The following is a 56,193-nucleotide window of genomic DNA, read 5'->3' as shown; positions in this document are numbered from 1 at the left end:
TGCTGTCGCTGTCGGCGGTGAGGGTCATGAAGGCGCCGGAAGCAGGCTGGTTGGCAACCGTGGCCCGCGCCCAGGGATCGGTGACGGTGGTTTGCGCCAGCGCCGGCATGGCCGCCGCGCAGAGCGCCAGTGCGGCAAGTGCGGGTTTGAACAGGGAACGCATCAGCAGATCTCCATGAGGGTCAGCAGGTCTTCGGCGCATTCCTTGGCGTTCAGCGAGTGGGAAAGGCCCAGGTACAGGCGACCACGGGAGTCGAAGACGAAGCTGGTGGACGAGTGGGAGATGGTGTAGGTATCGCCCAATGGCACCTTCTCGTAGAACACGCCAAATTCCTTGGCAGTGGCGGCGATCTGCTCCGGTGTGCCGGACAGCGCGGTGAAGGTCGGATCGAAAGCCTTCACGTAGTCGTCCAGCACCTGCGGGGTGTCACGCTCGGGGTCGAGGGTGATGAACACCACCTTGAGGAAGTCGCCGTCGCGGCCCATCAGCTTCTTGATCTGCACCGCCCGCGCCAAGGTGGTCGGGCAGACCGCCGGGCACTGGGTGAAACCGAAGAACACCATCGGCATCGAACCGTAGAAGCTCGACAGCGCGTAGGTATCGCCGTGGACGTCCTGGAGTTTGAAGGAGCGGCCGAGGATCTTGTTGCTCAGGTCCTTGCCGTACTTGAAGTCGAGCTTGGGCGACATGTCGCAGCCCGTCAGGGCCGCGAAGCCCGCCAGGCCGAGCCCGGCGATAACCGTGCGCCGGGTCAGTAAATCATTCATGCAACCGTCCTTTGGGGAAGGTACGCGCCTCACAGCGAGGCCGTTCATTCATGGATTTTCGCGAGGCGGCATTTTGTCATGGGGGGGAAACCCGTTCCAGCGCACAGCGCCCGGCGGATGCGACGGGATGTCGCAGCTCACCCCCTGAAACCGTTACAAGCTGTGAACCCTCCAAGGCGAGATATCCGCCAAACCCCACCGCCAAACCCGACAATTCGCACAAGTCCGTCACAAATCGGCCCGCTTCCTGCTGTCGCCACGCCGTCGCATCGCCAAGATGCCCAGCGCATACCGACACATAAGGATAAGTGCCGTGTTCAAACCACTCGCCATCGCCGCAGCCCTCGGATCTTTCATGCTGTCCTCGGGAGTCAGCGCCTACGACTACGGGGATTATGCCGGACAGACCCTGGACCGCCTGATCAACGACTACCCCGGCCGCTACCGCGGCACCGCCAACTTCGCCGGGGCCGCCGACTGGATGCAGGCGCAGCTGGCCTTCGGTTACCAGACCAGCCGCCAGGACTTCACCTGGGCCGGCACCCGCAGTTCGCAGAACGTCATTGCCTCGGCCGCCGGCAGCAACAGCACCTATGTGGTGCTTGGTGCCCACTTCGATACCTATTACGGTCGCCCCACGCTCCAGGGCCTCGACGACAACGCCTCCGGCGCCGCGGTGCTGACGGAAATCGCGCGCAACCTGGGCGGCATCGCCCTGGAAAATGGTCTGGAAGTGGTCGCCTTTGGCGCCGAAGAAGAAGGCCTGCGCGGCTCCCGTGCCTACGTCGCTTCCCTGGACGACAGCCAGCGCGCCAACCTGCTGGGCATGATCAACCTCGACAGTCTGATCACCGGCGACAAGATGTACGCCCATGCCGGCAGCAACGCCGTCGCCAATCCTGCCCTGGCGGCGTACCGCGACCAGTTGCTGCGCATCGCCAGCGAACTGAAGATCGACCTGTTCACCAACCCCGGCCTCAACGCCGACTACCCTGCCGGCACCGGCTGCTGCAGCGACGGCGAGAGCTTCGAAGGGCTCGACGTACCCGTGCTGTTCATCGAGGCCACCAACTGGGAGCTGGGGGACCTCGACGGTTACGAGCAGACCGACAACCCGGCGATCCCCGGCGGTTCCACCTGGCACGACCCGGCGGAAGACAACCAGGCGGTGCTGACCGGCGCCTTCGGCGAAGAACGCATCGAACAGCGCCTGCGCGACTTCTCGCGGTTGCTAACCCGTCTGGTGCTGGAACTGACCAACGCCGACCTGCTCGCCTCCACCGCCTCCGGTGGCGCCCTGGCGCGGCAGATGGAAGACCAGTTGCAACGTCAGCACCAGGCCATGACCCGCCTGCACGATCGCCGCTGGCTGAGCGTGCTGGGCAGCGAGCGGGCAGTGGGCAGCTTCGACGGCGAAGTGGGCGTGGAAGGCGAGGTATTACCAGACAGCGGCTTCGATGCGCCGGGCAATCCCGAATCGAAGCGCGTGGGCGTGCATGTGCTGGGCGACTATCGCCTGAGCGAAGCACTCACCCTCGGTGCCAGCCTGAGCTTCGAGCGCAGCCGCGACGCTCTCGACCATGGCGGTCGCGTCGAGGGCGATACCTGGCAGGCCGGCGTGTTCGGCCTGCTCAATGACGGCGGACCGCAGTGGCTGGCCGGCGAATTGAGCCTGGGACATACCCGTTTCGACACCCGGCGCTCGGTGTTCATCCAGGCCAACGGCGGCCCGGTGCTGCTGGATCAACGCCTGTCCGGCGATACTTCGGCGCTGTTCTGGGGCGCACGGGCCGAGGGCGGTTACGACTTCAGCGTCGGCAACCTCAAGACTGGTCCGGTGGCCGGGCTGGACTACGTTCACTACCGCATCGACGACTTCCAGGAAGACGAGGCGCTGCGCACCGCCCTGGACTTCGAGAAGCAGGATTACGACAGCCTCGAAGCCAGTCTCGGCTGGCGCCTGCACGGCAGCCTCGGGCTGGGTGGCATGGCACTGAAGCCTTACGCCAGCGTGCGCTGGGTGCGTGAGCTTGGCGATGGACGGCTGGATGAAATCGATCTCGCCAGCCGCGCCGACGGCCGGGTGCGGGTCGCCAACCTGAGCGCCGTGGACAAGAGCTCCGGGCGCGCACAACTGGGCGCGCAGTTGATGGTGACCGAGCAACTGGGCGTGTTCGCCGAAGCCAACAGCCGCTTCGCCCATGATGAAGGCAATCAGGCGGGGTATTCGCTGGGGGTGCAGTGGTTGTTCTGATTGCAGCGTGACCTCATCGCCGGCAACGCCGGCTCCCACAGCCCTGGTGGGAGCCGGCGTTGCCCCTGAGATCACCTCCGGAATCTGGCCTATCCTCAATCAACCACTCCGCCAGGACCTCCACCATGCCCCGCCTCCCTGGCCTTCTGACAATCCTGCTGCTCATATGTCTGCCTCTGCCCAGCCTGGCCGACGATAGCTGGCGCCTGGCCAGCGACGAGGACGGCATCCAGGTCTATCTGCGCCAGGTTCCCGACTCGAACTACCAGAGCTTCCGTGGCGTGGCGGTGATCAAGGCGGATGTGCGCACCCTCAGCGACCTCCAGGAAAACCTGCGGGTCGCCTGCAAATGGCTGTATGCCTGCGCCGACATGCGCCTGCTGACCGTGAAGGACGACACCACCTGGGTCTACCTCACCACCGCCCTGCCCTGGCCCGCGGCCACCCGCGACATGGTGCTCAGGGTGCGCACCGAACGCCCTGATGACGGCAGCCTGATCCGCCACCTCGACGCCGTACCCGGCATGGTCGAGCGCCAACCCGGACAGATCCGCGTCACCCAGTTGCAAGGCCTGTGGAAGATGGTCCCTCGCGGCGAGCGGGAAACCGAAGTGACCTACGAGCTGCAGGCCGAACCCGCCGGCGACATCCCGGCCTGGCTGGCCAACCGCTTCGTCATCGACGCCCCGACCATCACCCTCAGGACCCTGCGCGCCGTGGCCGAGCGCCAGGGAGTGCACCCGACCGGCGAGGCAGCGCAGCCCATTTACTAAATGAATACCACAAATTCCAACATTTAATTTGTGGATGCGCGGCGATGTTCATATTGTAGGTATGCAAGCCCCGGTAGTACCGCCCTACAGGCGATCCCGCGGATACAACAACAAACACCCGAGACTCCCCATGTCGAAAACCTACTTCGCCCCCCACGGTGGTCACCCGGCTCAGACCGAGCTGCTGACCGACCGTGCGATGTTCACCGAGGCCTACGCGGTCATCCCCAAAGGCGTGATGCGTGACATCGTCACCAGCCACCTGCCGTTCTGGGACAAGATGCGCATGTGGGTCATCGCCCGCCCGCTGTCCGGTTTCGCCGAAACCTTCTCCCAGTACATCGTCGAAGTGGCGCCGGAAGGCGGCAGCGAGCGTCCTGAGCTGGACAAGAACGCCGAAGCGGTACTGTTCGTGGTCGAAGGTGAAATCGACATCACCCTGCAAGGCAAGCCTTACACCCTCAAGCCGGGCGGCTACGCCTTCATCCCGCCGGCTGCCGAGTGGAGCCTGCGCAACAACAGCAATGCCAACGTCACCTTCCACTGGATCCGCAAGCACTACGAAGCCGTCGAAGGCCTGCCGCATCCGGAAGCGTTCGTCACCAACGAACAGGACATCACCCCGATCCCGATGCCGGGCACCGATGGCGCCTGGGTCACCACCCGCTTCGTCGACATGGCAGACATGCGCCACGACATGCACGTCAACATCGTGACCTTCCAGCCGGGCGGCGTGATTCCGTTCGCGGAAACCCACGTCATGGAACACGGCCTGTACGTTCTGGAAGGCAAGGCGGTGTACCGCCTGAACCAGGACTGGGTCGAAGTGGAAGCCGGCGACTTCATGTGGCTGCGCGCCTTCTGCCCGCAGGCCTGCTACTCCGGTGGCCCTGGTCCGTTCCGCTACCTGCTGTACAAGGATGTGAACCGCAACGTGCACCTGACGCTGAACCCCAAGCGTTGATGCACTGGGCTGTCGCAGCCTGAACAGGAAAAGCCCGCCCTCCCCGGCGGGCTTTTTTCTTCATGTGTCCCGGGGCGATAATTCTTGGGCTTGGGCTTGGGCTTGGGCTTGGGCTTGGGCTTGGGCTTGGGCTTGTGGGTTTCGGTTTTGTGAGCTTATCCATTGGATTTGGCGACGCTGCCGGCCCCTTCCGCCTTTACGGCGGCCCCCTTTGTTCTTGGAAAAAGGGGGGCAAAACCTTTGATTCTGCTTTTGCTCTTCATGCACGTCAGTTCAGACGCCGCCAATTGCGACTTCAGCCGGCCGAGTGGAGGTGCCTGTAGGGGCCGGCAGCGTCGCCGCCTCGAACGGATAATCTCGCAAACCCGACACCGACACCCACACCATCCTCCCCAACATTCCGCGAAGAACTTTTTTGTTGCTACGAATGCTTGCCTGACAGGGAATCCAAGACCAAAATAACGACCTAAACTGAGGACCAGAATATGCAAAACATTCTTGCTGACGTGGCAGTGAGCGTCTCCGAACTCAAGAAGAATCCTTCCGGCGTCCTGGCAAATGCTTCGGGAATGCCGGTGGCGGTGCTCAACCATAACCGCGTGATGGGCTACATGGTTCCGGCTGAGCTTTACGAGTCAATGATGGAACGTCTTGAAGACCTGGAGCTGGTCGAGATTGCCAAGGCCCGTGCGGGAGAGGAAACCATCCCGGTGAATCTGGATGACCTATAGCCTTGAATTCGTCCCCTCTGCGCTGAAGGAATGGGAAAAGCTCGGCCATACCATTCGAGAACAGATCAAGAAGAAGCTCAGAGAACGCTTGGAATCCCCCCGCGTACAGGCCGATGCCCTGCGTGACATGCCGAGCCATTACAAAATCAAACTCAAAGCATCCGGCTATCGTCTGGTTTACCGAGTGGAAGATGACCGGGTGGTGGTGGTAGTGGTTTCAGTTGGCAAACGGGAACGTGGCGAGGCTTATCAATCGGCGAGGAAACGTTGAGGCTTCAGCACCCTCACTGCTGATCCATCAACCGCCCCAACACCGCCCCAAGCTCCTTCACCATCGGCTCCGCCGTCGGCCGATGGACGATGACGATTTCGTAGCTGTCCACCACCGGCAGCCCGTCGTCGACGCCGAGCACCCGATGATCCCCGGTCACCGCCCGTGGCGGCAGCAGACTGATGCCCATGCCGTCGGCCACCGCCGCCTGGATGCCGCTCAGGCTCGAACTGGTGAAGGCGATCCGCCAGCGACGGCCGAGGCTTTCCACTGCGCTGATGATCTCGTCGCGGTACAACCCACGGGGCGGAAAGGTCACCAGTGGAATCGGGTCCAGGTCCAGCGCAGGATTCTTCGCGCTGTCGATCCACGCCAGTTCCTCCGGCCAGCTCACCACCCCTTCCCGGCCATTGCGCCGCTGCTTGAGCAACACCAGGTCCAGCTCGCCGTTCTCGTAGCTCTGGTTGATATCCCGGCACAGGCCACTGGTGACCTCCAGCTTCACCTGCGGATGCTTGCGGTTGAAGGCAGACAACGCATTGGTCGTGCGCCCACCAACGAAATCCTCCGGCACGCCCAGGCGCACCGTCACGCCCACCGTCGCCCCGGCCAGCGCCTCGAGCATCTGGTCGTTGAGCGCCAGCATATGACGGGCGTAGCCGAGCAGGGTCTGGCCGGCATCGGTGGGCAGCACCTCGCGGTTGCCGCGCTCGAGCAAGCGATGGCCGACCATCTCTTCGAGACGGCGAACCTTCTGGCTGATGGTGGATTGCGTGGAATGCAGGCGCGAGGCGGCCGTGGTGAAACTGCCGCAGTCGGCGACCACGACCACCGCTCGGAGGAGGTCGAGGTCGAAGAGGGTTCTAGTGGGTTTTGGAATGCTTGGCATCGGGGTATTTGAAGTTCGAATAGATAACGGGTTCTAACACGCCCCCTTGCATCGGGCAACGTTGCCAGCAGAGCGTCGTCACCGGCCTCGCGTACAGTGATACCGACGTCGAACGTCTTGACTCACTGACGGCGAATCCGCTCGAGTTCCGTCGTCAGCCAATTCCGCGCCGGGAACACGGAGGATGGACAACGAACCTCATAGTCTTTGCCGCTGATGCTGCTTCGAGAAGCCCCGAGTTCGATGAAGTCCTCCGCTCGTTGAAGCATGCCGCGTCGTACCAGGTAATCCCGCTTCTTCTCCAGATGGGCCCTGGCTTGCGGCCCTTCATGTTCAGCGCCATTGCGCACGAAACGACATTGGCTGCTTTCGACGAACGCCAGCAGCGCATCGATCTCCTGATTCATCGGATTGCTGGCCTGGGCAACAGGTATTGCCAGCGCCAGCACACAACCACCGATCCATTGCCTCGTCAGTACGTTCACGTTCATCCCCGCAAAAGCCAGGAACATTACCACCCGGCAAGCGCGACAGGCTTGCGGGTGTATGTCACAGCGTTACTGCGGTACCAACAGTCAGAAACGAACCTTCACACCCACGTAGCCAGTGCGCCCCGGTGCCGGCTCGTAATAGCGACCCGCACTGTCGTTTATCCGCAGGTTGTCGTAGTAACGGCGGTCCGTCAGGTTATCCAGCCCTGCGTAGGGTTCGATATTTTCCGCCCAGCCCTTGAGCTGAATCCCCGCCCGCAGGTTGACCACCGCATAGCCACCGACCCGCGCCGTGTTGGCGCTGTCGGCGTACTGGCGGTCGTAGATCGAGGTATTGAGCCGTGCGTACCAGTTGTCGCGGCTGTAGCTCAGCTCACCGAACAGGCTCTGCACCGGGATGCCCGGGAGGCGCTTGCCATCGGCGCCATCGAAGCTGCGGTAGCTGTAGTCGTTGAGGCTGTAGGCGGTGCTCAGTTGCCAATGATCGTCCGGCTGCCAGCGAGCGCTCAGTTCCAGTCCATCGCGACGGGTGGAACCCGCATTGCGGTAGAAGGTGCGGCCATCGACGTAGGGCACCAGTTCGTCGCGGGTATCGATGCGGTAGACCACGGCCTCGTAGCGCCAGTGGGCGGTCTCGCCCTTGAAGCCGATTTCCTGGTTGAGCGCTTCGGCGGGCTCCAGGCTGCTGTTGAAACCGCCGCCATTGGGGTTGGCCAGCTCGCTGACGGTCGGGGTCTCGAACGAAGTGGCAACCCGGGCGTAGAGGGTGTGGTACGGATCCAGCCGGTAGCTGAGACCGGCGCTGTAGTTGAGGTCGCGCAGGGTGCGTTCACCGGAATCATCACCATCACGCAGGAAGCGATCGTCGACGCTCAGGCGCACCGCATCGTGACGCAGGCCGAGGCTGAGCATCCAGCTGTCGCCTAGCTCGGTCTGGTTCTCGATGAACAGCCCGAGGCTGCGAGCCTCTTCACGCTGACGGGACGTGAGTGCACCCTTGTTGCCGCCAATGATGTTGTTATTGCGGTCGCGGTCGTCGCGCAGGGACTCAAGGTCGGCGCCCACCGTGAGTTTGTGCTTGAGCCCGAACCAGTCGGCGACATGGCTGTAATGGCCACCGACCCCACCGAACAGGCGCTCGTAGCTGGTCTGGCCATTGGCCGCGAGCGGCAGGCGGTTTTCGAAATCGCGCTGGCCGACATAGCTGCGCAGTTGATAGGTGTCTTCGCCCAGGGCCTGGCCATCCCAGACCAGCGACAGACGCTGTTGCCTGATGCGTTCATCGGAATCGAAGCTCAGGCTTTGCGGACGGGCCTGATCGCGATCGGCGCGAGCCTGGTCGAGGGTCAGGCCGCCCGGGTCTTCCGAGCGGTTGTCCAGCGCATGCATCGTGAGGCCCAGCCGCCCGGTCTCGGCCCACCAGCGCAACTTGCCGGTAAAGTTGTTGGCCTCGCTGGTGGCATGGTCGCGATAGCCGTCCATTTGCGTGGAGCTCACCGCTGCCAGTGCGCCGAAATCCCCCTCGGTGCCATTGGCCTCGATGCTCTGCCGGCGATACCCGTTACTGCCAACGCTGAAGTCGCCGGACACGCCCGGCTGGTCGCCTGGTTCGCGGGTGTTGATCGCCAGCACGCCGCCCGCACCGTTACCGTAGAGCACAGCGGCCGGGCCGCGAAGGACTTCCATTCGTTCCACCAGACCGATGTCGAAGCCGTCCAGTTCGGTCTGGCCATCCGGCATGGTCAGCGGCACGCCATCGACCAGCACACGAATGCCACGTACGCCGAAGCTGGAGCGCGAGCCGAAACCGCGGATTGCCGGACGCAGGCCCTGGGCTGCGTTGTACCGGCTCTGCACCACGACGCCGGGCACGCTGGAGAGCAGGTTGCCCAGGGTCAGAGCCTGATCGCCGCGTGAGTCGTTGGCGTCGACCACACTGGCGGACAACGCCGCCTTGGCCCATTCATCGCCCGTGCGCGTGGCGCTGATGACTGTGGGGTCGACATCGACGGCAGATTCGGCCAGCGCGCCGGTGGTGGTCAGCAGAAGTGCGCCAAAGGCCGCACGGCGATGTGCAGCGCGTTGCCGCTCGTTATTGTTCATGTGATTTCCCGTCAGGAGCCGCGGTGGCGCATGGCTTGAGTGCTCGATAGACCGGACCATCGCAGATGGACAGGCAGGTGGCTATTGAGCGGGAGTCAGACGTCAGGGGTACTAAAGTGGGACAGTCGAAAGTCGCAGATTGCTCGCAAAGGGCCGCACAGCGGCCCCCGCGTCCGGATCAGTAGAAATACGCGAGGCGGAACTGCAGCGAATTGTCGATCTTCACCCCTTCGCGCACCGAGGTGTCGTGCATCACCTGCGCCATGCCCTGCAGTTGCTTGTTGAGCATGGTCGCCACGGTGAAGCCGACGGTGCCGTTGTCGCGGCTGGTGGCCAGGGTCACGCCATCCAGGGTCTCGCGGCCGCCCCAGTTGTGCCGGTAGCTGATGGCCGCGTAGGTGTCCTGGGTGAAGTTGTAGCGCAGGTGGTTGTGCAGTTGCAGCAGCGTGTCCTTTTTCGCATCGGTCGAACGCTGGTCCTGGTAGAACTCGGCCTCGGCGATCACATCCCAGGTGATCTTGTCGGTCAGGCCCTTGATGTAGCCGACCTGGAAGTCCACGGCCCAGCGGTTGTTGCTGAGGGCGAAGCCTTCGTTCTTGTCACTGCCGGTGGGCGCGGTGAAGAACACCGACCAGCCCAGGTGCTCGTTGCGCTCGAGGTCGCCGATGGTCCACAGGGTGCCGCCGAAGGTGATGTCGCCCAGGCCTGAATTCTTCGTATGGGTAGCGCCGATATCCTGCTGGCCGAAGGGGATGACGATCTGCGGATCCCAGGTGTAACCCGTGCCGAAGAAGTCGGTGAAGTGGATCAGACGCAGGACGCCGACGGTCATGTCGAGGTCGAGGTCGTCGGCGACTTTCTTGCCGCCGGAGTAGACCTTGTCACCGCGCGGATTCTGCTGGTAGAGCACAACCACGTCGGTGCCTTTGGGCAAGGCGGTGTAGTCGCCGGGGTCGGGCTTGACGTCGGCCAGCGCACTGAGGGAAACGCCGAACAGCGTCAGGCCGGCCGTCAGGATCGAAGGGCTGATGATCTTCATGGTGAACTCTCGTTGTTGTTTTTGTTGGCGTGCAGAGGCCCGGGCAGCCCCCGTTCAGGGGCCGCCAAGGCAGGTTCGGGTTGACGACGGCGTTACTGCGCGGCGCTGGCCTTGAGGTCGGCCTGCAGGTCGTGGGTGCGCTTGACCAGGTACTGGCGGATCAACTCCATGTCCTCGCGCTTGAGGATGTCGGAGAAGTTCGGCATGCCGCGGTTGATCAGCGCACCGCTGACGAACGCCGGGAAGGCCGCGTGCTTGTCCTTGGTCAGGTAGCGCAGGTCGGGCACCACGCCACCGGCGACGGCGTTGAGGCCGTGGCAACCAGCGCACAGGCCATTGAACATATTACGGGCCTGGACCAGTTGCTCGGGCGTGGCCGTGAGTTCCAGCTCGACATTGGGGAACACCGGTGCCTGGCGTGGCGGTGGCAACTCACCCTTGGCGCCGAGCTTGAAGGCGATGATCCGCGACTCCGATTGCACCTTGGCCTTGTTGGTCAGCGAGCCGGTCAGCAGCGGAAGAATCCCGCCCCAGCCGACTGAAAACGCCACGTACTGATCGTCACCGACGGTGTAGGTGATCGGCCCGGCCATCACCCCGGAGTTGGCCCGGTGTTCCCACAGCTTCTCGCCCTTGTCGGCGCTGTAGGCCACCACCCGACCGTCCGCCGTGCCCTGGAACACTAGGTTACCGGCGGTCGCCAGGGTGCCGCCGTTGCCGGCGCTGGCGTATTCCTGCTTCCAGGCCGGCGCTTGCTTGACCGGGTCCCAGGCGATCAATTCGCCGGTCCAGGCATCGCGGATCTGCTTGAAGGTCTTCGGATCTTCCGGCAGGTCGGGTACGTCCAGTCCGAAGTTGAGGACGGATTTGTTCGGGAAGAACATAGGTTCCTTCGCCGCCTTCAGCTCGGCCAGGGTGTGCTGCGCCGGGATGTACACGTAACCGGTGTTCGGGCTGTAGGACATCGGATGCCAGTTATGACCACCCAGGAAACTTGGCTGAACGACCTTCGGCTCCTTGGAGTAGTCCGCGGCACCGGTGAGTACCGGGCGACCGGTCTTCAGATCGATCTCGCTGGCCCAGTTCACCGGGACGTAGTTTTTCGCCGACAGCAGTTTGCCGTTGGTGCGGTCGAGCACATAGAAGAAGCCGTTTTTCGGCGCCTGCATCAGCACCTTGCGTACCTGGCCGTCGATCTTGATGTCGGCAAGGATGATGTGCTGGGTTGCGGTGTAGTCCCAACGATCCTGGGGCGTGACCTGGTAGTGCCAGACGTATTCGCCAGTCTCCGGGCGCAGGGCCAGGATCGACGAGACGAACAGGTTGTCGCCCTTGCCCTGGCTACGGAACTGGTAGTTCCAGGGTGAACCGTTGCCGGTGCCGATGTAGAGCAGGTCGAGATCGGGGTCGTAGGCCATGGAGTCCCAGGCCGTGCCGCCACCACCCCACTTCACCCAGTCGTCACCGGTCCAGGTTTTCAGGGCCATGGCCATCGCCGGGCTTTCCGGCGGCAGCTTCGGATCGCCCGGCACGGTGTAGAAGCGCCAGGCTTCCTTGCCGGTCTCGGCATCGTAGGCGGTGACGTAGCCGCGCACGCCAAACTCGGCGCCGCCGTTGCCGATCAGTACCTTGCCTTTGACGATGCGCGGCGCGCCGGTGATGGAGTAGCTCTTGCTGCGGTCGATGATGGTGTCCACCGTCCAGACTTCCTTGCCGTTCGCCGCATCGAGGGCGATCAGGCGGCCGTCGAAGCTGCCGAGGTAGACCTTGCCGTTCCACACCGCGACGCCGCGGTTGACCGGACCGCAGCAACCCTGGCTGAGGTTCTCGGGCGGCACTTTCGGATCGTATTTCCACAGCAGCTCGCCGGTGGCGGCGTTCATCGCGTAAACGATGCTGAAGGCACCGGTGGTGTACATCACGCCGTCGACCACCAGCGGCGTGGCTTCGGTGCCGCTGTCGATATCCAGGCGGGTGGTCCAGGCCATGCCGAGCTGGTTGACGTTCTTGTCGTTGACAGCAGTGAGCGGGCTGTAGCGTTGCTCGTCATAGGTTCGACCGTGGCTCATCCAGTTGCCGGGTTCGAGATTGGCGTTGGTCAGGCGTTTCGCGTCGACCTGGGCAGGGTGCGTGTTGTCGGCAGCCGAGGCATGCAGGGACGACAGCAACAACGGGAGACCCGCCAGCAGAAAGAGGGTTTTCATGTGTTTCGGACTCCAGCGACACATTTATTGTTGTTATGCGCCCGCGGGACAGGCTGCCCCCGCGGGTCACGCAATAGCAGGCTTTGCGCTACGTAGGGGTATTAGAGAATTTGCGAGGGAAGCGCGCTTGACTGTGACCGCCAATCCAGTTGGCATTTTCTGCCACTGCCGCAGGACTATTCCTGGAAGGCGTGGGCCCTGTAATCACGGGGCGAAACCTCGAACTGACGCTTGAACGCCCGGCTGAAATGGGCGACATCGACGAAGCCCCACTTGAAAGCGATCTGGGTGATGGACTGGCTGCGCAGCGTCTGACAGCACAGGTCATGGGCCACCTTCGTCAGCCGGGTCCGAAGGATATAGCGCGAGACGCTTTCACCGTGTTCCTCGAACAATCGGTAAAGGCTGCGCACAGAAGTGTGCAATTGATCCGCCAGGTACGCAGGGCCGAGATCGACATCCTGCAAGGACTCATCAACCAGGCGCAACGCCGTGGAGAAGAGACTGTTGCTTTCCAGCAAGTGCTCCCGCCCTTGTGACTGCCCCGACATCGCCGGCAACACCAGGGAGACCAGCGCGCTCTGGATCGCCTGACCGTCTTCGCCGTTGGCAGCACCGTCCCCGAGCATGCCGATCGACTGCACCAGCGAACGCACCATGCGACTGGAGACATTATTTCGTGAGAGCTTTCCGAACAGGTTATCGCCCTTGAACTGACGGGTGACGATCTCCCGCGACAGGTGCACCGACACGTTCTCCACCAGCCCCAGCGGCTCGATCTCGAACAGCCTTGCCGAATCCACCAGGGCGATGTCCTCCGGCCCGAGTTCCACTTCCATACCCGCCTGGCGAATACGCTGGCGGCCGCTGCGCTGGTAGATGAGGAAACAATGGCTGTCGTCGCTGTCGACGCCGATCAGTTCGCGGCTGATCAAGCGAGCGTTGGTGCGGATATGGGCGGTGTCCAGCGCGCCAATGGTCTGGCTGTGAATTTCACCGATGAAGTGGCGGGTCAGGCTGGAAGGCAAGGTGCTGAAGTTGCCGCAGATACTGCGCAGGGACTGGCACCAGCGTTCGAATCCGATCTGCTCGCTCGATGGCAGGAACATGGCGCCTCCGGGAATTATTTTTTGATTAACATATTATCTAATTTCGGGAAGAGCAAGGCTTTTAACGACACACAATTTAACTATAAACAAGATCATGTGTATCACATAAACCTGCGGCTGCCCACGTATGGACGGAGACTTCGTAAAGACAAATCTTGACACAGTTATTGGTAAATATTCTCATAAGCATTCTATTTACCAATAAGGACTGCTCCATGTCGTGCCTCGCTCCCCCGCTCTACTTCGCTGCATCTCGCAGCCTGCTGGCCGCAGCCATCTGCATGGCGACCCTGACCCCGGCCCTGGCCGACGATGGCAAGGAGCAGAAAGACAACCCCAATGCTGCACCAATCGAGCTGGGCGCGACCGAGATCGCCAATACGCGGCTGGGTACTACCACCGAGGGCACGGAGTCCTACACCACCGGCGCCATGTCCACCGCAACCAAACTGCCGATGACCATGCGCGAAACGCCACAGGCCACCACGGTCATCACCCGTCAGCGCATGGATGACCAGGCGATGACCAGCATCAACGACGTGGTGAAATACTCCCCGGGGTTGTTCCTCAGTCAGTCCAGCGGCCCGGGCCGGCAGACCTATTCGTCCCGCGGTTTCGATATCGACAACCTGATGTATGACGGCATCCCGAGCACCTACGAGGGTTGGACCGTCGGCGCTCAGCCGAACCTGGCGATGTTCGACCGCGTCGAGATCGTGCGCGGCGCCACTGGCCTGGTCACGGGCTCCGGCAATCCGTCGGCGGCCATCAACCTGGTGCGCAAGCGCCCGCTGGCCGAACAGAAAGTCACCCTCACCGGTGCCGCAGGCAGTTGGGACGATTACCGTGGCGAGATCGACGCCTCAAGCCCGCTGAATGACAGTGGCACCCTGCGCGGCCGTGTGGTGACGTCGTACCGCGACGCCAACAGTTTTGTCGACAACGCCGAAGAAGATCACGGCCTGTTCTATGCGATTACCGAAGCAGACCTGAGTGACGACACCACCCTGTCGCTCGGTTTCTCCCATCAGAAGGACAAGACCAACTACTTCTGGGGCGCCGCGATGGTCGGTCTCGACGGCCATCATCTGGATCTGCCGCGGTCCTACAACCCGGGTACTGACTGGGAGAACAAGGATCAGGAGATCAACACGGTGTTTGCAGAGGTGCGCCAGCGCCTGGCCAATGACTGGAAGCTGCAGGTCAATGCGTCCTACACCGAGCAGAACGCGATGTTCTCGGGCTCCTACCAATCGCGCTGGGCCAGCGACCTGAGCCTGGGGCGCACCGTCTACCAGTCGGCGCATGACGAAAACCAGGCGGGCGTGGACGCCTTTGCCAGCGGCCCGTTCGAGGCCTTCGGCCGTACCCATGAACTGGTGGTGGGCGCCAGCAAGCGCATCTTCGACATGACCACCCACAACTACAGCCCCTATGACATGTACTGGCCGCTCTCTGCCAGCAAGCCGGACTTCGTCCACACCGGCAACAGCAGGACCGTCACCACGCAGGAAGGCGTCTACGCCACCACCCGCCTTAGCCTGGCCGACCCGCTGAAACTGATACTCGGCGCACGCCTGGACTGGTACGACTACGACGACAAGGAAAGCTCGGAGTCCGATTACAAAGTCACCCGTAACGTCACCCGCTACGCCGGCCTGATCTACGATCTGGACGATCATCATTCGGTCTATGTCAGCTACAGCGACATCTTCACGCCGCAGAGCTACAAGACCGCCTCCGGTAGCCTGATCGAACCGATCGTTGGCAAGAACTACGAGATTGGCGTCAAGGGTGAATACTTCGACGGCGGGCTGAATGCCACGCTGGCGCTGTTCCGGGTCGACCAGGAAAACCGTGCCGTCGCGCTGACCGATATCTCCGGATGCGTGGACCCAACGAACTGCTACGAAGCGTCGGGCGAGGTTCGCAGCCAGGGCATCGAGCTGGAACTGCAAGGTGCACTGACCGAAAACTGGCAAGTGGGCGGCGGCTATACCTATGCCCGCACCCACTACCTGAAAGACGAGGCTAATCCGCAAAGAGAGAACCAGCGCCTGACCACCGACTTGCCGGAGCACCTGTTCAAGGTCTCCACGGTGTACCGGTTCCAGGGTCCGCTGGAAAAACTGCGGGTGGGTGGCAACGTCTACTGGCAGAGCCGCATGTACAACGACATCACCACCGCCAGCGGCGGCAGCTATCGCCTGCAGCAAGGGGCCTATGCCGTTACCGACCTGATGGCGGGTTACCAGGTGAACCAGAACCTCGACCTGCAGCTCAATGCCAACAACATCTTCGACCGCAAGTATTACTCGTCCATCTCCAGCTCCGTGCTTTACGGCGGCGACACCTACGGCACACCTCGCAACATGATGCTGACGGCCAAGTACAGCTTCTGAGCAACCGCTTCAACGCGCAGGGATGCGCCTCTTCCGCCCTAACCTCCCCGCCTCGTGACGCCACAGGATGGCAACCTTCCTGGGTCACCGCAGCACCGTCCTCCATCGCCGTCGGCGCTTACTTCGCGTCAGACGCTGACATTCTCTAAAAGACTTGTGCCACCAACCGCGTTGCCCAGGCACGCTGTGCCAACGCGCGGACAAAAAAAATCCAGGTACTTCACAGTACCTGGATTTTTTAGGGATTTTTGGTCGGGACGGAGTGATTCGAACACTCGACCCCTTGCACCCCATGCAAGTGCGCTACCGGGCTGCGCTACGCCCCGAACGTGTTCTCGGTATTGCTGAGAACGTCGAAGAATCTACCTTAAGCTTTTGAATTTTGGAAGGATTATTTTCACAACCCTGATCAAAATTGTGCGCAGGTCACTTCTTCAGAACCACCAGCACATCTTCCAGCTCGGAGATCATTTGCCGAATGAGTTGCTTGTACTGGGTGGTATCGTCCTTGGCCTCATCACTGGAAAGGCGCAGCCTCGCGCCTCCGATGGTGAAACCCTGGTCGTACAGCAAGGCGCGGATCTGACGGATCATCAGCACATCCTGGCGCTGATAATAGCGGCGGTTTCCGCGGCGCTTGACCGGGTTGAGCTGGGGAAACTCCTGCTCCCAATAGCGCAGCACATGAGGTTTGACTGCGCAGAGCTCGCTCACTTCACCAATGGTGAAGTAGCGTTTACCCGGGATGGGCGGGAGCTCGTCGTTATGACTTGGTTCCAGCATAAGCCTCAACCCGGGCCTTCAGTTTCTGCCCTGGACGAAAGGTGACGACACGACGTGCGGTGATCGGGATTTCTTCACCCGTTTTCGGGTTGCGTCCCGGACGCTGGCGCTTGTCGCGCAGGTCGAAATTGCCGAATCCTGACAATTTCACCTGCTCGTTGTCTTCGAGAGCGTGCCTGATTTCCTCAAAGAACAGCTCAACCAACTCCTTGGCTTCTCGCTTGTTCAGGCCCAGCTCCTCGTACAGCCGTTCTGCCATCTCAGCTTTCGTCAGAGCACCCATACGCTATTTCCTTAACGTGGTGTTCAACCTTTGTTCGAGCGAGGTGAGGATCGTCTGGAGCGTGGCGTTCACCTCATCGTCGTTAAGAGTGCGCGATGGATGCTGCCAGGTCAAGCCGACCGCCAGGCTTTTTCTATCAGGATCAATACCTTTACCCTGATAGACATCAAACAGCCTGAGGTCTGTGAGCCACTCGCCCGCATTGTCACGAATCACTTCAAGAACCGCATTCGAAGCAACATCACGACCTGCAATCAAGGCCAGGTCACGGCGCACTTCCGGGAACTTCGACAGTTCGTGGAACTTCGGCAGGCGACCCTCCACGACCTCGTCCAGAACCAGCTCGAAGAGATAGACGGTGCGATCAAGACCCAACATCTTGGCCAATTCCGGATGCAGAGCCCCCAGGTAACCCACTTCACGACCAGCGCGTTCGATGCGTGCGGTCTGGCCCGGATGCAGCGCCGGGTGCTTGCCAGCAACGAAGGTGAATTCGCTCAGCGAGCCGGACGAATTCAGCAAAGCCTCGACATCCGCCTTCACGTCGAAGAAGTCGATGCTCTCGCGACCATTGGCCCAGCCTTCCGGCAGGCGACTGCCGCAGACCACGCCAGCCAGCATCGGCTGCTGCTGCAGACCCTCGAGTTGCCCCACGAAACGCAGGCCGCTTTCGAACAGGCGCACGCGGTCCTGCTGGCGGTTGAGGTTGTGCTGCAGCGCCTTGACCAGACCCGGCCACAAGGACGCGCGCATGGCTGCCATGTCACTGGAAATCGGGTTGGCCAGCAGCAATGGCTCTACGCCCGGCGTGAACAGCTCGAACAGTTTCGGATCGATGAAGCTGTAGGTGATCGCTTCCTGGTAGCCACGGGCGACCAGCAGACGACGCAGTGCCGGCAGCTCGCCACGGGACTCGGCGCGGGCTTGCGGTGCCAGGCGCGCCTGCGGGTAGCGAACAGGCAGACGGTTGTAGCCGTAAAGACGACCCAGCTCTTCGATCAGATCGACTTCCAGGCTGATATCGAAGCGATGGCTTGGTACTTCGACCAGCCATTGCCCTTCTGCTGCCGTGGTTTTCAAGCCCAGGGCATTGAGCAGTTGCTCAACTTCGCCGCTGGCCATTTCCATGCCCAGCATCTGGGTGATGCGCTCGGCGCGCAGCGTGACCGGTGCGATCCTGGGCAGATGCTGCTCGCTGACAGCTTCGATGATCGGACCGGCTTCACCGCCGACAATCTCCAGCAACAGGCCAGTGGCACGCTCCATGGCTTCACGGGCCAACTGCGAGTCAACACCGCGCTCGTAACGATGCGAGGCATCGGTGTGCAGGCCGTAGGAACGGGCTTTACCGGCGACCGAAATCGGTTCGAAGAACGCGCTTTCAAGGAAGATGTCGCGGGTGGTCGCGGATACACCGCTGTGCTCGCCACCCATCACGCCGGCAATGGCCAGGGCACGGCTGTGGTCAGCGATGACCAGGGTGTCGGCGCGCAGGGTGACTTCCTGGCCGTCGAGCAGGACCAGCTTCTCGCCCTCTTCGGCCATGCGCACACGAATGCCGCCATTGATCTCGGCGAGGTCGAATGCGTGCAGCGGCTGGCCCAGTTCGAGCATTACATAGTTGGTGATGTCGACAGCCGCATCGATGCTGCGCACGTCAGCACGACGCAGGCGCTCCACCATCCACAGCGGGGTTGGGCGCGACAGGTCGACATTGCGGATAACCCGGCCCAGGTAGCGTGGGCATGCCGCCGGGGCAAGCACGTCGACCGGGCGAACTTCGTCATGAGCCGAGGCAACGACCGGCACCACTGGGCGGGTGACCGGAGCGGCGTACAAGGCACCCACTTCCCGCGCCAGGCCAGCCAGGGACAGGCAGTCACCGCGGTTCGGGGTCAAGTCGACCTCGATGCTGGCGTCATCCAGATCCAGATACTCACGGATGTCCTGGCCAACCGGAGCATCGGCGGCCAACTCCAGCAGGCCGTCGTTATCGTCGCTGATCTGCAGCTCGGACGCCGAGCACAGCATGCCGTTGGACTCGACGCCACGCAGCTTGGCCTTCTTGATCTTGAAGTCGCCCGGCAGCTCGGCGCCGATCATGGCGAACGGAATCTTCAGGCCGGGGCGCACGTTTGGTGCACCACACACAACCTGGAAGGTCTCGCTGCCGTTGCTCACCTGGCAAACACGCAGCTTGTCGGCATCCGGGTGCTGCTCGGTGCTCAGCACCTCGCCCACCACGATGCCGCTGAATTGACCGGCGGCCGGCGTCACACTGTCGACTTCCAGACCGGCCATCGACAGACGGGCTACCAGCTCGTCACGGGATACCTGCGGGTTGACCCAACCGCGCAGCCACTTTTCACTGAATTTCATCCTGCTCTCCTGAAAGATTCGTTACGGGTGCGCGACCTAGCGAAATTGCGCAAGGAACCGCAAGTCGTTGTCGAAGAACAGGCGCAAATCGTTGACGCCGTAACGCAGCATGGCCAGGCGTTCGGCACCCATGCCGAAAGCGAAGCCCGAGAACTCTTCGGGGTCGATGCCAGACATGCGCAGCACGTTCGGGTGAACCATGCCGCAGCCCATGACTTCCAGCCAGCCGGTCTGTTTGCAGACGCGGCAGCCTTTGCCACTGCACATCACACACTGGATATCGACTTCAGCAGAAGGCTCGGTGAAGGGGAAGAACGAAGGACGGAAACGCACCGCCAGTTCTTTCTCGAAGAACACCCGCAGGAACTCTTCGATGGTGCCTTTGAGGTCGGCGAAATTGATGTCGCGATCGACCAGCAGGCCTTCGACCTGATGGAACATCGGCGAGTGGGTCAGGTCCGAGTCGCAGCGATAGACGCGGCCCGGGCAGACAATGCGGATTGGCGGCTGCGAGGACTCCATGGTCCGCACCTGCACCGGCGAGGTGTGGGTACGCAGCAGCATGTTGGCATTGAAATAGAAGGTGTCATGCATTGCCCGGGCCGGGTGGTGGCCGGGAATGTTGAGTGCTTCGAAGTTGTGGTAATCGTCTTCGACTTCCGGGCCTTCGGCGATGCCGTAGCCGATATGGGTGAAGAACTGCTCGATACGCTCGAGGGTGCGGGTGATCGGATGCAAGCCACCGGAGGTCTGGCCACGGCCTGGCAAGGTCACATCAATGCATTCGGCCGCCAGGCGAGCACTCAGCTCGGCCTCTTCGAAAGCGGTCTTGCGTGCATTGAGCACTTCGGTGACGCGTTCCTTGGCATCGTTGATCAGGGCGCCGACTTTCGGGCGCTCTTCGGCAGGCAGGTTGCCCAGGGTCTTCATCACCTGGGTCAGTTCGCCTTTCTTGCCAAGGAATTGAACCCGGATCTGCTCCAGGGCATTGATGTCTTCAGCGCGTTCCACAGCCTCCAGGGCTTGGGAGACCAGCGCATCCAGGTTTTCCATGTACAGACTCCAGATACGAAATAGGGGAAGAGCTTACAGGCTCTTCCCCTATTTATGACGTTTAACATTCGCCGCCGAATTCGACGGCGAATGATTGTCGTGGGTACTTAAGCCAGGACGGCTTTAGCTTTCTCGACAATCGCAGCAAACGCCGCTTTTTCGTTCACTGCCAGATCAGCCAGAACCTTACGGTCGATCTCGATGGACGCCTTCTTCAGACCGGCGATCAGACGGCTGTAGGACAGACCGTTGTTGCGAGCACCAGCGTTGATACGAGCGATCCACAGAGCGCGGAACTGACGTTTTTTCTGACGACGGTCGCGGTAGGCGTATTGGCCTGCCTTGATGACCGCTTGCTTGGCTACACGGAATACGCGGGAACGCGCGCCGTAGTAACCTTTAGCCAGTTTCAGAATTTTCTTGTGACGCTTACGAGCGATGACGCCACGCTTTACACGAGCCATGAGTAACTTCCTCTATCTTTGACCGAAATTAACGTACGCGCAGCATGCGCTCGACTTTTGCAACGTCCGACGGGTGCAGCAGGCTGCTACCACGCAGTTGACGCTTACGCTTGGTCGACATTTTGGTCAGGATGTGGCTCTTGAAAGCGTGCTTGTGCTTGAAGCCGGAAGCGGTTTTCAGGAAACGCTTCGCGGCACCGCTTTTGGTTTTCATTTTTGGCATGTTCGGATACTCCGCATTCAGTGGATAAACATAACCGCAAGGCCTGCCGTGCCCTGGTGGTTATTTCTTTTTCTTGGGGGCGATGACCATCATAAGCTGGCGTCCTTCCATCTTCGGATGCTGCTCAACGGTGCCGTAGTCGGCGAGGTCGGTTTCGACCCGCTTCAACAGCTCCATGCCCAGCTCCTGGTGAGCCATCTCACGGCCGCGGAATCTCAGAGAGATCTTGGCCTTGTCCCCATCACTAAGGAAACGTACCAGGTTGCGTAGTTTTACCTGGTAATCCCCTTCTTCCGTCCCTGGACGAAACTTGATTTCTTTGATCTGGATCTGTTTCTGGTTTTTCTTGGCCTCGTTGGCCTGTTTCTTCTTCTCGAAGAGGTGCTTGCCGTAGTCCATGACCTTGCAGACAGGAGGTACGGCGTCAGCAGAAATTTCTACCAGATCCAGCTTCGCTTCATCAGCGATACGAAGCGCTTCATCAATCGAGACGATGCCAATCTGCTCGCCGTCAGCGCCAATTAACCGAACCTCGCGTGCCGAGATATTCTCGTTGATCGGGGCCTTCGGTGCAGTTCGTTTATCCTGTCTCATATCACGCTTAATGGTAATTACTCCGAATCTTGGCGACCACGCCGGGAAACCGCTTGCGCAAGCAAGTCCGCGAACTGGGCGACGGGCATGGAACCCAGGTCAGCACCTTCACGGGTACGCACAGCGACAGTTTGCGTTTCGACTTCCCGATCTCCAATAACCAAGAGATAGGGAACCTTGAGCAAGGTATGCTCGCGGATTTTAAAGCCGATCTTCTCATTTCTCAAGTCAGACTTGGCACGGAATCCGCTTTCAGTCAGTGTTTTTTCGACGAGATGGGCGAATTCGGCCTGCTTGTCGGTGATATTCATGATCACCGCCTGGGTTGGCGACAACCAGGCCGGGAATGCACCTTCGTAGTGCTCGATGAGGATACCGATGAAACGCTCGAAGGAACCGAGGATCGCCCGGTGCAGCATCACTGGGTGCTTGCGGCCGTTGTCTTCGGATACGTATTCGGCACCCAGACGGATCGGCAGGTTGAAGTCCAGCTGCAGCGTACCGCACTGCCAGACACGACCCAGGCAGTCCTTGAGCGAGAACTCGATCTTCGGACCGTAGAAGGCACCCTCGCCCGGCTGCAGGTCATAAGGCAGACCGGCGTTATCCAGGGCAGCGGCCAGCGCAGCCTCGGCACGGTCCCACAGCTCATCCGAACCAACGCGCTTTTCCGGACGGGTCGACAGTTTGAGCTGGATGTCCTGGAAGCCGAAGTCGGAGTACACATCCATGGTCAGCTTGATGAACGCCGCCGATTCGGACTGCATCTGCTCTTCGGTGCAGAAAATGTGGGCATCGTCCTGAGTAAAGCCGCGAACACGCATGATACCGTGCAAGGCACCCGACGCTTCGTTACGGTGGCAGGCGCCGAACTCGGCCAGACGCAGTGGCAACTCGCGGTAGCTTTTCAGGCCCTGGTTGAACACCTGAACATGGCACGGGCAGTTCATCGGCTTCACCGCGTAATCACGGTTTTCCGACTGAGTGGTGAACATATTGTCGGAATAGTTGGCCCAGTGACCCGACTTTTCCCACAGGCTGCGATCGACCACCTGAGGAGTCTTGATCTCCAGATAGCCGTTCTCGCGCTGAACCTTGCGCATGTACTGCTCAAGCACCTGATACAGGGTCCAGCCGTTCGGGTGCCAGAACACCATGCCCGGCGCTTCTTCCTGGACGTGGAAAAGACCGAGGCGCTTGCCGATCTTGCGGTGATCGCGCTTCTCGGCCTCCTCGATGCGCTGGATGTACGCAGCCAGTTGCTTCTTGTCAGCCCAGGCAGTGCCGTAGACACGCTGCAGCTGTTCGTTCTTGGCATCGCCACGCCAGTAGGCGCCGGACAACTTGGTCAGCTTGAACGACTTCAGGAAACGGGTATTCGGCACGTGCGGGCCACGGCACATGTCGACGTATTCTTCGTGATAGTACAGGCCCATGGCCTGCTCATCCGGCATGTCCTCGACCAGGCGCAGCTTGTAGTCTTCGCCACGGGCCTTGAACACTTCGATCACCTCTGCACGCGGGGTGACCTTCTTGATGACATCGTAATCCTTGTCGATCAGCTGTTGCATGCGCTGCTCGATAGCAGCCATGTCTTCCGGCGTGAAAGGACGCTCGTAGGCGATGTCGTAGTAGAAGCCTTCGTCGATGACCGGACCGATGACCATCTTCGCAGTCGGGTACAGCTGCTTGACTGCGTGGCCGACCAGGTGGGCGCACGAGTGACGAATGATTTCCAGCCCCTCTTCGTCCTTGGGCGTAATGATTTGCAGGCGGGCATCGTGATCGATCACGTCGCAGGCATCGACCAGCTTGCCATCGACCTTGCCGGCGACGGTGGCCTTGGCCAGGCCTGCGCCAATGGATGCGGCGACCTCGGCGACGGTAACCGCCTGGTCGAACGTACGTTGACTGCCATCGGGAAGAGTAATTACGGGCATGGCGCCTCCTCTCCTAGTGGTGACCCCTACCAAAGGTCACGTGGGTTGGGATGAGCCAGTACGCGATTCGCCCCTGTCTTTCCGAAAGGAAAGCCTGCCTCACAGTGGCAGAAGTCGAATGCCTGCCAGGGAACGAACCAGAGTGACTGGAACAGAAATAAAGACGGGGCAAGCACAGCGCTACCCCGAGCCCGGCATGCTAGCACATGCATCGGCGCAGGCGACGGGTTAGACAGTCAACAGCCGGAAATATTTGGAAAAAAGCCGCGACACTGAACTCCCACGGATTTTTCCTGCTCAGAGTTACTGAAGCGTCCTACTCTTGATGAGACCCGACTACCCAAGGAGTATCTGGTTATGCGACTTCAGTCTCTTTTCGCCCTGGCTGCCGCAGGGGCCCTGCTGTTGCCGTTGAGTGCCAATGCCGGTCCATGGCCGGCTGGCAAGAAAGGCCAATACATGGATCAGTGCGTGCAGGTCGCCACCGGCCAAGGCGTAAACGCCAAGCAAGCCGACGCCCACTGCAAGTGTGGCGCCGATGCGATCGAGAAGAACTTCAGCACCAGTGAAATCGAGGCGCTGGACCGCAAGGATGGCGTCGACGCTGCGCTGCTCCAGCGCGCCCAGGCTGCGGTCAAGGCGGCTTGCGCACCCAAAGGCTGAGGATCATTGGAAGCATTCTTGCCCCAGATCATCATTCGCTACAGCGAAAAGCCACCACCGGCGCAGAATTAGACTATGATGTCCCCGTGCATCCTGTTGGCTCTCGGCGACACCGCACTACGAAAAAAATCAAGTTTCCTGGAGATACACCCCATGTCCAATCGCCAAACCGGCACCGTCAAATGGTTCAACGATGAAAAAGGCTTCGGCTTCATCACCCCAGAAGGTGGCGGCGATGACCTCTTCGTTCACTTCAAGGCCATCGAAGCCGACGGCTTCAAATCCCTGAAAGAAGGCCAGACCGTATCTTTCGTAGCCGAAAAAGGCCAGAAAGGCATGCAGGCTGCACAGGTTCGCCCAGCGTAATCTCTGGTGAATTGAAAAACCCGTCGCTTGCGACGGGTTTTTTGTGCCCGGAATTCAGGCTCAGCCGCAATTGGCGCGAATGATCACGCCCTTGTCGTCGGCATGAAGGTTCAGGCGCTCCGAACGGTACTCCAGCGTCACAACGTCATTCGGTTTGAGCACGCGCGCTGTCTGCGCACCGCTCGCCTTGCGGGCCTGCTCGAGCAGCTCGACGGAAGCTGGCTTGCCTACGGCGAACTCCGCGCCACTGGCCTCACAGCGACCATCGAGACTTGGTGTCGCCGTAGCATCGGGCGTTTTGGGCGAACCGCCGTTGCTGCTGCAACCCGCCAGAACAGCAATAGCCAGCAGACTTGCCAATGATGCACGCATGGGGAACATGAACCCTCCTTAGGGATATTGAATACTGTCGCATCGGACAGCATTTGCTGCCGATTGTTACAAAAGCGTGCCAGTCTGCCTCACCGGGCAGTCGAGGGAAAATGCCAATAGTGTCTGGATTTTGCGTAGCCTTCTTCCCTCAATAAAGATCAATGTAGTCGCTGGCAGGCTCCGGCCAGTTATTTCGCAGCGCGTTGTACACCTGAAGCACCCAGCGCTCATCGCCTGCAGCCAGAGGTCCTACGCATCCCGATCCGGCCGCCCAGGTCTCCAGCCGGAACCGCAGGCCGTCTAGGTCCCGGCCGCCCACGACCTGCGACAACCACGCCTGGCCGGCACGATTGACCCTCAGCTGGTTATGTACCGATCCGTTGCCGCTGGCGATGAGTTGGCGAACCTGTTCAAGGGTGAACTGGCTCGGATCATTCAGGTCGATCTGCATGAAAAGTGCCCTGTCGAAAAATACCGTTAGTTTGCCACGCAGTCCCCGTTATGCCTAAGTCGCAGAGCCGTCGCCCGGCAGACATGAGTACACTGGCAACTCGCACCCCCAGTCGCAGGAACGCCAGTGGCCCGGCGTTTCACCCTTCCAGAGTACGGGCCATTTCGAGAATTTCATGACCAGCCACAGTATCGACGCCGACATCAAGGTGAAATGGCCCGAGGGGCAGAGCGCCTACAGCCCGGGTACAGCGGAAGAATTGACCCTCATCGCGCTGGACCTGCTGGTGAAGGAAATGGGCAGCGACGCAGCCCGCAGCTTTGTCGACCAGGTTTTCGAGCGCTATCGGCACGAGCCCTCCGCGGCACACGCTTGAGGATGGCTAAAACGCCTCGACTTCGGCCAGCATCGGGATGGAAGGCTGCGCCCCGGCGCGCGTAACGGAAATCGCTGCGGCCCGCTGGCCGAAAACAATCGCTTCACGCTCACTGGCTCCCCCCCCCAAGGCAGCGGCAAAGCCGCCCACGAAAGTATCACCTGCCGCTGTCGTGTCCTGCGCCTGCACTGCAGGCGCAGGAAAATGCTCGATTCCTTCGGAGCTCGCGAACAGTGCTCCTTGAGCGCCCATCGTCAGGATGACGTTGGCTGCACCCAACTCACGCAGATGACGGACGGCAACGAGCGCCGAATCCAGATCATCCACCCGCAGCCCCGTCAGGGCTGCAGCCTCGGTTTCATTGGGAATCAGGTAGTCGATATTGGCGAACCATTGCACCGGAAGAGGCCCGGCAACCGGGGCCGGATTGAGAATGACGACCTTGCCCAGGGAGCGCCCCCGCGCCAGAGCATGGGCGACAGCCTGGGGCGGCACCTCCATCTGACAGACAATCACGTCTGCCGCCTGGAACAACGCATCGGCCCGGTCGATCAGGGTCGGCTGCAGGCAACCATTGCTGCCGGCGACGACAACGATGGCGTTCTGACTGGACGCATCCACCACGATAAGCGCAACCCCGCTGGAAACACCGGTCACGATGTCTACCGCCTGGCAATCGACGCCTTCGACTCGCAGCGCCTCACGCAACTGCTGCCCATAAGCGTCATCCCCGACACAGCCCACCATCGCCACCGAGGCGCCAAGACGCACCGCCGCCACCGCCTGATTGGCGCCCTTGCCACCCGGCACCGTGGTGAACGAGTGCCCTGCCAGGGTTTCTCCGACGCGTGGCAAGCGCTCCGCACGCGTTACCAGATCCATGTTGAGGCTGCCCACCACCAAGACCTTCGACTGCATGGAATGACCTCATCCGTATTCGCTGAACAGATCCGGACTTGGCCCGGTCGACTCACGCAGGACAATCTTCGGCGCCACGATACGCTGCTCGACCGGCGCAGTTTCCGACCCGGCGATACGCCGCAGCAACAGGGAGGTCGCGGTCTCCCCCAGATCACGGATGGACTGGCCGACGGTCGTCAGCGCCGGATAGACGTACTGGCACATCTGGATATCGTCGAACCCGATCACCGACAGCGCCCCCGGGACGGTGATGTTGCGCTCCGCCGCCGCCCGCAGCACCCCCATGCCGATCATGTCATTGGCAGCGAATATCGCCGTGGGCCGATCCCGATTCAACAGCAATGCTGCGGCACCGTAGCCACCGAGACTGGTGAAGTCACTGTGAACCACCCGCCCCTCACGCAACCCGACCCCAGCCTCGGTCAGGGCACGACGAAAGCCTGCCAGACGCATTTTTGCCACGCTGGTGTCTTCAGGCCCATTGATGCAGGCGATATCCACATGCCCCAGGTCAAGCAGGTGGCGGGTCGCCAGGTAAGCCCCCTGCTCGTGGTCGATGCGCACGAGGTCAGCCTCCACCCCTTCCAGCACACGATCGACAATGACCATCGGCGTGCGTACGCAGGAAAGACTGTCGAGCAGGTCCCGCTCCTCCCCCACTGAAGCAACGATCAAGCCGTCGATCCGCTTTTCCAGCAACACGCGCAGATAGCTGCGCTGCTTTTGAGGGTTGTCGTCGGAGTTGCAGAGAATGACGCAGTAGCCGTTGCGCTCGCAGGCGTCTTCTATCCCCCTGGCCAACTCGGCGAAGTACGGGTTGACACTGTTGGGCACCAACAGGCCGATGGTGGCCGTGCTTCGCGCCTTGAGCGAACGCGCCACGGCACTGGGCACATAGTCGAGTTCGGCGATCGCCGCCTCGACCTTGAGCCTGACATGCTCGCTGACCGGTCGGGTCTTGTTCAGCACATGGGACACGGTGGTATAGGAAATCCCGGCCAGCGCTGCTACGTCTTTGATGGTTGCCATGCTTTCAGTTCCGCCGGCTCGTGCGCCGGCTGCGATAGGTGTCGAGAACCACGGCGATCACGATGACCGCCCCGGTGATGATGCGTTTGGTCGGCTCGGAGGCGCCGATCTGGGCCAACCCCGCTGCCAGTACGGAAATGATCAATACGCCGAAGAACGTGCTGATGACCGAGCCACGACCGCCCATCAGGCTGGTGCCTCCGATGACCACTGCCGCAATCACCTGAAGCTCGAGGCCCACGCCAGCATTGGGATCGGCCGCTTCCAGCCGCGATATCTGAAACAGCGCCGCCAACCCGGCCAGCATTCCCATCAGGGCGAAGACGAGAATCTTGTAGGGCCGCGGATCGACACCTGCCAGCCGCACGGCCTCTTCGTTGGTGCCGATGCCGATGAGGTAGCGGCCGAACACGGTACGGACGAGCACCAGTTGCGCCAGTAGCATTACCGACAGGGCTATCAGGAACGACGGCGATATGCCGAAGAGCAAAGGCTCGGAAAGCCACGCCAGGGCATCGCCGATGTAGGCGGTGCGCGAATCGGTCAATTGATACGCACCACCCCTCGCCACTTCCAGCACCCCCAGGGAAACGATGAACGAAGGAATCCGCCAGGCCGCGACAATGGCACCGGTGAAGCTGCCGACCAGGCCGGCACAGGCCACGCCAAGCAGCACGGCCGGCATCACATTCCACCCCCACTGCAGAATCGCCACACTCACCACGGACGCCGCCAGGGCTACCACGGACCCCACCGACAGATCGATGCCGCCGATGATCAGGACGAAGGTCATGCCCACTGCCAGCACCATCAGGTCGGGAATCTGGTTGGCCAGGGTGCTGAACGTGGTGTAGGACCAGAAATGACTGCTGAGGACAGAGAACAGCAACACCATGACCACCAGCACGCCCATCATCCCCAGCCATGTGCCCAGCGCGGACTGGCGACCATGGCGCTTGCCACCGGCCAGTGTGATCAGGGAAGTCGTCTTCATGCCCCCACTCCTCTGGCCATATCGGGCAGCAGCACATCCTGTTTCTGGTAACCGGCGAACGCCGCCGCCAGGATTCGATCCTGGCTCCAGTCTTCACGCTCGAAGGTGTCGATCAATCGGCCAGCACTGAGCACGCCGATGCGATCGCAGATCAGCATCAGCTCGCGCAAGTCGCTGGACACCACTACCAGCGCCCTGCCCTGGCTCGCCAGCCCGGCCAGCAGTCCGTGAATATCCCGCTTGGCGCCGACATCGATGCCGCGGGTAGGCTCATCGAACAGCAGCACTGAACAGTCGCGCTCCAGCCAGCGGCCGATCGCCACTTTCTGCTGGTTGCCACCGGACAGCTCGCCCACCGGTTGGTCCGGCCCTTCGCTGCGGATGCGCAACGCGGCAATACGGCGAGCGGCCAGGTCATGCTCGGCGCCGACACCCAGCCAACCCCCACGGGCAATCGCCGAAAAGTTGCCAAGGAACAGGTTGGCGCTGATCGCCTGGCTCAGCAGCAAGCCTTCGCCCTTGCGGTCCTCGCTGACCAAGGCAATGCCCTGGGCAACCGCCGCTGCCGGCGAGCCGATCTTGCGCACACGCAGCGGATCCCCCAGTTCGACGGTGCCGCTGTCGGGGCGATCGGCGCCGTAGATCAGACGCAGTAACTCGGTGCGCCCGGAACCCACCAGCCCGCAAAGGCCGAACACCTCGCCGGCGCGTACCTCGAAGGAAACATCGATCACTTTGTTTGCACGCCCCAACCCCCTGACGCGCAACACGGGCTCCCCCCAATGCCGACCGGGCATCTCAAGGTGCTCTTCCGGTTCGCGCCCGGCCATCAAGGTGACCAGTTGGTCGGTGCTGTACCGCTCCATCGGCCCTACGCAGACCAGACGGCCATCACGCAGCACAGCGACGCGCTGGGCAATGCGCTTGAGCTCTTCCAGACGATGGGAAATGTAGACAATGGCCACACCGCGCGCTCGCAGCCCTTCGATCCGGGCAAAGAGCAGCGCCACCTCGCGATCGGTGAGCATCGCGGTGGGCTCGTCGAGGATCAGGACATGACAGTCACCGATCAGGTTGCGAGCGATCTCGACCATCTGCTGGTGGCCGATCCCCAGGTCACCCACCAGCAGGTCCGGATCGAGCGCATCCAGCCCCATCGCCGCCATCGCTTCGCGAGCCTGTTGGCGCAACCGCTTGCGATCGATCCAGCCGCCCCGGGCAGGCAGATCATGCAGAAACAGATTCTCGGCGATGCTCAGGGTGGGCAGCAGGTTCAACTCCTGCATCACCATGCGCACCCCCAGACGCTCGGCAGCGGCGCGATTCGATGGATGATAAGGATGCCCCAGAAACTGCATGCGACCGCCGCTCGCAGGCTCCAACCCGGCGATGATTTTCGACAGCGTGCTTTTGCCGGCGCCGTTCTCGCCAGTCAAGGCCAGTACCTCGCCCCGCCGCAGGCTCAAGCCGATGCCATCGAGGACCGGCTGGGCGTAAGCCTTGCCGATACCCTCGACCGTCAACACCTCCTGACTGGTGTCTGACATACGCTTGCCTCCGACTACTGGCGGGTTATCAGTTTGACCGGCGTCTGGATGACGTTATCGGCATCCACCCCCGGATTCTCGCCCTTCAGCATCTTCAGCGCCGCCTGGATACCGAACACCGCCTGCTGCGCCGCGAACTGGTCGGCGGTAGCCAGCACTCGACCGTCGGCCAGCATCGGTTCTATCGCCTTGATGTTGTCGTAGCCGACCACCTGGACCTGGCCGGACCGGCCAGCGGAGCGCACCGCAGAAACCGCACCCAGCGCCATGCTGTCGTTGCCGGCCAGCAATGCCTTGAGGTCGGGGTATTCGTTGAGCATCGCCAGGGCGACCGCGTTGCCCTTGCTGATTTCCCAACTGCCGGACTGCACCGGAACGATCGTCATCCCGGCCGCCTCCATCGCGTCCCTGAAACCCGCAGTCCGCTGTTGAGCATTGGTGGTGGTCGATACGCCCTCGATGATGCCGACCCGGTCACCCGCCTTGAGCTGCGCGGCCAGATAGTCGCCGACCAGACGGGCGCCTTTGCGGTTGTCCGGCCCCACGAAGGGCACGCTGAGCTGCTTGCTCTTGAGCACATCGGGATCAAGACGGTTATCGATATTGACCACCGTGATCCCGGCGTCAATCGCTTTCCTGATCACCGGCACCAACGCCTTGGAGTCAGCCGGAGCGATGACCAGCGCATCGACCTTGCGCGCGATCATCTGCTCGACGATACGAATCTGGCTCGCGGTATCGGACTCGTCCTTGATGCCGTTGGCAATCAGCGTGAAATCGTCAGGGTGCTGTTTCTGATAAGTCGTGGCCCCCGCTTCCATGGTCAGGAAGAATTCATTGGCCAGGGATTTCATCACCAGGGCCACTTGGGGCCCGCCTTCGGCATGGGCGACGGAAAACGGCAGCGCGGAGCAAAAGCTGAAGAGCATGGCGGTCGCCAACACTCGAAAGGCGCGAAGCAAAGGCATGATGTACCCCGTATTATGATTTTTATCGGATCGCAAACGTTTGCCATACCCAACTATGCGAACCGAATGCAACCTTGTCAAATTCACCGGAGCACTCGTGCCAGACACCAGGGCCGCGGGATTGTCGCTCAACAGAGTCGGAAAACCGAACGCTTTGTTAAAAACATTCGGCATTCCGACACTGAAGTAGCATTCTAGCTGCGTAAGAAAACTGCTAGGCACCGCCCGACGCCGTTGAGCTTGGCTCTTGGGAAACCCGGTGAACGATGAGTCAGCGCGAATAGCGGCCAGCCCTGCGCTGCAAGCTTGAGTAAGTTCTGTTGCCGACGAACTGTTGCGAAATGACCTACAGTGAAATACTGTATGTGCATACAGCAAAAACAAGGAACCGCAACCGTGGCCACCGCTTCATCCTCCCTGTCCGTCAGCAGCTACGAACAACTGGGCATTCGCATCCAGAAAATCATCAATGCCCCGACCGCACAGCGCGCCCGGGCCGCACTGATCTTCCGGCTCGAACACGAATCCACCGCTGACTGGGAGATGCTTCTAGAGGAAATCGCCGAGAACGACAACGTGACGGTCGCCCACCGCGACGACGGCGGCGTACAGATTTTCTGGACCGTACCTAAGGAAGATTGACTGGATGCATGCCTCGGTCATCAATCCGAGGCATGCTGGCGTACGCCGGTTTCTCCAATGGGCCACCACGTCGAGCCCGTCGCCTCGGTCGCCCTCTCAAGACTTGCGGTAACGCTCAGCTCAGCGCCTGGAGATAGGCGCTGGCTTGCTGATGGCGCTGCAGGCGAGCGATCTCGGCAGGACTGGGAATGGCGATCACCGAGAAATCGCTTTCGTCGGCGAGGTCGGCGAGCTTCACCGTTCGCGCCAGAGGATCGGCGCCCACCCGCACGACGAAGTCTTCGTAGCTTTCATCGCCGCGCTGGCTGAGCGCCTGAACTGCCGCAAGGATTTTCAGCGCGAACCCCTCGCGGGCGAGGTCCGAGAGCGTCATCGGCGACTCCTGAAGCACCTCGTGCAGCACCGCGACGATCCGCTGTTCCGTGGTAGAAACCCGCAGCATCACCCGCAATGGATGAAGGATGTATGCTGCGCCTCCTTTTTCCCTGTGCCCCTCGTGGGCTCGGGCTGCAACCGTAATGGCTCGCTCCAGCGTGGACATGGCCCCCTCCTCACCGTTGCCGCTCTCTTCGATGAAACCCCTCTTTCAGAGCATAGTCCGACAAACGCGCAAGTACCGGTCGCAGAGCAGCGCACTAGCGACTCAGCGAGGGGCCCCGTGCTGAATGACCACCGAATCGGTTCCGAGACGTGCCATCACATCGTTCTTGCGGGCTTCGGCATCGGCCTTGTCCGGGAAAGGTCCCAACAGCACGACCGGCTTGCCGTCACGGTACTCCACCGAGGAAGAGATGCCTTTTTCGATCAGGCGCGCGGTCATGTCGCTGAGCGCCCCCATGTTGGGCCCCTGGATGATTTCCACATCCCAGCCTTGCGGCGCCGGCTCGTTTGCCAGGGCTTCGGCGCGCCGCTGCAGATCGGCGCCGCCACAGACTTCGCGGATGCGCAGGTCGTTGCCGGTCTCGTCGATGATGATCCGGTAATCCGCGCCGTCCTTGATGGCAACATAGCTGCGGTACGGCAGGAAGGTGCCACTGTCGTCCTTGCCGCGGAACTGGCCGCAGATATCGCCTTGCTGGTTGAAGCGGACGTTGGCGAACTTGGCCGTCTTGGGATTCTGCAGATGTTCGGCGACCTGCTTGTGCACCTTTTCGGCATCGTTGTCACAACCGGCCAGGGCCAGTACCGCCATTACCATCGCCACTTTGCGCACGGGTCTACCTCCTGAATTCAAGCGGCGGATTCTAGCATCAGGCGCTGACAAAGAGGCCCGCTACTCCTTGACGCAGTCGACCGTATAGACCCGCCCCTCCTGCGTTTCGTGGTGCAAGAGCCCATGCACATCAGCAACGAATCCGGGGAACCCGGTATCGAACGCCCGGGCGAAGGCCAGGTAATCGATGATCGAGCGAGTCGCTTCGGTAAAGCGCTCACCGGGCATGATCAACGGGATGCCTGGTGGATAAGGCACCAGCATCACTGCTGCGACACGACCAAGCAGTTGGTCGACAGGCACCGCCTCGACCTCGCCACGCACCAGTTTGTCGTACGCATCGGCAGGCTTCATCGCGACCTCGGGCAGGCGGGTGTAAAGGCGCTTGAGCTGTTTTGCCGTGGCATTGCTTCGGTAGCAGGCATGCAACTGGTCACACAGATCGCGAAGCCCCATGCCGCGATAACGATGCGGATCCTCTGCCACTATGCAGGGCAGGCTGTGCAGCAGGTCAGTGTTGGCGTCGTAGTTGCGCTTGAACTCGAGCAGCTCGGTCAGCAGCGTGCTCCACTTGCCCTTGGTGATGCCCATGGAGAACAGCACGAGGAAGGAGTAGAGCCCGGTTTTCTCCACCACCAACCCGCGCTCCCAGAGGAACTTGCTGACCACTGCCGCCGGAATGCCATGCCGGTCGAGGCTGCCACCGGTGTCCAGGCCAGGCATCACCAGGGTGACCTTGATCGGATCGAGCAGCACATAGTCCTCGCAGACATCGCCAAACCCGTGCCATGGGGCCTGTGGCTCCAGCAACCAGTCCTCGGTCGCGATGCGGTGAATGCCCTCGACCCGCGGCGGCTGCCAGACACTGAACCACCAGTCTTCAGCATCCAGATGCTCGCGGAGGTTGGCCAGTGCACGGCGAAAGCTCAGCGCCTCGTCGAACATTTCTTGTAACAAAGAACGTCCAGCCGGGCCCTCCATCATGGCGGAGGACACGTCCAGCGAAGCGAGAATGCTGTACTGCGGCGATGTGGAAATATGCATCATGAACGCTTCGTTGAAGCGATCACGATCCAGCTGCCGGCTGCCGCCGTTCTGCACATGAATCATCGAGGCCTGGCTGAAGGCGGCCAGCAACTTGTGAGTGGAGTGGGTGCTGGACACCAGCGGGCTGTCGGCAGTGCGCGAAGTGCCCATGGCATAGCGTCCGGCGAAGAAGTCGTGGAAGGCGGCGTAGGCGTACCAGGCTTCATCGAAATGCAGGACCTCGACACTGTTGCCCAGGGTCTGCTTGATCAGCTCGGCGTTGTAGCAGAGACCGTCGTAGGTGGAGTTGGTCACCACCGCCATTTTCACTCTGGGCTCGCGCCCCCGCGCCAGCGGGTTGGCAGCGATCTTGGCGTGGATGGCGTCGGCACTGAATTCGCCGAGAGGAATCGGGCCGATGATGCCCAGCTCGTTACGCTCAGGGCACAGGTACAACGGGATCGCGCCGGTCATGATGATCGCGTGCAACACCGATTTGTGGCAGTTGCGATCCACCAGCACCAGGTCATCGCGCCCGACCATCGAATGCCAGACGATCTTGTTGGCCGTCGAGGTGCCATTGATCACGAAGAAGGTGTGGTCGGCGCCAAAGTTGCGCGCAGCACGGCTTTCGGCCTGTGCCAGCGGGCCGGTGTGGTCGAGAAGCGAGCCCAGTTCAGGCACTGAGACGGACAGGTCCGAGCGCAAGGTGTTTTCCCCGAAAAACTGGTGAAACGCCTGCCCTACCGGACTCTTGCGATAGGCCACGCCGCCGCCATGTCCCGGGGTATGCCAGGAATAATTGGATTGTGCGGTGTGTTGTACCAGGGCCTTGAAGAACGGCGGCAACAGGCCGTCCAGGTAGTTGTGGGCAGCCCGCGCGACCTGGCGAGCGAGAAAGGGCACCGTGTCTTCGAACAGGTAAAGAATGCCCCGCAACTGGTTGAGCTCGCTCATGGCGTCGGCCGGAGCATTTTCCAGAGTGACCTGCTCGCCGAGCGCAAAGATCGGCAGGTGCGGAGCCCGCAGGCGCGCCAGACGGATCAGCTCGACCATGTTCTGCAGCAAATGGGTGTTTTCGCCGGCGCCTTCAGCCGCGATCAGCATGCACGCGAGGCCGTGATGGGTAGCTGCGACCAGTCGACCTTCGGCGTAATCGGTGGCACTGAGAATGGTAAAACCGTCTTGCGCCAGCTCCTGGGCAATACCGCGGACGCGGTCGCCGGCAACGGTGTCAGCCTTGATGTCACGGTGAACGATGAGGATCGGAAATTTCAGGTCCTTGTACATAAGCGGCAATACCTTCTTCCTGCGACGGGCCGCACGGGCCGTTCCTGTCAGGGTAGAAGGTTGCCGCCGAGGCGCGCGGCAATTGCTTCAGCTGGCGTCTGTCAGTTGCTGCCAGAGTGCCGGCCCGCCCGCCGATTTGGCGACAGCTTCGAGACGCGCCACATGGGCCTCGAGCTCGCTCTCGGTAGCACGGATGATGCGGCCGGGCTGGCGGCTCGCCGAGAGGCGACGAATCTCGCTGCCCTGGTTGGCACCACTCTCGCCTTCACCGTCATGCCCGGCCAGCGACAGGCTGGTCTGGCCACCGGTCATCGCCAGGAAGACGTCGGCGAGCAACTCGGAGTCAAGCAAGGCGCCGTGAAGCTCACGGCCGGAGTTGTCGATACCGTAGCGTTTGCAGAGGGCGTCGAGGCTGTTGCGCTGGCCAGGATGGCGCTCACGCGCCATCAGCAGGGTGTCGAGGATCTCGCAGTGCTGGGAGATATCGGCACGATCAGACTGGCCCAGCAGTGCGAATTCGTTGTTGATGAAGCCAACGTCGAACGACGCGTTGTGGATGATCAGGCGCGCGCCCTGGATGAACTCGAAGAATTCCTCGGCAACCTCGGCAAAGCGTGGCTTGCCCTTGAGGAATTCATCGGTGATGCCGTGGACGCCGATGGCGCCTTCGTCACTCGGACGATCCGGCTGCAGATAGACGTGGAAGTTGCGTCCGGTGAAGCGTCGCCCGATCAGTTCGACGCAGCCGATCTCGATGATCCGGTGGCCATCGGTCACCGGCATACCGGTAGTTTCGGTATCGAGGACTACCGACCTGTTGTTCTGCAAATCCACGTCGGTGCTCTCCTGCCGTGTTGCTCAAAGCGCCGAATCTTACCCCAGCTTCGCCGCCACGTCCCTCTGAATCATCCGCCATTCGGGTCAGCGGATGCCGCGGACTTCGTCGACCCCGCGATTGGCCAGCTGGTCCGCACGCTCGTTGCCGTGATGCCCGATGTGCCCGCGCACCCATTTCCAGGTGACCTTGTGCCGGTTGACCTGCTCGTCGAGCAACTGCCAGAGGTCGGCGTTCTTCACCGGCTCCTTGGCGGCGGTTTTCCAGCCGCGCTTCTTCCAGTTGGTCATCCACTCGGTGATGCCTTTCATGACGTACTGCGAGTCGGTGACCAACAGCACCTCGCACTCGCGACGCAGGGCTTCGAGCCCCTTGATCGCGGCCATCAGTTCCATACGGTTGTTGGTGGTCTCGCGCTCACCGCCCCAGAGTTCCTTTTCGGTCCCCTTGTAGACCATCAGCACGCCCCAGCCACCCGGGCCGGGGTTGCCTTTGCAGGCGCCATCGGTATAGATCTCGACGCTATCGCTCATGTACAGCCTTATTCATCGTTGAAGGTTCTGCCTTCGGGGTGAGGCGACTGGCGATTGACCTTGGCCAGCGGCAGCGGCAGCAACTTGCCCATGGGTTCGCGGCGTTCCTGGCGCAGGGGGCGCAAGCCCACCACCATCTTGCGCGCCACCAGCAGATAAACCCCACCGCCGGCACCCTGCCAGCGCCCCGCGACACGCTCCCATCCGGCCAGGCGGTTTTGCCAGGCTGGCGAAGCAAGCGGCGGACGATAGCACCCGAACCGGCGTTTCTCCAGCGCGAAGCCCAGCAGGTTCAGCCAGTCGCCCACCCGCGAAGGCGAGATGCAACGGGCTTTGCGCAAGGCGTCATGGGCGAATGGCCGGCGCAGCCCCCAACTGCTCCAGGGATTGATGCCGACAATCAGCAGGTGCCCACCAGGACGTACGCTGCTGGCGGCTTCGCGGAGCAACCCGTGGGGCGACAGGGAAAAATCGAGGCCGTGCTGCAGTACCACGACATCGGCGGCATGCTCGCTGAGGGGCCAGGCCTGCTCTTCGCAGACAATCTCCACCCCGGGCAAGGGTGCGCCGAGCCGGACGTTGCGTTGCACCTGGGGCGCAGTGGGCGGCGGTTCGGCGCAGGGGCCGTAATGCACCAGGTAGCCACCGAAGTAACGACCCAGCTCCTCTTCCAGCAGGCGCTGTTCCTCCTTGAGCATCAGTTGCCCCAGGGGGCCTGCGAACCAGTCACGGGCCAGGCTGATGAGTTCGAGCCACTGCGGATCGGCCTGGGCGAAGGCTTGATCGGACATTGCAATCTCCCTGGAAGGTTCTCGACACGACACATAGCTACTAAGATGCACCCTTGTCCCACGTTTGGCGAATCGCTCGATGATACAGATAGAAGCCTTGCCCGCTTTCAGCGACAACTACATCTGGTTGTTGCAGGATCCCGACAGCCGACGTTGCGCGGTGGTCGATCCGGGCGACGCCGCGCCGGTGCTGGCCTGGCTGGAAAAGCATCCGGACTGGCGTCTGGAGGATATCCTCATCACCCATCACCACAACGACCATGTCGGTGGCGTCCAGGCGTTGAAAGCCGTCACGGGGGCGCGGGTCTGTGGTCCGGCCGGGGAAACGATCCCCGCCCGCGACCTGGCGCTGGATGACAACCACGTGGTGCGCTCGCTGGGCGTGGACTTCCAGGTCCTGGCAGTTCCCGGACACACGCTGGGCCACATTGCCTACTACAGCGCCGATACCGCTGCTCCCCTGCTGTTCAGCGGCGACACCCTGTTCGCCGCCGGTTGCGGCCGGATGTTCGAGGGCACTGCCGAGCAGATGCACGACTCGCTGCAGCGCCTGGCGGCCTTGCCCGAAGCCACCCGTGTGTACTGCGCCCACGAATACACCCTCGGCAACCTGCGTTTCGCCCTGGCGGTGGAGCCGGACAATCCGAACGTTGTCCAGCGTTTCGCGGACGTTGAGCGCTTGCGCGCCGAGAATCGCATCACGTTGCCATCAACGATCGGCCTGGAACGACTCACCAACCCCTTCCTGCGGACCGCTGAAACATCCATTAAACAAAAAGCAGACGAACGGAGCGGCACCTTAAACCCTACGCCAAGTGCTGTTTTTGCGGCGTTGCGGGGGTGGAAGGATAGGTTCTAAGGGTTGCCGGTTGATGACCGTACAGTTCTGAGAGGTTGACCGGGTGGGGGGCGCTTTCTAGAATCGCCCGACATTTTCGCCCGGAACTTTATCCCAGCCAATGTCGTCCACTTGCCGCAGAACCTTCAATTCCGCCGTCCTGACGCGCCTGGCACAGGCCATCGCGCTCGGCCTGTCAGCCACCCTCGTGGGCTGCCAGAGCACCAGTCACATCGGCGACTCCGAAAGCGTTCGCGTGCATGTGCAGCCGCGCTTGAAGCAGAAGCCTGTCTTCGTCCAGGCCAAGCCTGCCGAGCAGGTACCGCAGGACGTGTGGGAGCGCATACGCCAAGGCTTCCAGCTGCAGGACGACATCGGCGTCAATCCGCGCATCGAGCAACAACGGTTGTGGTTTGCCAGCAACCCGTCCTTTCTGGAAACCGCCGGTGACCGTGGCAGCCTTTATATCCACTACATCGTCGAGCGTCTCGAAGAGCGCGAGATGCCCCTCGAACTGGCACTGCTGCCGGCCATCGAGAGCGCCTACAACCCGATGGCCTACTCCCGGGCCCATGCGGTCGGCCTGTGGCAATTCATCCCGTCCACCGGTCGTCACTACAAACTGCGCCAGACCAACTTCTATGACGGTCGCCGCGATATCACTGCCTCGACCAACGCCGCACTGGACTACCTGACCCGCCTGCACGACATGTTCAACGGCGACTGGCTGCTGGCACTGGCCGCCTACAACGCTGGCGAGGGCACTGTCAGCCGGGCCATCGAGCGCAACGAGCGGCTCGGCCTGCCCACCGACTACTGGAACCTCCCGCTGCCTCAGGAAACCCGCGACTACGTGCCCAAGCTGCTGGCGCTGTCGCAAGTGGTACTGACGCCGCAGGCCTATGGCGTGAACCTCAACCCGATCGCCAACGAACCCTACTTCGAGGCCGTGGCCATCAAGGACCGCCTTGACCTGTCGCGGGTCGCGGCCCTGGCCGAAATCGACGAAGACGAACTGTTCCAGCTCAACCCGGCCTTCAAGAAACGCATGACCGTGGACGGCCCTCAGCAGCTGCTGGTGCCGACCGCCAAGGCCCAGTTGCTGACCACCAGCCTGTCGAAGATGAAGCCAGAGGAACTGCTGACCCTGCAGCCACAGAAGGCGGTATTCGAAGCGGCACTCGCCGAAGCCTCGACGCCGACGCGCAGCACTCGCTATCGGGTCAAGCGTGGCGACAGCCTGGGCAGCATTGCCAAGGCCAACCGGGTCAGCGTCAAGGACCTGCAGCGCTGGAACAAGCTCAGCGGCAACCGGCTGAAAGCTGGCCAGACCCTGGTGATGCAGGGCGCCAAGCCGACCACCACCGTGGCTTCGGTATCGGCCGCTGATGCCAGGAAACGTGCCACCCAGTACAAGGTTCGCAAGGGCGATTCGCTGTATCTGGTCGCCAAACGCTTCAATGTTGAAATGCAGCACCTCAAGCGCTGGAACCCGCGCAGCGGCCAGGCCCTGAAGCCCGGCCAGACCCTGACCGTCTATCTGCCGCATTAAAAGGAACGCGCCGCTTTCGAACGGTGCGTTGACGTTTCGGGCGCGCTCTTTTTCCTGCTGATACAAGCTGTTACTGTACGGATCATAAAGCCCAAGCCGCCTGGACCGGATCGCCGACTTGATACGTCCCCTCCTGCTGTCACTCAGCCTGGCCTTGAGCTTTCCCGCAGGCGCAACCATCACCGAAAGTCACGGTTACGCCCAGTTCGGCACGCTCAAGTACCCTGCCAGATTTACCCACTTCGACTGGGTCAACCCGCAAGCTCCCAAGGGAGGCACCTTGCGGGCGATGGCGTTTGGCACGTTCGACACCCTGAACCCCTATACCTTCAAAGGCAGCAGTCCGGTGACCACACCGAACTTCCTGCAGTACGGTGTCAACGAACTCAACGAAACCCTGATGGTCGGTACCGGCCAGTACGATCCCTCTGGCGACGAGGCAACCTCCAGCTACGGCCTCATTGCGCGCTCGGTGGAATTCAGCGAAGACCGCAGTTGGGTGGTCTTCAACCTGCGCCCGGAAGCACGCTTTCACGATGGGCATCCGATCACAGCAGCAGACGTGGCGTTTTCCTACCGCACCCTGCTCAAGGATGGGCATCCGATCTACCGCACCAACCTGCAGGAAGTGCAACGGGTCGATATCCTCAACCCGCAACGCATCCGCTTCGTGTTCAAGCGCGCCGGCAACCCGCTGCTGATCCTGCGCCTGGGCGAAATGCCGGTACTGCCACAGCACTACTGGAAAGGCCGCGACTTCAAGACCACCACTTTCGAACCACCCCTGGGCAGCGGCCCCTACCGCATAACCCAGGTAGAACCCGGGCGCCGGCTGGTATTCGAGCGAGTCAAGGACTGGTGGGGCAAGGACTTGCCCGTCAATCGCGGCAAATACAACTTCGACCGGGTCGAGTACGAGTTCTACCGTGACAGCGACGTCGCTTTCGAAGCCTTCAAGGCCGGAGAATTCGATATCTACATCGAGCATCAGGCGAAGAACTGGGCCAATGGCTACACCTTTCCGGCGGTTCGCCGCGGGCAGGTGATCAAGGCGCAGATCCAGCACCAGATTCCAACCCAGACCCAGGGGCTGTTCATGAACAGCCGCCGCGCAGCCTTCGCCGATCGCCGCGTGCGCCAGGCCCTCGGGCTGATGCTGGATTTCGAATGGACCAACCGTGCGCTGTTCAGTGACGCCTATCGACGCGCCACCAGCTTCTACCCCAACAGCGAATTCAGCGCCAACGGCCTGCCAGTGGGCAAGGAATGGCTGCTGCTCGCGCCTTACCGCGACCAGCTTCCTCCCGGCCTGTTCACCCAGCCCTTCAGCGTCAGCCATACCGACGGTCGCGGCGTGGGGCGAGACAATCTGCGCCAGGCCCTGGACCTGCTCGCCCAGGCCGGTTGGAGGCTTTCCGGCCAGCGTCTGGTCAACAGCAATGGCCAGCCGCTGAAGCTGGAAATACTGCTGGTCAACCCGAACCTGGAGCGCATTCTCCAGCCCTATGTCGAGAACCTCTCCAGCATCGGCATCGAGGCACGCCTGCGCACGGTGGACCGCGCCCAGTACAAGCAGCGGCTCGACCAGTTCGATTTCGACATGATCCTGATGACCCTGACCCAAACCCTCAGTCCGGGCCTGGAGCAATGGCAGTACTTCCATTCCAGCCAGGCGGCGACCCGAGGCAGCAAGAACTACGCTGGCGTGAACAGCCCGGTGGTCGACCACCTGCTCGAAGCGCTGCTCGCCGCGCAAAGCCGCGACGACCAGGTGGCCGCAACCCGCGCCCTGGACCGCGTCCTGCTCTGGCAGCACTACATGATTCCCAACTGGTATCTCGACTATCACCGCCTGGCCTACCGCAACCGGTTCGCCTTCGTCACCACGCCGCCCTACACCCTCGGGCTGAACACTTGGTGGCTCAAGCCTTCGGAGAATGCCCAATGATGCCGATCCCCCGTCTGCGCCCCCTGCTCGGCGGCCTGCTACTGGCCAGCCTGAGCCTGCAGACCCTGGCCTCACCGCAGCATGCGGTGACCCTGTACAACGAAGCGCCGAAGTATCCGGCCGACTTCAAGCACTTCGACTACGTGAACCCGGATGCACCCAAGGGCGGGGTATTCCGCCAGAACGGTTTCGGCGGTTTCGACAGCCTCAACCCGTTCATCAGCAAGGGGGTGCCGGCAGACAACATCGAGCTGGTCTACGACACCCTGGCCCGCGCCAGCCTCGATGAGCCCTTTACCGAATACGGCTTGATCGCCAGGCAGATCGAAAAAGCCCCGGACAACAGCTGGGTCCGTTTCTATCTGCGCCCGGAGGCTCGCTTCCACGATGGCCAGCCGGTCCGCGCCGAAGACGTGGTGTTCACCTTCAACACCCTGATCAAAAGCGGCGCCCCGCTCTACCGCGGCTACTACGCCGATGTGGCGGAAGTGGTCGCGGAAGACCCGCTCAAGGTGCTGTTCAAGTTCAAGCACAGCAACAACCGCGAGCTGCCGCTGATCCTCGGTCAGTTGCCCGTACTGCCGAAACACTGGTGGGAAGGCCGCGACTTCACCAAAGGCAATCTGGAAATCCCGGTGGGCAGCGGCCCGTATCGGGTCACTGATGTGAAGCCCGGACGCTCGATCCGCCTGGAGCGGGACAAGAACTACTGGGGCAAGGATCTACCGATCAACCGCGGTTTCTACAACTTCGATACCCTCACCGTGGACTACTTCCGCGACAACACCGTCGCCCTGGAAGCGTTCAAGGCCGGGCAGTTCGACTACTGGTTCGAAACCAGCGCGAAAAACTGGGCCACCGCCTACAACATTCCAGCGGTACGGGAAAAGCGCCTGATCCGCGAGGAAATTCCCAATGGCACCCCCACCGGCATGCAAGGCTTCGTTTTCAACCTGCGCCGCCCGGTGTTCCAGGACGTCAAGGTGCGTCATGCACTCAGCCTGCTGCTCGACTTCGAGTGGACCAACAAGCAGTTGTTCAATGGCGCCTACACCCGCACCGGCAGCTACTTCGAGAACTCGGAGATGGCCGCGCAAGGCCTGCCCGGCCCCGAAGAACTGAAGATCCTCGACCCGCTGCGGGGCAAGGTGCCCGAGCAGGTGTTCAGCGAAGCCTTCAAGAACCCGGTCACCGATGGCAGCGGCATGATCCGCGACCAGCAGCGCGAAGCCTACAAGCTGCTGCAGGAAGCCGGGTGGCGCATCGAAAACGACAAGATGGTAGATGCCCAGGGCAAGCCGCTGACGATCGAGTTCCTGCTGGCGCAAACCGAATTCGAACGTATTCTGTTGCCCTACAAGCGTAACCTCGCCGATCTGGGCATCACCCTCAACATCCGCCGGGTCGACGTCGCCGAGTACATCAATCGCCTGCGCTCGCGCGACTTCGACATGATCGTCGGCGGCTTCCCGCAGTCCAACTCTCCGGGCAACGAACAACGCGAATTCTGGCAGAGCAGCAGCGCCGACAATCCCGGCAGCCGCAATTTCATGGGCCTCAAGGACCCAGCGGTGGACAGCCTGGTGGAATCGCTGATCAACGCCGATTCGCGGCAAAGTCTGGTAGCCCACACCCGCGCTCTCGACCGGGTGTTGCTGTGGGGCTTCTACGTGGTACCAAACTGGCACATCAAGACCTGGCGCGTGGCCTACTGGAATCACATCGGCCATCCGCAGACGCCACCCAAGTACGACATCGGTATCAATACCTGGTGGATCAAGCCCGGCGTGACGCCTGCCACTCCGGTCACCCCACCGGCCGATGCCACGCCGGCGAACGGGGAGCAGTGACATGTTGGCCTATATCCTGCGGCGCCTGCTGCTGATCATCCCTACGCTGCTGGGCATCCTGATCATCAACTTCGTCATCATCCAGGCCGCTCCAGGCGGCCCGGTGGAACAGATGATCGCCAAGCTCGAGGGTTTCGAGGGCGCCACGAGCCGCATCGCCGGTGGCGGTGCCGAAGTGTCGGTGGCCGGTTCCAACTATCGCGGCGCACAGGGCCTGGACCCGGCGCTGATCCAGGAAATCGAGCGGATGTATGGCTTCGACAAGTCCGCGCCGGAACGCCTGTGGATCATGATCAAGAACTACGCCCGACTCGATTTCGGCGACAGCTTCTTCCGCGATGCCAAGGTGGTCGACCTGATCGCCGAGAAACTGCCGGTGTCCATTTCCCTCGGGCTATGGAGCACGCTGATCATGTACCTGGTGTCGATCCCACTGGGTATCGCCAAGGCAACCCGCCATGGCAGTCACTTCGATGTCTGGACCAGCTCGGCGATCATCATCGGCTATGCGATCCCCGCGTTTCTCTTCGCCATCCTGCTGATCGTGGTGTTCGCCGGCGGCAGCTATCTGGACTGGTTCCCTTTGCGTGGCCTGACATCGAGCAACTTCGACGAACTGAGCACCTGGGGCAAGATCACCGATTATTTCTGGCACCTGGCCCTGCCCATTACCGCGCTGGTCATCGGCAACTTCGCCACCATGACCCTGCTGACCAAGAACAGCTTCCTCGACGAGATCAACAAGCAATACGTGGTGACCGCCAAGGCCAAAGGGCTGACGCCGAACCGCGTGCTCTATGGCCACGTATTCCGCAACGCCATGCTGCTGGTGATCGCCGGCTTCCCCTCGGCCTTCATCGGTATCTTCTTCACCGGCTCGCTGCTGGTGGAAGTGATCTTCTCGCTCGACGGCCTGGGCCTGATGAGCTTCGAGGCGGCCATCAACCGCGACTATCCGGTGGTGTTCGGCACGCTGTTCATTTTCACCCTGCTGGGGTTGGTGGTGAAACTGATCGGTGACCTGACCTACACCCTGGTCGACCCACGCATCGACTTCGAAAGCCGGGAGCACTGAGATGACGCTATCCCCTCTCAACCGCCGCCGCTTCGAGCGCTTCAAGGCCAACCGCCGTGGCTGGTGGTCGCTGTGGCTGTTCCTGATCCTGTTCGGCCTGAGCCTTGGCGCCGAACTGATCGCCAACGACAAGCCACTGGTGGTGCGCTACGACGGCGAGTTCTACTTCCCGGCGTTCAAGCGTTACCCGGAAACCACCTTCGGCGGGGAATTCCCGCTGGAAGCCAACTACAAGAGCCCCTACATCCGCGACCTGCTGGAGAAGAAGCAGAGCTGGGTGGTGTGGGCGCCGATTCCGTTCAGCTACCAGAGCATCAACTACGACCTGAAAGTCCCGGCTCCTGCCCCGCCTTCAGCGCAGAACTGGCTGGGCACCGACGATCAGGGCCGCGATGTGCTGGCCCGGGTGATCTATGGCTTCCGCATCTCGGTGCTGTTTGCCCTGACACTCACCGTGCTCAGTTCCATCATTGGCGTCATCGCCGGTGCACTGCAGGGCTTCTATGGCGGCTGGGTCGATCTTGCCGGGCAGCGTTTCCTGGAAATCTGGTCGGGCCTGCCGGTGCTGTACCTGCTGATCATCCTTGCCAGTTTCGTCCAGCCGAATTTCTGGTGGCTGCTGGGAATCATGCTGCTGTTCTCATGGATGAGCCTGGTGGACGTGGTGCGCGCCGAGTTCCTGCGCGGTCGCAACCTGGAATATGTACGCGCCGCCCGCGCCCTGGGCATGCAGAATGCCGCGATCATGTACCGGCACATCCTGCCCAACGCCATGGTCTCGACCATGACGTTCATGCCCTTCATTCTCACCGGCGCCATCGGCACCCTGACCGCTCTGGACTTTCTCGGCTTCGGCCTGCCGCCGGGGGCGCCTTCCCTCGGAGAGCTGGTGTCCCAGGGCAAATCCAACCTCCAGGCGCCCTGGCTCGGCATCAGCGCTTTCGCCGTGCTGGCAGTGATGCTCAGCCTGCTGGTGTTCATCGGCGAATCCGCCCGCGATGCCTTCGACCCGAGGAAATGACATGAACAAGGACACCTTGATCGAAGTACGCGACCTCGCGGTCGAGTTCGTCACCGGTGCGCAGCAACAGCGTGTCGTGGAGAACGTCAGCTTCGATATCCGCCGCGGCGAGACCCTGGCACTGGTGGGCGAAAGCGGTTCGGGCAAATCGGTCACAGCCCACTCGATCCTGCGCCTGCTGCCGTATCCGCTGGCGCGGCACCCCTCCGGAAGCATCCGCTACGACGGCCAGGACTTGCTGACACTGGACGAAAAAAAGATGCGCCACATCCGTGGCAACCGCATCGCGATGATCTTCCAGGAGCCGATGACCTCGCTGAACCCGTTGCACAACATCGAGAAGCAGATCAACGAAGTGCTGATGCTGCACAAGGGCCTGCGCGGCAAGGAAGCGACCGCACGCACCCTGGAACTGCTGGAGCTGGTGGGCATTCCCGAACCGGCCAAGCGCCTCAAGGCCCTGCCCCATGAATTGTCCGGTGGCCAGCGTCAACGGGTGATGATCGCCATGGCCCTGGCCAACGAGCCGGAGCTGCTGATCGCCGACGAACCGACCACCGCACTGGACGTCACCGTACAACTGAAAATCCTCGAACTGCTCAAGCGATTGCAGGCCAAGCTGGGCATGGCGCTGCTACTGATCAGTCACGATTTGAACCTGGTGAAAAGAATTGCTCACCGCGTATGTGTCATGCAGCGCGGTTGCATCGTCGAACAAGCGTCGTGTGACGAACTGTTCCGCGCGCCCCAGCATCCGTACACGCAAATGCTGCTCGGCGCCGAGCCCAGCGGCAAGCCCGCCGCCAACCCGGTGGGTGCGCCGATGCTGGAAGTCGAGGACCTGCGTGTCTGGTTCCCGATCAAGAAAGGCCTGCTGCGCAAGACCGTCGATCATGTAAAGGCAGTGGATGGCATCAACTTCAGCCTGCCTCAGGGCCAGACCCTGGGGATCGTTGGCGAAAGTGGATCCGGCAAGTCGACACTGGGCCTGGCGATCCTGCGACTGATCGCCAGCAAAGGCGCCATCCGCTTTCAGGGTCAACCCCTGAACGGGTTGACGCAACAACAGGTGCGGCCGCTGAGACGGCAGATGCAGGTGGTCTTCCAGGACCCCTTCGGCAGCCTCAGCCCACGCATGTGCGTAGGCGATATCGTCGGAGAGGGCCTGCGCATTCATCGGATAGGCACGGAGGCGGAACAGGAACAGGCCATCATGGACGCCTTGAGGGAAGTAGGTCTGGACCCGGAAACCCGGCACCGCTACCCTCACGAGTTTTCCGGAGGCCAGCGACAAAGGATTGCCATTGCCCGGGCACTGGTATTGAAACCGGCGCTGATACTGCTGGACGAGCCCACTTCGGCGCTCGACCGGACCGTTCAGCGCCAGGTGGTGGAACTGCTGCGTGCGCTGCAGACCAAGTACAACCTGACCTACCTGTTCATCAGCCATGACCTGGCGGTGGTCAAGGCGCTCAGCCACCAGTTGATGGTGGTCAAGCAGGGTCAGGTGGTGGAACAAGGTCCGGCGGCGGGTATTTTCGCCGAACCACAACATCCCTATACACAGCAGCTGCTGGAAGCCGCATTCCTGGCTCCCACAGCTGTCGATATAACCTGAAGAGGAACAACACATGGGTTTTCTCGCCGGTAAGCGCGTACTGATCGTCGGTGTCGCCAGCAAACTGTCCATCGCATCCGGCATCGCCGCCGCCATGCATCGCGAGGGCGCAGAACTTGCCTTCACCTACCAGAACGAAAAGCTCAAGGGCCGCGTCGAAGAGTTCGCCGCGGGCTGGGGCTCCAACCCTGAGCTGTGCTTCCCTTGCGACGTTGCCAATGACGACGACATCGCCAAGGTCTTCGAGGAACTGAGCAAGAAGTGGGACGGCCTGGACTGCATCGTGCACTCCGTAGGCTTCGCCCCGGGCGACCAGCTCGACGGCGACTTCACCGAAGTCACCACCCGTGAGGGCTTCCGCATCGCTCACGACATCAGCGCCTACAGCTTCGTCGCACTGGCCAAGGCCGGTCGTGAACTGATGAAAGGCCGCAATGGCAGCCTGCTGACCCTGTCGTACCTGGGCGCCGAGCGCACCATGCCGAACTACAACGTGATGGGCATGGCCAAGGCCAGCCTGGAAGCCGGTGTACGCTACCTGGCCGGCAGCCTCGGCCCGGAAGGCACCCGCGTCAACGCCATATCCGCCGGTCCGATCCGCACCCTCGCCGCTTCGGGCATCAAGAGCTTCCGCAAGATGCTGGCCGCCAACGAAGCACAGACGCCACTGCGTCGCAACGTCACCATCGAAGAAGTCGGCAACGCCGGCGCCTTCCTCTGCTCCGACCTGGCGTCGGGCGTCAGCGGTGAAATCATGTACGTGGACGGTGGCTTCAACACCACCGCCATGGGCGATATCTCGGAGTAACTCTCCGGGAAGGGAAAAGGCCGCTGATGCGGCCTTTTCTTTTGCCCTGGATTGAGTCGGGCGCCCATGAAAAAGGCCGCATCAGCGGCCTTTTTCAATGAAGCGGCGTCACTCAGTAACGGGTGATGTCCGCCTTGGTTTCCAGCTGCTTGCGGTACGCTACGAAATCCTGCTGGCCGGCACGGGAAGCGAGATAACGGCGGTATTCGCCCTTCTCCTGCTCACTGGCCGCAGCGCCTTCGTTGACGCCGTTCAAGCGCAGTACCACCACGCTGCCGTCTCTCAGGGTGACGCTGGAGTACACCGGCTTGTCCTTGGCTTCAGGCTTGCCCATGCGGAACAGCGCCTGCAGCTCGACCGGATCGATGCCATCCTGGACGCGGGTGACTGCCTCCTGGACTTTCCATGCCTGGCCATCCTGAACCGGCTGGTAAGCTACCTTGCCGTCACGCAGACCGGCGATAAGCGCCTCGGTCCTGACTTTTACCGCAGCGGTCGCCTGCTCACGGGCCAGATGCGTGCGAATGGCATCGGATACCGCTTCCAGCGGCAGTTGTTCCGGCTTGCGGTGTTCCTTGGCACGGATGACGACAACGGTTTCAGGATCCAGCTCGATCGCCGAACTGTTGGAGCCTTCGTTCAACACCTCTTCGCTGAACGCTGCCTGGATCACCTGGCGGTTGGCCGTGATCCCTTCGCCACCCTCGCGACCGAACGGCTCGGAGGTATGCACCTTCAAGCCCAGGTCCTGTGCAGGCTGTGCCAGGTCGGAGGCTTCGAACGCCGAGTCCTCGAGCTGCTTGGTCACCTCGACGAAACGCTGCTCGACCTGCTGGGTCTTCAGTTCGTGAGTCAGCTTGTCCTTCAGGCTGGCGAAGGTCGGCACCTCAGGTGCCTGGACGCCCAACAGCTTGATCAGGTGGAAGCCGTACTCGGTACGCACCGGTGCAGACACCTGATCCTTGCTCAACGCGTACAGCGCGTCTTCGAAGGCCGGGTCATAGGCACCTTTGCCCGCATAGCCCAGGTCACCACCTTTGCTGGCAGAACCCGAATCCTGCGAGAACTCTTTGGCCAGTGCGGCGAAATCTTCGCCTTTGGCCAGGCGCTGCTGGATGTCCTCGACGCGGGCCTTGGCCTTGGTCTCGTCCTGCTTGTCGTTGACCTCCACCAGAATGTGCGCGGCGTGGCGCTGCTCGGCGAGGTTGGCGATTTCTTTCTGGTACAGGTCCTGCAACTCGTCATCACTGACCTTGACCTGATCGAAGAAGGAGGACTTCTTCAGCTCGATGTAGTCGATAACGACCTGATCCGGGCTCATGAACTCCTTGGCGTGTTCATCGTAGTGCGCCTTGACCTCTTCGTCGGTCACCTTGCTGGCGGCAGGATCGGCCTTGAAGGTCAGCGAAGCGAAATCACGGGTCTGCTTCTCCAGGCGGGCGAAGGCATCGACCTGAGCATCAGTGACGAAACCACTGCCCGCCAGACCGGCACGCAGTTGCCCGATCAGCATTTCCTGGGCCAGCATCTCGCGGAACTGCAAGCGGCCGTAACCCATCTGGCGAATGACCAGGTCGAAGCGCTCTGCGCTGAACTTGCCGTCTACCTGGAAGTCAGGTGCCTGCAGGATCACCTGATCCAGCGCGGCATCGGAGAACGAGAACTTGGCATCATGCGCGCCTTGCAGCAGCAACTGCCGCTCGATGAGGCCCTTGAGCGCAGCCTCGCGCAGCATCTTGTCGTCGAGCAGCGAAGGATCGAAATCCTTGCCCAGCCGCTGCATCAGTTGGCGACGTTGCATGTCGACCGCCTGGCTCAGCTCGTTCTGGCTGATGGTGTCACCGTTGACCTTGGCAGCATCCTTGTCGTGGTTGACGGCCTGGAAAATGGCGTCAAAGCCGGTCAGCGCCATCAGCACCACGATGACACCGATGATGGTCTTGGCAATCCAACCCTGTGAATTGTCCCTGATATTCTGCAGCATGCGTCCCCCAGAAACGGATGTGTCTACTGCACAGCCGCGGAGCGTGGGTAGAGTCCTGATAAAAGAAAGGCGCATCCGTGGATGCGCCTTCTCGTAACGCGCGAAGCCGGCGAATTCGCGATCGCCCTTGCCTCGCTTGCGGGCCGATCACGAAGAGCGGCCCGGTTAGGCGAAAGCCTGGAAAGAACGTCTCAGTTGACGGCGTCTTTCAGGCCTTTGCCAGCCTTGAAGCCAGGAACCTTGGCAGCGGCGATCTTGATAGCCTTGCCGGTTTGCGGGTTACGGCCAGTACGCTCGGCGCGCTCTTTCACGGAGAAAGTACCGAACCCGACCAGAACCACGTCGTCGCCTTCTTTCAGGGCACCGGTAACCGATTCAATGACTGCGTCCAGCGCACGGCCGGCAACAGCTTTCGGGATATCAGCGGATGCTGCGATAGCGTCAATCAGTTCGCTTTTATTCACTATAAGTCCCCTTATTCTCTATTGAGTTTGTTTCTAACTATTTAATGAAAAGCTGAAACCTGTGTGGAGCGGCCTTCGACACTTAAGTGCCTTTAAAGCAAGGACCTTGAAAACGGTCAGAAAAGCCACTCCACAAAATACTGACTAGTGTGTACTGATTCGTTCCTTGGAATCACTGTCGCGTTTTTCATCCTTGGCGACAATCTCGGGAGCTACATCCGGCAAGGGCTCCGGGGCGTATTGCAGCGCAATTTGGAGGACTTCGTCAATCCATTTGACGGGTTTAATCTGAAGATCCTGCTTAATATTGTCAGGAATTTCCTTCAGATCTCGCACGTTTTCTTCTGGAATGATGACTGTCTTGATTCCACCACGATGAGCGGCGAGCAGTTTTTCCTTCAAACCACCAATTGCGAGCACCTGGCCACGCAGGGTGATCTCACCGGTCATGGCCACATCCGCACGCACCGGGATCTGGGTGAGTGCCGAAACCAGCGCGGTGCACATGCCGATGCCAGCACTTGGGCCATCCTTGGGGGTAGCGCCTTCGGGCATGTGGATGTGCGTATCGCGCTTCTCATGGAAATCCGCCGGAATACCCAGACTCTGCGCCCGGCTGCGGACCACGGTTTGCGCGGCGGTGATCGACTCTACCATCACATCGCCCAGCGAACCGGTCTTGATCAACTGGCCTTTGCCGGGAACGACGGCCGCCTCGATAGTGAGCAATTCACCACCCACCTGCGTCCAGGCCAGACCGGTCACCTGACCGACCTGGTCCTGCTGCTCGGCCAGGCCATAGCGGAACTTGCGTACGCCCAGGAAATGCTCCAGACGATCGCTGCCGACCTTCACGCCGACCGGCTTCTGCCCGGTGAATTCCTTGACCACCTTGCGGCAGACTTTGGCGATCTGCCGCTCCAGCCCACGCACACCGGCTTCGCGGGTGTAGTAGCGGATGATGTCGCGGATGGCGGCCACGTCGACTTCCAGCTCGGCTTTCTTCAGGCCGTTGGCCTTGATCTGCTTCGGCAGCAGGTACTTCACCGCGATATTGATCTTCTCGTCCTCGGTGTATCCCGGCAGACGGATGACTTCCATCCGGTCCAGCAGCGCAGGCGGGATATTCATAGAGTTCGAGGTGCAGAGGAACATCACATCGGACAGGTCGTAGTCGACTTCCAGATAGTGATCATTGAAGTTGTGGTTCTGCTCCGGGTCGAGCACTTCCAGCAGCGCGGATGCCGGATCCCCTCGCATGTCGCTGCCCATCTTGTCGATCTCGTCGAGCAGGAACAGCGGGTTGCGCACACCCACCTTGGTCATTTTCTGGATCAGGCGACCCGGCATCGAGCCGATGTAGGTGCGACGGTGACCACGAATCTCGGCTTCATCACGCACGCCGCCAAGGGCCATGCGCACGAACTTGCGATTGGTGGCGCTGGCGATGGATTCCGCCAGCGACGTCTTGCCGACACCCGGAGGCCCGACGAGGCAAAGCACGGGCCCACGGATCTTCTTGACGCGCTTTTGCACGGCAAGGTACTCAAGAATGCGTTCCTTGACCTCTTCCAGGCCGTAGTGGTCGGCATCGAGGATTTCCTCGGCCTTGGCCAGGTCCATGCGCACCTTGCTCTGCGCCTTCCACGGTACCTGCACCAGCCAGTCGAGGTAGGAGCGGACCACGGTAGCCTCGGCCGACATCGGCGACATCTGCTTGAGCTTGTTCAGCTCGGCCTGTGCCTTGGCGTAGGCATCCTTCGGCAAGCCGGCGGCTTCGAGACGCTTCTTCAGCTCCTCGACTTCGTTATGTCCTTCATCGCTATCACCCAGCTCTTTCTGAATGGCCTTCATCTGCTCATTCAGGTAGTACTCGCGCTGGCTGCGCTCCATCTGTTTCTTGACCCGCCCGCGAATGCGCTTCTCGACCTGCAGCAGGTCGATTTCGGCATCCAGGAGAGCAAGCACATGCTCCACCCGCGCGGCCAGATCGATGATCTCGAGAATCTCCTGCTTCTGCTCGATCTTCAGCGCCATGTGCGCAGCCATGGTATCGACCAGGCGGCCAGGCTCATCGATGCTGTTCAGGGAGGAGAGGACTTCTGCAGGGACTTTCTTGCCCAACTGGACATATTGCTCGAACTGCGAAAGCAGGCTGCGCACGAACACTTCGGATTCGCGGTCAGCGGCATCGACTTCGTCAATGAGAGAGACATCGGCGCGAATGTGCCCGTCAACCTCGACGAACCGTTCGACCGAGCCGCGCTGCTCGCCCTCGACCAGCACCTTGACGGTACCATCGGGCAGTTTCAACAGCTGGAGAACGGTGGCAATGGTACCGACGCGATAAAGCGCATCTTCACCCGGATCATCATCGGCAGGATTTTTTTGAGCCAGCAAAAGAATTTGCTTCTCACCGGTCATCGCAGCCTCGAGGGCTTCGATGGACTTCTCACGCCCCACGAACAGCGGGATAACCATGTGCGGGTAAACAACGACGTCGCGCAATGGCAAAAGAGGCAAGTCGAGGGTTGTCTTCATGATTTCGCCTCTACAGCGGCCTTGTGGCCGTAATCCGATGGAAATTTGAGCTTGGAGTTAATGTGGGGGCAGCCCCGGAAAAAAACAAGCTCTGCGACAGGAAAAGCAAAGGGGCCCGTAGGCCCCTTGCGTGTTTCACTGCCTTTCCGGACTCAGGCGTCCGGTGCGGCCTTGGCTTGCGGCTCGCTGTTCTCGTAGATCAACAGCGGCTGCGAAGTGCCATCGATGACGCTCTCGTCGATGACCACCTTGCTGACATCCTTCTGCGAAGGAATCTCGTACATGGTGTCGAGCAGAATGCCTTCGAGGATCGAACGCAGGCCGCGAGCACCGGTCTTGCGCTCCAGGGCCTTGCGGGCCACCGACTTGAGCGCATCGCTGCGGAACTCCAGATCGACGCCTTCCATCTCGAACAGCTTGCCGTACTGCTTGGTCAAGGCGTTCTTCGGCTCCGTCAGGATCTGCATCAGCGCAGCTTCATCCAGTTCGTCGAGGGTTGCCAGCACTGGCAGACGACCCACGAACTCTGGAATCAGACCGAACTTGACCAGATCATCCGGCTCGACTTCGCGCAGCGATTCACCAACCTTCTTGCCCTCTTCCTTGCTGCGAACTTCGGCACCGAAGCCGATGCCGCCGCGAGTGGAGCGCTGCTGGATGACTTTCTCCAGACCGGAGAAGGCACCACCGCAGATGAACAGGATGTTGCGCGTATCGACCTGCAGGAACTCCTGCTGAGGGTGTTTGCGACCACCCTGCGGCGGAACCGAGGCAACAGTGCCCTCGATCAGCTTCAGCAACGCCTGCTGCACGCCCTCGCCCGAGACATCGCGGGTGATGGACGGGTTGTCGGACTTGCGCGAGATCTTGTCGATTTCGTCGATGTAGACAATGCCCATCTGGGCCTTCTCGACATCGTAATCGCATTTCTGCAGCAGCTTCTGAATGATGTTCTCGACGTCTTCGCCCACGTAGCCCGCCTCGGTCAGCGTGGTTGCGTCAGCGATGGTGAACGGAACATTCAGCAGCCGTGCCAGGGTTTCGGCAAGCAGGGTCTTGCCCGAACCCGTCGGGCCGATGAGCAGGATGTTGCTCTTGCCCAGTTCGACGTCGTCGGATTTCTTGTCGCGTTGATTCAGGCGCTTGTAGTGGTTGTACACCGCTACGGCCAGAACCTTTTTCGCGCGCTCCTGACCAATGACGTACTGGTCCAGGATGGCGCTGATTTCTTTCGGCGAAGGCAATTTATGCGCGCTGCTTTCGGCCTGGGCTTCCTGCACCTCCTCACGGATGATGTCATTGCACAGGTCGACGCACTCGTCGCAGATAAATACCGAGGGGCCGGCAATCAACTTGCGCACTTCATGCTGGCTTTTGCCGCAGAAGGAGCAATAGAGCAATTTGCCGTTGTCCTCGCCGTTACGGGTGTCAGTCATTCGATCGATCCAATCCGGTAGGCTTGCAACACAAGATGAAGGCAATTGCGGGCTTTTTCAAGTCCGCAGGTAGGCGCTTTCCGCGCCTGCCTGCTCTGGCACCCTGGATCAGGAAACCAGTTGCCGCTTGTCGTAGACCGAGTCGATCAGGCCGTACTCGGCTGCGCGCTGGGCGCTCATGAAATTGTCACGCTCGGTGTCGCGCTTGATTGTCTCCAGATCCTGGCCCGTGTGGTGAGCCAGCAGATCATTCAGGCGCGCCTTGATGTTGAGGATTTCCTGGGCATGGATCTCGATATCGGTCGCCTGGCCCTGGAAGCCGCCAAGCGGCTGGTGAATCATCACCCGCGAGTTCGGCAGGCAGTGGCGCTTGCCAGCGGCACCAGCCGCGAGCAGGAAGGCGCCCATGCTGCAGGCCTGACCGATGCAGATGGTGGAGACATCAGGCTTGATGAACTGCATGGTGTCGTAGATCGACATGCCGGCAGTCACCGATCCGCCTGGGGAGTTGATGTAGAGATGGATATCCTTGTCCGGGTTTTCCGCTTCAAGGAACAGCAGTTGCGCCACAACCAGGTTGGCCATGTAGTCCTCTACCGGACCCACCAGGAAGATTACGCGCTCCTTCAACAGGCGCGAGTAAATGTCATAGGCACGTTCGCCACGGGCGGACTGCTCGATAACCATCGGGACCAGGCCGCCGGCGGCCTGGATGTCAGAGCTCTGCTGAATATAAGAATTGCGGGACATGTCCTGCACTCACTCCCAAATAGTCGTGGCTTGAATACGCACAAGCCAGCGCGAAGGCTGGCTTGTGGGGTTTTCCTACAAAGAAGGAAATCACTCAGCGGCGGCAGGTGCCTGTGCTGGCTTGACAGCTTCTTCATACGAGACCGACTTGTCGGTCACAGTCGCTTTCTGCAGGACAGTATCTACAACTTGTTCTTCCAGCACAACCGAACGAACTTCGTTCAGTTGCTGGTCGTTCTTGTAGTACCAGGCCACAACTTGCTCTGGCTCCTGATAGGCCGAGGCCATTTCCTGAATCAGCTCGCGAACGCGGTCTTCGTCCGGCTTCAGTTCGTTCTGCTTGACCACTTCAGCGACGATCAGACCCAGCACGACGCGACGCTTGGCTTGTTCTTCGAACAGCTCTGCCGGCAGTTGCTCAGGCTTGATGTTGCCACCGAACTGCTGAACAGCCTGAACGCGCAGGCGGTTCACTTCGTTTTCCAGCAGGGCCTTCGGCACTTCGATCGGGTTGGCAGCCAGCAGGCCGTCCATTACCTGATTCTTGACCTTGGTCTTGATTGCCTGGCGCAGT

Annotated in this window: 53 protein-coding genes and 1 tRNA gene (2 of these 54 running past the window's edge); 18 read left to right on the top strand and 36 right to left on the bottom strand. The window is 61.3% G+C overall.

Annotation, left to right across the window (positions count from 1 at the left end; genetic code table 11):
* Positions 1 to 163 carry the 5' end (the start) of a copper chaperone PCu(A)C gene (locus AC05QJ_RS12030; protein WP_476747061.1) on the bottom strand. The gene continues 317 nt to the left of window position 1, outside the view, so the window shows 163 of its 480 coding nt (coding positions 1-163); it begins with the start codon at positions 161 to 163; its stop codon lies beyond the left edge, outside the window.
* On the bottom strand, positions 163 to 768 hold the full coding sequence (locus tag AC05QJ_RS12025) for an SCO family protein (RefSeq protein ID WP_476747060.1): 606 nt from the start codon (positions 766 to 768) through the stop codon (positions 163 to 165). The genes AC05QJ_RS12030 and AC05QJ_RS12025 overlap by 1 nt, the downstream gene beginning before the upstream one ends.
* A gap of 313 nt (positions 769 to 1,081) precedes the next feature.
* Between AC05QJ_RS12025 and AC05QJ_RS12020 the strand changes: the two genes are divergently transcribed.
* The 5 genes from AC05QJ_RS12020 to AC05QJ_RS12000 all read left to right on the top strand — a co-directional run bounded on the left by AC05QJ_RS12020 (position 1,082) and on the right by AC05QJ_RS12000 (position 5,761).
* Positions 1,082 to 3,022, top strand: a complete 1,941-nt coding sequence (locus tag AC05QJ_RS12020; RefSeq protein ID WP_476747059.1) for an autotransporter outer membrane beta-barrel domain-containing protein — start codon at positions 1,082 to 1,084, stop codon at positions 3,020 to 3,022.
* A 125-nt stretch (positions 3,023 to 3,147) separates the two neighbouring features.
* Complete coding sequence (locus AC05QJ_RS12015) at positions 3,148 to 3,795, top strand: START domain-containing protein (protein ID WP_476747058.1); 648 nt, start codon at positions 3,148 to 3,150, stop codon at positions 3,793 to 3,795.
* A gap of 130 nt (positions 3,796 to 3,925) precedes the next feature.
* Complete coding sequence (locus AC05QJ_RS12010; protein ID WP_476747057.1) at positions 3,926 to 4,759, top strand: bifunctional allantoicase/(S)-ureidoglycine aminohydrolase; 834 nt, start codon at positions 3,926 to 3,928, stop codon at positions 4,757 to 4,759.
* A 485-nt stretch (positions 4,760 to 5,244) separates the two neighbouring features.
* A complete protein-coding gene (locus AC05QJ_RS12005; protein ID WP_476747056.1) occupies positions 5,245 to 5,490 on the top strand; it encodes a type II toxin-antitoxin system prevent-host-death family antitoxin in 246 nt (81 codons plus the stop codon).
* Positions 5,480 to 5,761 (top strand): type II toxin-antitoxin system RelE family toxin, encoded by a 282-nt coding sequence (locus AC05QJ_RS12000; RefSeq protein ID WP_476747055.1) that lies wholly within the window; start codon positions 5,480 to 5,482, stop codon positions 5,759 to 5,761. Before AC05QJ_RS12005 ends, AC05QJ_RS12000 begins: the two co-directional genes overlap by 11 nt.
* A 13-nt stretch (positions 5,762 to 5,774) precedes the next feature.
* Here the strand turns inward: AC05QJ_RS12000 and AC05QJ_RS11995 are convergent, their stop codons facing one another.
* The 6 genes from AC05QJ_RS11995 to feaR form a co-directional block, all read right to left on the bottom strand.
* Entirely contained in the window at positions 5,775 to 6,650 is an 876-nt protein-coding gene (locus AC05QJ_RS11995; protein ID WP_476747054.1) for a LysR substrate-binding domain-containing protein, read from the bottom strand.
* Between the two features lie 122 nt (positions 6,651 to 6,772).
* Positions 6,773 to 7,141 carry a YfeK family protein gene (locus AC05QJ_RS11990; RefSeq protein ID WP_476747053.1) on the bottom strand — a complete coding sequence of 123 codons (369 nt, stop codon included), beginning with the start codon at positions 7,139 to 7,141 and terminating at the stop codon, positions 6,773 to 6,775.
* 84 nt (positions 7,142 to 7,225) lie between these two features.
* The gene (locus tag AC05QJ_RS11985; RefSeq protein WP_476747052.1) at positions 7,226 to 9,244 is read right to left on the bottom strand and encodes a TonB-dependent receptor family protein; all 2,019 of its coding nucleotides are present in this window, start codon (positions 9,242 to 9,244) and stop codon (positions 7,226 to 7,228) included.
* 178 nt (positions 9,245 to 9,422) lie between these two features.
* A complete protein-coding gene (locus AC05QJ_RS11980; RefSeq protein ID WP_476747051.1) occupies positions 9,423 to 10,283 on the bottom strand; it encodes a transporter in 861 nt (286 codons plus the stop codon).
* 92 nt (positions 10,284 to 10,375) lie between these two features.
* On the bottom strand, positions 10,376 to 12,487 hold the full coding sequence (locus AC05QJ_RS11975; RefSeq protein ID WP_476747050.1) for a PQQ-dependent dehydrogenase, methanol/ethanol family: 2,112 nt from the start codon (positions 12,485 to 12,487) through the stop codon (positions 10,376 to 10,378).
* Between the two features lie 176 nt (positions 12,488 to 12,663).
* Positions 12,664 to 13,596 carry a transcriptional regulator FeaR gene (gene feaR, locus AC05QJ_RS11970; RefSeq protein ID WP_476747049.1) on the bottom strand — a complete coding sequence of 311 codons (933 nt, stop codon included), beginning with the start codon at positions 13,594 to 13,596 and terminating at the stop codon, positions 12,664 to 12,666.
* Between the two features lie 215 nt (positions 13,597 to 13,811).
* On the opposite strand from feaR, the gene AC05QJ_RS11965 reads away from it, so the two are divergent.
* Entirely contained in the window at positions 13,812 to 15,998 is a 2,187-nt protein-coding gene (locus AC05QJ_RS11965; protein ID WP_476747048.1) for a TonB-dependent siderophore receptor, read from the top strand.
* Positions 15,999 to 16,247: 249 nt separating this feature from the next.
* Here AC05QJ_RS11965 and AC05QJ_RS11960 read toward each other — a convergent pair.
* From AC05QJ_RS11960 to thrS, 9 genes are all read right to left on the bottom strand, one after another.
* A tRNA-Pro gene (locus AC05QJ_RS11960) sits at positions 16,248 to 16,324 on the bottom strand.
* Between the two features lie 100 nt (positions 16,325 to 16,424).
* A complete protein-coding gene (locus AC05QJ_RS11955; RefSeq protein ID WP_158155781.1) occupies positions 16,425 to 16,781 on the bottom strand; it encodes a MerR family transcriptional regulator in 357 nt (118 codons plus the stop codon).
* Positions 16,762 to 17,064, bottom strand: a complete 303-nt coding sequence (ihfA, locus tag AC05QJ_RS11950; protein WP_002553164.1) for an integration host factor subunit alpha — start codon at positions 17,062 to 17,064, stop codon at positions 16,762 to 16,764. The genes AC05QJ_RS11955 and ihfA overlap by 20 nt, the downstream gene beginning before the upstream one ends.
* Positions 17,065 to 17,067: 3 nt before the next feature.
* Positions 17,068 to 19,443 carry a phenylalanine--tRNA ligase subunit beta gene (gene pheT / locus AC05QJ_RS11945; protein WP_476747047.1) on the bottom strand — a complete coding sequence of 792 codons (2,376 nt, stop codon included), beginning with the start codon at positions 19,441 to 19,443 and terminating at the stop codon, positions 17,068 to 17,070.
* 36 nt (positions 19,444 to 19,479) lie between these two features.
* Complete coding sequence (pheS, locus tag AC05QJ_RS11940; RefSeq protein WP_095159234.1) at positions 19,480 to 20,496, bottom strand: phenylalanine--tRNA ligase subunit alpha; 1,017 nt, start codon at positions 20,494 to 20,496, stop codon at positions 19,480 to 19,482.
* 107 nt (positions 20,497 to 20,603) lie between these two features.
* A complete protein-coding gene (rplT, locus tag AC05QJ_RS11935; protein WP_009394046.1) occupies positions 20,604 to 20,960 on the bottom strand; it encodes a 50S ribosomal protein L20 in 357 nt (118 codons plus the stop codon).
* A gap of 28 nt (positions 20,961 to 20,988) precedes the next feature.
* Positions 20,989 to 21,183 (bottom strand): 50S ribosomal protein L35, encoded by a 195-nt coding sequence (gene rpmI / locus AC05QJ_RS11930; RefSeq protein WP_009394045.1) that lies wholly within the window; start codon positions 21,181 to 21,183, stop codon positions 20,989 to 20,991.
* Positions 21,184 to 21,243: 60 nt separating this feature from the next.
* A complete protein-coding gene (gene infC / locus AC05QJ_RS11925) occupies positions 21,244 to 21,795 on the bottom strand; it encodes a translation initiation factor IF-3 (RefSeq protein ID WP_476747920.1) in 552 nt (183 codons plus the stop codon).
* Complete coding sequence (gene thrS, locus AC05QJ_RS11920; protein WP_476747046.1) at positions 21,795 to 23,717, bottom strand: threonine--tRNA ligase; 1,923 nt, start codon at positions 23,715 to 23,717, stop codon at positions 21,795 to 21,797. The genes infC and thrS overlap by 1 nt, the downstream gene beginning before the upstream one ends.
* Before the next feature lie 357 nt (positions 23,718 to 24,074).
* Here thrS and AC05QJ_RS11915 point away from each other — a divergent pair, with 357 nt between their 5' ends.
* On the top strand, positions 24,075 to 24,380 hold the full coding sequence (locus tag AC05QJ_RS11915) for a hypothetical protein (protein WP_476747045.1): 306 nt from the start codon (positions 24,075 to 24,077) through the stop codon (positions 24,378 to 24,380).
* A gap of 153 nt (positions 24,381 to 24,533) precedes the next feature.
* On the top strand, positions 24,534 to 24,746 hold the full coding sequence (locus tag AC05QJ_RS11910; RefSeq protein ID WP_476747044.1) for a cold-shock protein: 213 nt from the start codon (positions 24,534 to 24,536) through the stop codon (positions 24,744 to 24,746).
* A gap of 60 nt (positions 24,747 to 24,806) precedes the next feature.
* Here AC05QJ_RS11910 and AC05QJ_RS11905 read toward each other — a convergent pair whose 3' ends face one another.
* Together AC05QJ_RS11905 and AC05QJ_RS11900 are read right to left on the bottom strand one after the other, a co-directional pair.
* Complete coding sequence (locus AC05QJ_RS11905; RefSeq protein ID WP_476747043.1) at positions 24,807 to 25,127, bottom strand: I78 family peptidase inhibitor; 321 nt, start codon at positions 25,125 to 25,127, stop codon at positions 24,807 to 24,809.
* A gap of 139 nt (positions 25,128 to 25,266) precedes the next feature.
* Positions 25,267 to 25,569, bottom strand: coding sequence for a hypothetical protein (locus tag AC05QJ_RS11900; RefSeq protein ID WP_476747042.1), 303 nt, complete (start codon positions 25,567 to 25,569; stop codon positions 25,267 to 25,269).
* Positions 25,570 to 25,744: 175 nt separating this feature from the next.
* On the opposite strand from AC05QJ_RS11900, the gene AC05QJ_RS11895 reads away from it, so the two are divergent.
* Positions 25,745 to 25,945 carry a hypothetical protein gene (locus AC05QJ_RS11895; protein ID WP_476747041.1) on the top strand — a complete coding sequence of 67 codons (201 nt, stop codon included), beginning with the start codon at positions 25,745 to 25,747 and terminating at the stop codon, positions 25,943 to 25,945.
* 6 nt (positions 25,946 to 25,951) lie between these two features.
* On the opposite strand, the gene rbsK is transcribed toward AC05QJ_RS11895, so the two are convergent.
* The 5 genes from rbsK to AC05QJ_RS11870 are packed head-to-tail and all read right to left on the bottom strand — an operon-like array spanning position 25,952 to position 31,404.
* Positions 25,952 to 26,863: a ribokinase gene (rbsK, locus tag AC05QJ_RS11890; protein ID WP_476747040.1), complete on the bottom strand. Its 912-nt coding sequence runs from the start codon at positions 26,861 to 26,863 to the stop codon at positions 25,952 to 25,954.
* 9 nt (positions 26,864 to 26,872) lie between these two features.
* On the bottom strand, positions 26,873 to 27,895 hold the full coding sequence (locus AC05QJ_RS11885) for a LacI family DNA-binding transcriptional regulator (protein WP_476747039.1): 1,023 nt from the start codon (positions 27,893 to 27,895) through the stop codon (positions 26,873 to 26,875).
* A 4-nt stretch (positions 27,896 to 27,899) separates the two neighbouring features.
* Complete coding sequence (locus tag AC05QJ_RS11880; protein ID WP_476747038.1) at positions 27,900 to 28,889, bottom strand: ABC transporter permease; 990 nt, start codon at positions 28,887 to 28,889, stop codon at positions 27,900 to 27,902.
* A complete protein-coding gene (locus tag AC05QJ_RS11875) occupies positions 28,886 to 30,436 on the bottom strand; it encodes a sugar ABC transporter ATP-binding protein (RefSeq protein WP_476747037.1) in 1,551 nt (516 codons plus the stop codon). The genes AC05QJ_RS11880 and AC05QJ_RS11875 overlap by 4 nt, the downstream gene beginning before the upstream one ends.
* A gap of 14 nt (positions 30,437 to 30,450) precedes the next feature.
* Positions 30,451 to 31,404 carry a substrate-binding domain-containing protein gene (locus AC05QJ_RS11870; protein ID WP_476747036.1) on the bottom strand — a complete coding sequence of 318 codons (954 nt, stop codon included), beginning with the start codon at positions 31,402 to 31,404 and terminating at the stop codon, positions 30,451 to 30,453.
* Between the two features lie 363 nt (positions 31,405 to 31,767).
* On the opposite strand from AC05QJ_RS11870, the gene AC05QJ_RS11865 reads away from it, so the two are divergent.
* Positions 31,768 to 32,046, top strand: a complete 279-nt coding sequence (locus AC05QJ_RS11865; RefSeq protein WP_476747035.1) for a DUF1654 domain-containing protein — start codon at positions 31,768 to 31,770, stop codon at positions 32,044 to 32,046.
* A 115-nt stretch (positions 32,047 to 32,161) separates the two neighbouring features.
* Here AC05QJ_RS11865 and AC05QJ_RS11860 read toward each other — a convergent pair whose 3' ends face one another.
* From AC05QJ_RS11860 to AC05QJ_RS11835, 6 genes are all read right to left on the bottom strand, one after another.
* Entirely contained in the window at positions 32,162 to 32,587 is a 426-nt protein-coding gene (locus tag AC05QJ_RS11860) for a GTP pyrophosphokinase (protein ID WP_476747034.1), read from the bottom strand.
* A gap of 102 nt (positions 32,588 to 32,689) precedes the next feature.
* On the bottom strand, positions 32,690 to 33,259 hold the full coding sequence (locus AC05QJ_RS11855; protein ID WP_476747033.1) for an SPOR domain-containing protein: 570 nt from the start codon (positions 33,257 to 33,259) through the stop codon (positions 32,690 to 32,692).
* 60 nt (positions 33,260 to 33,319) lie between these two features.
* Positions 33,320 to 35,575 carry an Orn/Lys/Arg family decarboxylase gene (locus tag AC05QJ_RS11850; protein WP_476747032.1) on the bottom strand — a complete coding sequence of 752 codons (2,256 nt, stop codon included), beginning with the start codon at positions 35,573 to 35,575 and terminating at the stop codon, positions 33,320 to 33,322.
* A gap of 87 nt (positions 35,576 to 35,662) precedes the next feature.
* The gene (gene dnaQ / locus AC05QJ_RS11845; RefSeq protein WP_476747919.1) at positions 35,663 to 36,403 is read right to left on the bottom strand and encodes a DNA polymerase III subunit epsilon; all 741 of its coding nucleotides are present in this window, start codon (positions 36,401 to 36,403) and stop codon (positions 35,663 to 35,665) included.
* Positions 36,404 to 36,496: 93 nt separating this feature from the next.
* The gene (gene rnhA / locus AC05QJ_RS11840; protein ID WP_476747031.1) at positions 36,497 to 36,943 is read right to left on the bottom strand and encodes a ribonuclease HI; all 447 of its coding nucleotides are present in this window, start codon (positions 36,941 to 36,943) and stop codon (positions 36,497 to 36,499) included.
* A gap of 8 nt (positions 36,944 to 36,951) precedes the next feature.
* Positions 36,952 to 37,734, bottom strand: a complete 783-nt coding sequence (locus AC05QJ_RS11835; RefSeq protein ID WP_476747030.1) for a methyltransferase domain-containing protein — start codon at positions 37,732 to 37,734, stop codon at positions 36,952 to 36,954.
* 79 nt (positions 37,735 to 37,813) lie between these two features.
* Here AC05QJ_RS11835 and gloB point away from each other — a divergent pair, with 79 nt between their 5' ends.
* The 8 genes from gloB (at position 37,814) to fabI (ending at position 48,444) form a co-directional block, all read left to right on the top strand.
* The gene (gene gloB / locus AC05QJ_RS11830) at positions 37,814 to 38,593 is read left to right on the top strand and encodes a hydroxyacylglutathione hydrolase (protein ID WP_476747029.1); all 780 of its coding nucleotides are present in this window, start codon (positions 37,814 to 37,816) and stop codon (positions 38,591 to 38,593) included.
* A 100-nt stretch (positions 38,594 to 38,693) separates the two neighbouring features.
* Positions 38,694 to 40,124, top strand: coding sequence for a transglycosylase SLT domain-containing protein (locus tag AC05QJ_RS11825; protein ID WP_476747028.1), 1,431 nt, complete (start codon positions 38,694 to 38,696; stop codon positions 40,122 to 40,124).
* Positions 40,125 to 40,242: 118 nt separating this feature from the next.
* On the top strand, positions 40,243 to 42,072 hold the full coding sequence (locus AC05QJ_RS11820; RefSeq protein WP_476747027.1) for an extracellular solute-binding protein: 1,830 nt from the start codon (positions 40,243 to 40,245) through the stop codon (positions 42,070 to 42,072).
* Positions 42,069 to 43,922 carry an extracellular solute-binding protein gene (locus AC05QJ_RS11815; protein WP_476747026.1) on the top strand — a complete coding sequence of 618 codons (1,854 nt, stop codon included), beginning with the start codon at positions 42,069 to 42,071 and terminating at the stop codon, positions 43,920 to 43,922. The genes AC05QJ_RS11820 and AC05QJ_RS11815 overlap by 4 nt, the downstream gene beginning before the upstream one ends.
* Position 43,923: 1 nt before the next feature.
* Positions 43,924 to 44,997: a microcin C ABC transporter permease YejB gene (locus AC05QJ_RS11810; protein ID WP_476747025.1), complete on the top strand. Its 1,074-nt coding sequence runs from the start codon at positions 43,924 to 43,926 to the stop codon at positions 44,995 to 44,997.
* Between the two features lies 1 nt (position 44,998).
* Positions 44,999 to 46,018, top strand: a complete 1,020-nt coding sequence (locus AC05QJ_RS11805; protein WP_476747024.1) for an ABC transporter permease — start codon at positions 44,999 to 45,001, stop codon at positions 46,016 to 46,018.
* A 1-nt stretch (position 46,019) separates the two neighbouring features.
* Positions 46,020 to 47,636, top strand: coding sequence for an ABC transporter ATP-binding protein (locus tag AC05QJ_RS11800; protein ID WP_476747023.1), 1,617 nt, complete (start codon positions 46,020 to 46,022; stop codon positions 47,634 to 47,636).
* 13 nt (positions 47,637 to 47,649) lie between these two features.
* Entirely contained in the window at positions 47,650 to 48,444 is a 795-nt protein-coding gene (gene fabI / locus AC05QJ_RS11795; protein ID WP_316918938.1) for an enoyl-ACP reductase FabI, read from the top strand.
* Positions 48,445 to 48,556: 112 nt separating this feature from the next.
* Here the strand turns inward: fabI and AC05QJ_RS11790 are convergent, their stop codons facing one another.
* From AC05QJ_RS11790 to tig, 6 genes are all read right to left on the bottom strand, one after another.
* On the bottom strand, positions 48,557 to 50,428 hold the full coding sequence (locus tag AC05QJ_RS11790; protein WP_476747022.1) for a SurA N-terminal domain-containing protein: 1,872 nt from the start codon (positions 50,426 to 50,428) through the stop codon (positions 48,557 to 48,559).
* Between the two features lie 191 nt (positions 50,429 to 50,619).
* Complete coding sequence (hupB, locus tag AC05QJ_RS11785) at positions 50,620 to 50,892, bottom strand: nucleoid-associated protein HU-beta (protein ID WP_476747021.1); 273 nt, start codon at positions 50,890 to 50,892, stop codon at positions 50,620 to 50,622.
* Between the two features lie 144 nt (positions 50,893 to 51,036).
* Positions 51,037 to 53,433 (bottom strand): endopeptidase La, encoded by a 2,397-nt coding sequence (gene lon, locus AC05QJ_RS11780; RefSeq protein ID WP_476747020.1) that lies wholly within the window; start codon positions 53,431 to 53,433, stop codon positions 51,037 to 51,039.
* 152 nt (positions 53,434 to 53,585) lie between these two features.
* Positions 53,586 to 54,869: an ATP-dependent Clp protease ATP-binding subunit ClpX gene (gene clpX / locus AC05QJ_RS11775; RefSeq protein WP_476747019.1), complete on the bottom strand. Its 1,284-nt coding sequence runs from the start codon at positions 54,867 to 54,869 to the stop codon at positions 53,586 to 53,588.
* 108 nt (positions 54,870 to 54,977) lie between these two features.
* Positions 54,978 to 55,619, bottom strand: coding sequence for an ATP-dependent Clp endopeptidase proteolytic subunit ClpP (gene clpP, locus AC05QJ_RS11770; RefSeq protein ID WP_476747018.1), 642 nt, complete (start codon positions 55,617 to 55,619; stop codon positions 54,978 to 54,980).
* Between the two features lie 90 nt (positions 55,620 to 55,709).
* Positions 55,710 to 56,193, bottom strand: partial view of a trigger factor gene (gene tig / locus AC05QJ_RS11765; protein WP_476747017.1) — the final stretch only. The gene runs 830 nt beyond the window's last position; 484 of the gene's 1,314 nt are visible here — the last part of the coding sequence; its start codon lies beyond the right edge, outside the window; it ends in the stop codon at positions 55,710 to 55,712.

This window comes from Pseudomonas sp. TUM25319, from assembly GCF_056388475.1.
Note: the sequence above shows the minus strand (reverse complement) of the source record. Positions and strands in the feature narration are given on the sequence as shown.

Bases quoted from the DNA above. Each gene is read 5' to 3' on its own strand.
- AC05QJ_RS12025 (WP_476747060.1), bottom strand. From the start codon at position 768: ATGAATGATTTACTGACCCGGCGCACGGTTATCGCCGGGCTCGGCCTG.
- AC05QJ_RS12015 (WP_476747058.1), top strand. From the start codon at position 3,148: ATGCCCCGCCTCCCTGGCCTTCTGACAATCCTGCTGCTCATATGTCTG.
- AC05QJ_RS12010 (WP_476747057.1), top strand. From the start codon at position 3,926: ATGTCGAAAACCTACTTCGCCCCCCACGGTGGTCACCCGGCTCAGACC.
- AC05QJ_RS12005 (WP_476747056.1), top strand. From the start codon at position 5,245: ATGCAAAACATTCTTGCTGACGTGGCAGTGAGCGTCTCCGAACTCAAG.
- AC05QJ_RS12000 (WP_476747055.1), top strand. From the start codon at position 5,480: ATGACCTATAGCCTTGAATTCGTCCCCTCTGCGCTGAAGGAATGGGAA.
- AC05QJ_RS11995 (WP_476747054.1), bottom strand. From the start codon at position 6,650: ATGCCAAGCATTCCAAAACCCACTAGAACCCTCTTCGACCTCGACCTC.
- AC05QJ_RS11990 (WP_476747053.1), bottom strand. From the start codon at position 7,141: ATGAACGTGAACGTACTGACGAGGCAATGGATCGGTGGTTGTGTGCTG.
- AC05QJ_RS11985 (WP_476747052.1), bottom strand. From the start codon at position 9,244: ATGAACAATAACGAGCGGCAACGCGCTGCACATCGCCGTGCGGCCTTT.
- AC05QJ_RS11980 (WP_476747051.1), bottom strand. From the start codon at position 10,283: ATGAAGATCATCAGCCCTTCGATCCTGACGGCCGGCCTGACGCTGTTC.
- AC05QJ_RS11975 (WP_476747050.1), bottom strand. From the start codon at position 12,487: ATGAAAACCCTCTTTCTGCTGGCGGGTCTCCCGTTGTTGCTGTCGTCC.
- feaR (WP_476747049.1), bottom strand. From the start codon at position 13,596: ATGTTCCTGCCATCGAGCGAGCAGATCGGATTCGAACGCTGGTGCCAG.
- AC05QJ_RS11965 (WP_476747048.1), top strand. From the start codon at position 13,812: ATGTCGTGCCTCGCTCCCCCGCTCTACTTCGCTGCATCTCGCAGCCTG.
- AC05QJ_RS11955 (WP_158155781.1), bottom strand. From the start codon at position 16,781: ATGCTGGAACCAAGTCATAACGACGAGCTCCCGCCCATCCCGGGTAAA.
- ihfA (WP_002553164.1), bottom strand. From the start codon at position 17,064: ATGGGTGCTCTGACGAAAGCTGAGATGGCAGAACGGCTGTACGAGGAG.
- pheT (WP_476747047.1), bottom strand. From the start codon at position 19,443: ATGAAATTCAGTGAAAAGTGGCTGCGCGGTTGGGTCAACCCGCAGGTA.
- pheS (WP_095159234.1), bottom strand. From the start codon at position 20,496: ATGGAAAACCTGGATGCGCTGGTCTCCCAAGCCCTGGAGGCTGTGGAA.
- rplT (WP_009394046.1), bottom strand. From the start codon at position 20,960: ATGGCTCGTGTAAAGCGTGGCGTCATCGCTCGTAAGCGTCACAAGAAA.
- rpmI (WP_009394045.1), bottom strand. From the start codon at position 21,183: ATGCCAAAAATGAAAACCAAAAGCGGTGCCGCGAAGCGTTTCCTGAAA.
- thrS (WP_476747046.1), bottom strand. From the start codon at position 23,717: ATGCCCGTAATTACTCTTCCCGATGGCAGTCAACGTACGTTCGACCAG.
- AC05QJ_RS11915 (WP_476747045.1), top strand. From the start codon at position 24,075: ATGCGACTTCAGTCTCTTTTCGCCCTGGCTGCCGCAGGGGCCCTGCTG.
- AC05QJ_RS11910 (WP_476747044.1), top strand. From the start codon at position 24,534: ATGTCCAATCGCCAAACCGGCACCGTCAAATGGTTCAACGATGAAAAA.
- AC05QJ_RS11905 (WP_476747043.1), bottom strand. From the start codon at position 25,127: ATGTTCCCCATGCGTGCATCATTGGCAAGTCTGCTGGCTATTGCTGTT.
- AC05QJ_RS11900 (WP_476747042.1), bottom strand. From the start codon at position 25,569: ATGCAGATCGACCTGAATGATCCGAGCCAGTTCACCCTTGAACAGGTT.
- AC05QJ_RS11895 (WP_476747041.1), top strand. From the start codon at position 25,745: ATGACCAGCCACAGTATCGACGCCGACATCAAGGTGAAATGGCCCGAG.
- rbsK (WP_476747040.1), bottom strand. From the start codon at position 26,863: ATGCAGTCGAAGGTCTTGGTGGTGGGCAGCCTCAACATGGATCTGGTA.
- AC05QJ_RS11885 (WP_476747039.1), bottom strand. From the start codon at position 27,895: ATGGCAACCATCAAAGACGTAGCAGCGCTGGCCGGGATTTCCTATACC.
- AC05QJ_RS11880 (WP_476747038.1), bottom strand. From the start codon at position 28,889: ATGAAGACGACTTCCCTGATCACACTGGCCGGTGGCAAGCGCCATGGT.
- AC05QJ_RS11875 (WP_476747037.1), bottom strand. From the start codon at position 30,436: ATGTCAGACACCAGTCAGGAGGTGTTGACGGTCGAGGGTATCGGCAAG.
- AC05QJ_RS11870 (WP_476747036.1), bottom strand. From the start codon at position 31,404: ATGCCTTTGCTTCGCGCCTTTCGAGTGTTGGCGACCGCCATGCTCTTC.
- AC05QJ_RS11865 (WP_476747035.1), top strand. From the start codon at position 31,768: ATGTGCATACAGCAAAAACAAGGAACCGCAACCGTGGCCACCGCTTCA.
- AC05QJ_RS11860 (WP_476747034.1), bottom strand. From the start codon at position 32,587: ATGTCCACGCTGGAGCGAGCCATTACGGTTGCAGCCCGAGCCCACGAG.
- AC05QJ_RS11850 (WP_476747032.1), bottom strand. From the start codon at position 35,575: ATGTACAAGGACCTGAAATTTCCGATCCTCATCGTTCACCGTGACATC.
- rnhA (WP_476747031.1), bottom strand. From the start codon at position 36,943: ATGAGCGATAGCGTCGAGATCTATACCGATGGCGCCTGCAAAGGCAAC.
- AC05QJ_RS11835 (WP_476747030.1), bottom strand. From the start codon at position 37,734: ATGTCCGATCAAGCCTTCGCCCAGGCCGATCCGCAGTGGCTCGAACTC.
- gloB (WP_476747029.1), top strand. From the start codon at position 37,814: ATGATACAGATAGAAGCCTTGCCCGCTTTCAGCGACAACTACATCTGG.
- AC05QJ_RS11825 (WP_476747028.1), top strand. From the start codon at position 38,694: ATGTCGTCCACTTGCCGCAGAACCTTCAATTCCGCCGTCCTGACGCGC.
- AC05QJ_RS11815 (WP_476747026.1), top strand. From the start codon at position 42,069: ATGATGCCGATCCCCCGTCTGCGCCCCCTGCTCGGCGGCCTGCTACTG.
- AC05QJ_RS11810 (WP_476747025.1), top strand. From the start codon at position 43,924: ATGTTGGCCTATATCCTGCGGCGCCTGCTGCTGATCATCCCTACGCTG.
- AC05QJ_RS11805 (WP_476747024.1), top strand. From the start codon at position 44,999: ATGACGCTATCCCCTCTCAACCGCCGCCGCTTCGAGCGCTTCAAGGCC.
- AC05QJ_RS11800 (WP_476747023.1), top strand. From the start codon at position 46,020: ATGAACAAGGACACCTTGATCGAAGTACGCGACCTCGCGGTCGAGTTC.
- fabI (WP_316918938.1), top strand. From the start codon at position 47,650: ATGGGTTTTCTCGCCGGTAAGCGCGTACTGATCGTCGGTGTCGCCAGC.
- AC05QJ_RS11790 (WP_476747022.1), bottom strand. From the start codon at position 50,428: ATGCTGCAGAATATCAGGGACAATTCACAGGGTTGGATTGCCAAGACC.
- lon (WP_476747020.1), bottom strand. From the start codon at position 53,433: ATGAAGACAACCCTCGACTTGCCTCTTTTGCCATTGCGCGACGTCGTT.
- clpX (WP_476747019.1), bottom strand. From the start codon at position 54,869: ATGACTGACACCCGTAACGGCGAGGACAACGGCAAATTGCTCTATTGC.
- clpP (WP_476747018.1), bottom strand. From the start codon at position 55,619: ATGTCCCGCAATTCTTATATTCAGCAGAGCTCTGACATCCAGGCCGCC.